This window comes from Pseudoduganella aquatica, from assembly GCF_020865585.1.
Taxonomy (GTDB): Bacteria; Pseudomonadota; Gammaproteobacteria; order Burkholderiales; family Burkholderiaceae_D; genus Rugamonas; species Rugamonas aquatica_A.
This window is the reverse complement of sequence record NZ_CP086370.1, coordinates 1,195,935-1,253,273: the sequence shown is the minus strand read 5'-3', so window position 1 is coordinate 1,253,273 and position 57,339 is coordinate 1,195,935. Positions and strand designations below refer to the sequence as shown.

48 protein-coding genes and 2 tRNA genes (2 of these 50 running past the window's edge) are annotated in these 57,339 nt (G+C 63.9%); 30 read left to right on the top strand and 20 right to left on the bottom strand.

Annotation, left to right across the window (positions count from 1 at the left end; all coding sequences use genetic code 11):
- The 7 genes from KT882_RS05505 to KT882_RS05475 form a co-directional block, all read left to right on the top strand.
- On the top strand, positions 1-1,302 hold the 3' portion of the coding sequence (locus KT882_RS05505; RefSeq protein WP_228894790.1) for a hypothetical protein. The gene continues 96 nt to the left of window position 1, outside the view; only the last 1,302 of its 1,398 coding nucleotides appear in the window; the start codon falls outside the window, past its left edge; it ends in the stop codon at positions 1,300-1,302.
- Between the two features lie 143 nt (positions 1,303-1,445).
- Complete coding sequence (locus tag KT882_RS05500) at positions 1,446-1,880, top strand: hypothetical protein (protein ID WP_228894789.1); 435 nt, start codon at positions 1,446-1,448, stop codon at positions 1,878-1,880.
- A 189-nt stretch (positions 1,881-2,069) separates the two neighbouring features.
- Complete coding sequence (locus KT882_RS05495; protein WP_228894788.1) at positions 2,070-3,002, top strand: hypothetical protein; 933 nt, start codon at positions 2,070-2,072, stop codon at positions 3,000-3,002.
- Between the two features lie 202 nt (positions 3,003-3,204).
- Positions 3,205-3,762, top strand: a complete 558-nt coding sequence (locus KT882_RS05490; protein ID WP_228894787.1) for a plasmid fertility inhibition factor family protein — start codon at positions 3,205-3,207, stop codon at positions 3,760-3,762.
- 289 nt (positions 3,763-4,051) lie between these two features.
- Positions 4,052-5,203 (top strand): FRG domain-containing protein, encoded by a 1,152-nt coding sequence (locus tag KT882_RS05485; RefSeq protein ID WP_228894786.1) that lies wholly within the window; start codon positions 4,052-4,054, stop codon positions 5,201-5,203.
- Positions 5,204-5,375: 172 nt separating this feature from the next.
- Complete coding sequence (locus KT882_RS05480) at positions 5,376-6,266, top strand: hypothetical protein (RefSeq protein WP_228894785.1); 891 nt, start codon at positions 5,376-5,378, stop codon at positions 6,264-6,266.
- Between the two features lie 574 nt (positions 6,267-6,840).
- Positions 6,841-7,779, top strand: coding sequence for a beta-lactamase family protein (locus tag KT882_RS05475; RefSeq protein WP_228894784.1), 939 nt, complete (start codon positions 6,841-6,843; stop codon positions 7,777-7,779).
- A 15-nt stretch (positions 7,780-7,794) separates the two neighbouring features.
- Here KT882_RS05475 and KT882_RS05470 read toward each other — a convergent pair whose 3' ends face one another.
- The gene (locus KT882_RS05470; protein ID WP_228894782.1) at positions 7,795-9,249 is read right to left on the bottom strand and encodes a serine hydrolase; all 1,455 of its coding nucleotides are present in this window, start codon (positions 9,247-9,249) and stop codon (positions 7,795-7,797) included.
- 263 nt (positions 9,250-9,512) lie between these two features.
- Between KT882_RS05470 and KT882_RS05465 the strand changes: the two genes are divergently transcribed.
- Positions 9,513-10,181, top strand: coding sequence for a PEP-CTERM sorting domain-containing protein (locus KT882_RS05465; RefSeq protein WP_228894781.1), 669 nt, complete (start codon positions 9,513-9,515; stop codon positions 10,179-10,181).
- Between the two features lie 65 nt (positions 10,182-10,246).
- Here the strand turns inward: KT882_RS05465 and KT882_RS05460 are convergent, their stop codons facing one another.
- The gene (locus KT882_RS05460; RefSeq protein WP_161074146.1) at positions 10,247-11,215 is read right to left on the bottom strand and encodes an MYG1 family protein; all 969 of its coding nucleotides are present in this window, start codon (positions 11,213-11,215) and stop codon (positions 10,247-10,249) included.
- A gap of 116 nt (positions 11,216-11,331) precedes the next feature.
- Here KT882_RS05460 and KT882_RS05455 point away from each other — a divergent pair.
- The 6 genes from KT882_RS05455 (at position 11,332) to KT882_RS05430 (ending at position 16,708) form a co-directional block, all read left to right on the top strand.
- Positions 11,332-11,407: transfer RNA gene (locus KT882_RS05455), tRNA-Phe, on the top strand.
- A 127-nt stretch (positions 11,408-11,534) separates the two neighbouring features.
- Positions 11,535-11,789, top strand: coding sequence for a FitA-like ribbon-helix-helix domain-containing protein (locus tag KT882_RS05450; protein WP_228894780.1), 255 nt, complete (start codon positions 11,535-11,537; stop codon positions 11,787-11,789).
- A complete protein-coding gene (locus tag KT882_RS05445) occupies positions 11,786-12,199 on the top strand; it encodes a type II toxin-antitoxin system VapC family toxin (RefSeq protein WP_228894779.1) in 414 nt (137 codons plus the stop codon). The genes KT882_RS05450 and KT882_RS05445 overlap by 4 nt, the downstream gene beginning before the upstream one ends.
- Positions 12,200-12,301: 102 nt before the next feature.
- Positions 12,302-15,244, top strand: a complete 2,943-nt coding sequence (locus tag KT882_RS05440) for a sensor histidine kinase (RefSeq protein ID WP_228894778.1) — start codon at positions 12,302-12,304, stop codon at positions 15,242-15,244.
- 138 nt (positions 15,245-15,382) lie between these two features.
- A complete protein-coding gene (locus KT882_RS05435; RefSeq protein WP_228894774.1) occupies positions 15,383-16,216 on the top strand; it encodes a type 1 glutamine amidotransferase domain-containing protein in 834 nt (277 codons plus the stop codon).
- A 150-nt stretch (positions 16,217-16,366) separates the two neighbouring features.
- A complete protein-coding gene (locus tag KT882_RS05430; protein WP_267478639.1) occupies positions 16,367-16,708 on the top strand; it encodes a DUF1840 domain-containing protein in 342 nt (113 codons plus the stop codon).
- Between the two features lie 12 nt (positions 16,709-16,720).
- Here the strand turns inward: KT882_RS05430 and KT882_RS05425 are convergent, their stop codons facing one another.
- Positions 16,721-17,644, bottom strand: a complete 924-nt coding sequence (locus KT882_RS05425; protein WP_228894772.1) for an AraC family transcriptional regulator — start codon at positions 17,642-17,644, stop codon at positions 16,721-16,723.
- 112 nt (positions 17,645-17,756) lie between these two features.
- Here KT882_RS05425 and KT882_RS05420 point away from each other — a divergent pair, with 112 nt between their 5' ends.
- On the top strand, positions 17,757-18,734 hold the full coding sequence (locus tag KT882_RS05420; RefSeq protein ID WP_228894771.1) for a quinone oxidoreductase family protein: 978 nt from the start codon (positions 17,757-17,759) through the stop codon (positions 18,732-18,734).
- On the opposite strand, the gene KT882_RS05415 is transcribed toward KT882_RS05420, so the two are convergent.
- Together KT882_RS05415 and KT882_RS05410 are read right to left on the bottom strand one after the other, a co-directional pair.
- On the bottom strand, positions 18,731-19,276 hold the full coding sequence (locus tag KT882_RS05415; protein ID WP_228894770.1) for a YgjV family protein: 546 nt from the start codon (positions 19,274-19,276) through the stop codon (positions 18,731-18,733). The genes KT882_RS05420 and KT882_RS05415 overlap by 4 nt on opposite strands.
- A complete protein-coding gene (locus tag KT882_RS05410; protein WP_228894769.1) occupies positions 19,246-21,057 on the bottom strand; it encodes a DUF885 domain-containing protein in 1,812 nt (603 codons plus the stop codon). Before KT882_RS05410 ends, KT882_RS05415 begins: the two co-directional genes overlap by 31 nt.
- Before the next feature lie 108 nt (positions 21,058-21,165).
- Here KT882_RS05410 and KT882_RS05405 point away from each other — a divergent pair, with 108 nt between their 5' ends.
- The gene (locus KT882_RS05405) at positions 21,166-22,953 is read left to right on the top strand and encodes a tetratricopeptide repeat protein (RefSeq protein WP_228894768.1); all 1,788 of its coding nucleotides are present in this window, start codon (positions 21,166-21,168) and stop codon (positions 22,951-22,953) included.
- A 94-nt stretch (positions 22,954-23,047) separates the two neighbouring features.
- Here KT882_RS05405 and KT882_RS05400 read toward each other — a convergent pair whose 3' ends face one another.
- Entirely contained in the window at positions 23,048-24,508 is a 1,461-nt protein-coding gene (locus tag KT882_RS05400; RefSeq protein ID WP_228894767.1) for an SEL1-like repeat protein, read from the bottom strand.
- A gap of 130 nt (positions 24,509-24,638) precedes the next feature.
- On the opposite strand from KT882_RS05400, the gene KT882_RS05395 reads away from it, so the two are divergent.
- The 6 genes from KT882_RS05395 to KT882_RS05370 all read left to right on the top strand — a co-directional run bounded on the left by KT882_RS05395 (position 24,639) and on the right by KT882_RS05370 (position 32,961).
- Positions 24,639-26,000: a sensor domain-containing protein gene (locus tag KT882_RS05395; RefSeq protein ID WP_228894766.1), complete on the top strand. Its 1,362-nt coding sequence runs from the start codon at positions 24,639-24,641 to the stop codon at positions 25,998-26,000.
- Between the two features lie 77 nt (positions 26,001-26,077).
- Positions 26,078-27,670, top strand: coding sequence for a glycoside hydrolase family 43 protein (locus KT882_RS05390; RefSeq protein WP_228894765.1), 1,593 nt, complete (start codon positions 26,078-26,080; stop codon positions 27,668-27,670).
- Between the two features lie 12 nt (positions 27,671-27,682).
- Positions 27,683-29,506, top strand: a complete 1,824-nt coding sequence (locus tag KT882_RS05385) for a glycoside hydrolase family 28 protein (protein WP_228894764.1) — start codon at positions 27,683-27,685, stop codon at positions 29,504-29,506.
- A gap of 180 nt (positions 29,507-29,686) precedes the next feature.
- Positions 29,687-31,324, top strand: a complete 1,638-nt coding sequence (locus KT882_RS05380; protein WP_187358790.1) for a M28 family metallopeptidase — start codon at positions 29,687-29,689, stop codon at positions 31,322-31,324.
- 259 nt (positions 31,325-31,583) lie between these two features.
- A complete protein-coding gene (locus tag KT882_RS05375) occupies positions 31,584-32,162 on the top strand; it encodes a TetR/AcrR family transcriptional regulator (RefSeq protein ID WP_161074159.1) in 579 nt (192 codons plus the stop codon).
- A gap of 85 nt (positions 32,163-32,247) precedes the next feature.
- The gene (locus tag KT882_RS05370) at positions 32,248-32,961 is read left to right on the top strand and encodes an SDR family oxidoreductase (protein ID WP_161074160.1); all 714 of its coding nucleotides are present in this window, start codon (positions 32,248-32,250) and stop codon (positions 32,959-32,961) included.
- A gap of 38 nt (positions 32,962-32,999) precedes the next feature.
- Here KT882_RS05370 and KT882_RS05365 read toward each other — a convergent pair whose 3' ends face one another.
- The 8 genes from KT882_RS05365 to KT882_RS05330 form a co-directional block, all read right to left on the bottom strand.
- Positions 33,000-33,485 carry an SRPBCC family protein gene (locus tag KT882_RS05365; RefSeq protein ID WP_161074161.1) on the bottom strand — a complete coding sequence of 162 codons (486 nt, stop codon included), beginning with the start codon at positions 33,483-33,485 and terminating at the stop codon, positions 33,000-33,002.
- Entirely contained in the window at positions 33,482-33,814 is a 333-nt protein-coding gene (locus KT882_RS05360) for an ArsR/SmtB family transcription factor (protein ID WP_228894761.1), read from the bottom strand. Before KT882_RS05360 ends, KT882_RS05365 begins: the two co-directional genes overlap by 4 nt.
- Positions 33,815-33,939: 125 nt before the next feature.
- Positions 33,940-36,513, bottom strand: a complete 2,574-nt coding sequence (locus KT882_RS05355) for a TonB-dependent receptor plug domain-containing protein (RefSeq protein WP_228894759.1) — start codon at positions 36,511-36,513, stop codon at positions 33,940-33,942.
- A 297-nt stretch (positions 36,514-36,810) separates the two neighbouring features.
- Positions 36,811-37,041 carry a hypothetical protein gene (locus KT882_RS05350; RefSeq protein ID WP_161074164.1) on the bottom strand — a complete coding sequence of 77 codons (231 nt, stop codon included), beginning with the start codon at positions 37,039-37,041 and terminating at the stop codon, positions 36,811-36,813.
- 1 nt (position 37,042) lies between these two features.
- Positions 37,043-38,677, bottom strand: coding sequence for a M28 family peptidase (locus tag KT882_RS05345; protein WP_223149376.1), 1,635 nt, complete (start codon positions 38,675-38,677; stop codon positions 37,043-37,045).
- Positions 38,678-38,700: 23 nt separating this feature from the next.
- Positions 38,701-39,411: a glutathione S-transferase N-terminal domain-containing protein gene (locus tag KT882_RS05340; protein WP_228894757.1), complete on the bottom strand. Its 711-nt coding sequence runs from the start codon at positions 39,409-39,411 to the stop codon at positions 38,701-38,703.
- An 84-nt stretch (positions 39,412-39,495) separates the two neighbouring features.
- On the bottom strand, positions 39,496-39,591 hold the full coding sequence (locus KT882_RS05335) for a PEP-CTERM sorting domain-containing protein (RefSeq protein WP_161074166.1): 96 nt from the start codon (positions 39,589-39,591) through the stop codon (positions 39,496-39,498).
- 4 nt (positions 39,592-39,595) lie between these two features.
- A complete protein-coding gene (locus tag KT882_RS05330; RefSeq protein ID WP_161074167.1) occupies positions 39,596-41,254 on the bottom strand; it encodes an acyl-CoA dehydrogenase family protein in 1,659 nt (552 codons plus the stop codon).
- Positions 41,255-41,423: 169 nt separating this feature from the next.
- On the opposite strand from KT882_RS05330, the gene KT882_RS05325 reads away from it, so the two are divergent.
- The 3 genes from KT882_RS05325 to KT882_RS05315 all read left to right on the top strand — a co-directional run bounded on the left by KT882_RS05325 (position 41,424) and on the right by KT882_RS05315 (position 44,839).
- Positions 41,424-43,265 carry a hypothetical protein gene (locus tag KT882_RS05325; RefSeq protein WP_161074168.1) on the top strand — a complete coding sequence of 614 codons (1,842 nt, stop codon included), beginning with the start codon at positions 41,424-41,426 and terminating at the stop codon, positions 43,263-43,265.
- 111 nt (positions 43,266-43,376) lie between these two features.
- Complete coding sequence (locus KT882_RS05320; RefSeq protein ID WP_161074169.1) at positions 43,377-44,075, top strand: DUF4197 domain-containing protein; 699 nt, start codon at positions 43,377-43,379, stop codon at positions 44,073-44,075.
- A 122-nt stretch (positions 44,076-44,197) separates the two neighbouring features.
- Positions 44,198-44,839 carry a PEP-CTERM sorting domain-containing protein gene (locus KT882_RS05315; protein WP_161074170.1) on the top strand — a complete coding sequence of 214 codons (642 nt, stop codon included), beginning with the start codon at positions 44,198-44,200 and terminating at the stop codon, positions 44,837-44,839.
- On the opposite strand, the gene KT882_RS30750 is transcribed toward KT882_RS05315, so the two are convergent.
- Positions 44,836-46,392, bottom strand: coding sequence for a sensor histidine kinase (locus KT882_RS30750; RefSeq protein WP_187358791.1), 1,557 nt, complete (start codon positions 46,390-46,392; stop codon positions 44,836-44,838). The genes KT882_RS05315 and KT882_RS30750 overlap by 4 nt on opposite strands.
- A 141-nt stretch (positions 46,393-46,533) precedes the next feature.
- On the opposite strand from KT882_RS30750, the gene KT882_RS05305 reads away from it, so the two are divergent.
- Complete coding sequence (locus KT882_RS05305; RefSeq protein WP_161074171.1) at positions 46,534-47,166, top strand: GIN domain-containing protein; 633 nt, start codon at positions 46,534-46,536, stop codon at positions 47,164-47,166.
- Between the two features lie 40 nt (positions 47,167-47,206).
- Here KT882_RS05305 and KT882_RS05300 read toward each other — a convergent pair whose 3' ends face one another.
- From KT882_RS05300 to KT882_RS05290, 3 genes are all read right to left on the bottom strand, one after another.
- Positions 47,207-48,487 carry a hypothetical protein gene (locus tag KT882_RS05300; RefSeq protein WP_228894755.1) on the bottom strand — a complete coding sequence of 427 codons (1,281 nt, stop codon included), beginning with the start codon at positions 48,485-48,487 and terminating at the stop codon, positions 47,207-47,209.
- 10 nt (positions 48,488-48,497) lie between these two features.
- A complete protein-coding gene (locus tag KT882_RS05295; RefSeq protein WP_161074173.1) occupies positions 48,498-49,394 on the bottom strand; it encodes a CsgG/HfaB family protein in 897 nt (298 codons plus the stop codon).
- Between the two features lie 146 nt (positions 49,395-49,540).
- Positions 49,541-50,983, bottom strand: coding sequence for a cytochrome P450 (locus KT882_RS05290; protein ID WP_228894752.1), 1,443 nt, complete (start codon positions 50,981-50,983; stop codon positions 49,541-49,543).
- Positions 50,984-51,086: 103 nt separating this feature from the next.
- Between KT882_RS05290 and KT882_RS05285 the strand changes: the two genes are divergently transcribed.
- Positions 51,087-52,118: a hypothetical protein gene (locus KT882_RS05285; RefSeq protein ID WP_228894750.1), complete on the top strand. Its 1,032-nt coding sequence runs from the start codon at positions 51,087-51,089 to the stop codon at positions 52,116-52,118.
- Positions 52,119-52,317: 199 nt separating this feature from the next.
- Here KT882_RS05285 and KT882_RS05280 read toward each other — a convergent pair whose 3' ends face one another.
- Positions 52,318-53,127, bottom strand: a complete 810-nt coding sequence (locus KT882_RS05280) for a substrate-binding periplasmic protein (RefSeq protein WP_228894748.1) — start codon at positions 53,125-53,127, stop codon at positions 52,318-52,320.
- 129 nt (positions 53,128-53,256) lie between these two features.
- Here KT882_RS05280 and KT882_RS05275 point away from each other — a divergent pair.
- Positions 53,257-53,332, top strand: a tRNA-Phe gene (locus tag KT882_RS05275).
- 187 nt (positions 53,333-53,519) lie between these two features.
- On the top strand, positions 53,520-54,287 hold the full coding sequence (locus KT882_RS05270; protein WP_228894746.1) for a substrate-binding periplasmic protein: 768 nt from the start codon (positions 53,520-53,522) through the stop codon (positions 54,285-54,287).
- 33 nt (positions 54,288-54,320) lie between these two features.
- Here the strand turns inward: KT882_RS05270 and KT882_RS05265 are convergent, their stop codons facing one another.
- On the bottom strand, positions 54,321-56,345 hold the full coding sequence (locus tag KT882_RS05265) for a M13 family metallopeptidase (RefSeq protein ID WP_228894745.1): 2,025 nt from the start codon (positions 56,343-56,345) through the stop codon (positions 54,321-54,323).
- Positions 56,346-56,542: 197 nt separating this feature from the next.
- Between KT882_RS05265 and KT882_RS05260 the strand changes: the two genes are divergently transcribed.
- On the top strand, positions 56,543-57,339 hold the 5' portion of the coding sequence (locus KT882_RS05260) for an alpha/beta fold hydrolase (RefSeq protein ID WP_161075176.1). The gene runs 55 nt beyond the window's last position; 797 of the gene's 852 nt are visible here — the first part of the coding sequence; the start codon lies at positions 56,543-56,545; its stop codon lies off the right edge, out of view.

Below are 57,339 nucleotides of genomic sequence, written 5' to 3'. Positions count from 1 at the left end.
GTCAGTTTTACACACACAAAGAACCTGCTTGAACTGATTAATCAAGCAAGATTAGTCGCATCCATACATGATAGAGACCACTCGGACTGGTCAGAGATAGAACTGCGCGAAGAATATGCGCCCTTTCGCATCGCGTTCGCGAAGCCCCAAGGCTCAGAGGACGAGTTGTTCATATTAACAAATACGGCGTTCTCAGCATTCCTTAAGAACAACCAGTCAGCGCGGCTTTGGAGAGTTGCTCGCTTTGGCGCAACGATGCGCACTGAAGGGTGTACCTATGCAGACTGGGAACAAGATGTAGAAACACCCGCGCCGATTGCCAAAAAGAGCCCTAGATCGCTAGTACGTGAAACAAGCGGCAACAGAATAGTGCCCGCGACCATCGCCCCTTGGACCTTAACCGACTCATCGTTTGCTCTGAAATCTAAGGCTGCAATCATTTGGGCCAATTACAGTATCTCGGCATGTATAAGATCGCTTGCGGACGACATTGATAGTGAAACCGGGGAGATAAAATTCAAAGGTCCGCCTCGACTAACGCTTAAGCTTCCGGAGCGAGCCGATAAGTACTTTGAAGACCTTGGCGCATCTGCCTTCTCATCATTGCAGCAAGCTGTCGCCTGGGTTTTTGAGAACGATCGTGAAGCAGAAGTTCGTCACATTTTATTCGCGTGCGAGATAGCGCGATCAAGCAATCCTACAGACGGAGAACTACACCTCCTTGGCAGAAATCTACAGCCTGCATTTGAAGGAGCGAAGATCGCTTATCAGATGTCCATTGCGGAAGTAGGGAAAGATACGTTGAAAAGTCTAGCCGATCTACGGAAGTCGGTAACAGAAGACACTTCAAAGGTCACTGAAAGTACTCGCCAAGTTGCCGCCGCTGTCGCAGGTGCATTGGCGCTGGGCTTCGGACTGATCGCAGCACGTACGTCGACCACAACACCTCACTGGCTCCTTGTCACGGTCATGGTTATCGTGGTGTTATACGTGGGCACGATCATCTTCGCAGGCTTCGACTTCATTCGCCTACAACGCTCACTAAGGTCAGAGTGGCAAAGTCGGCTGTATCGATTCCTCCCACAATCGGACTACGACGTGATGGTCGCAGTACCAACCAGACATGCAGAAAGAACATTTACTTGGACTGCTGGCATTGGCGGCGTAGTTGTGATCCTATTGGCTTGCGCCGTCGCATTTGATCTGATCAACCCTCCTGGTGCCGAATCTGGTAGCCCCCAAAAAACTAAAGCCGAACACGCTAAGCAAAGCAACAACTCTGCCGCGAGCACAACGAAGTAGCCGGCAATACGTAGCGAGCAATCTGACCACCAGGTTTAATCAACAACCTCAACCACGAATTAGACGCGCATCGCGCGAGGACACTGATCAGCGTAAGCTATTCTGCGACGCCGACTCTAGATGAAATAATAAAGGAACAAACAATGTTTAAACGACTAGGAAGCGTAATCAAAAACTTTAAGCGCCGGCACTTCGAGAAGCAAGTTGCCATCCAGCTTGCTCGCTTTGACGAGATGCATCGTTACGAAGAACGTGGCCATGGTGGACTATGTATTAACGGCAATCTCGTGCACGAGTTTACTTACCTGCTCAGATATATCTCAGAAGGTCAGTTCCAAAGTATGGAAGACCATCATGCAATCCACAGTAACATTGTTCAGCTTCGCGCTCATTTTTCTCATGAGCTTGCAAAGCCACTCATGCGCGAGGAAGATGTCTTCGGCGTTGGACGTGCTACAGCAGAAGCCAATTTACAAAATCTGCGAAGAATTTGTGAAGTCATATCTAAGCGGATGGAACTTCTGGCGGAAATTAGCAATCAGCGGGGCAATCAATTGGGTATTAGTGACCGGATTTAGGTACAAGCATCCTTTGTACTAGCTCTGATTTGACATGACACAAACTGTCAGATGGAGTTAAAATTCTGCGCGGTTTCTACCGGCCAGGAACATTAAATGGGTCGCCAGGTTTGTCCGGGACGCTAGACGGCTCTGCTGATCCGGCATGCTAGGTGTAAGCCCCGATACTTAAAGAGGAGATCGCAGAAGATGACAAATCGTTGGGACGAGACGTGGCACCGTCTGCGCGAATGGACGAATGGGCAAGCACCGTCCGAGCGACTGGCGGCGCAAATCCTCATCGACGCGGAATACGTTGGCTTAGATCCGAGTCACCCACTTGGCGGTAAGGATGGCGGGAAAGATGCCCTCGGCTCCAAGCACGGCAAGAAATGGATCATGGCCGCCTACTTTCCTCGCGGCCAAAAGGAATTCACCGAAATACGAACCAAGTTTGAAGGTGACTTGCTGGGAGCCAATACGAATAGGGCATCAGGAATCGCCTTCGTCACCAATCAGGAATTACGTCTAGCCGAACGCGAGGAACTGCATCGGTTGGCCGGAGGTATCGAGCTAGACTTGTTTCACCTAGAGCGTATAACCGCCGCCCTGGACAAGCCGAGCATGGCTAGTGTGCGTTACCAATTCCTAGGAATCGAAAGTATTACGGCCAACTCAGTATCGGCGTTGCGTGATGAAATATCCGCGATGCAGCAGCGACTGGAGGGATTGCAGACAGGTGGTGATTCGTTCTGCTACCTCATGTTTTATCACTTTGACCTCGAGAAGAACATCGCGCAGAATTTTACTGTCATCCGCAAGGGGCAGTACCCACTGTACGACTTAAGACTGAGAATCGTAAACATGAATACCGGGCACGAACTGAACAAACAGTGGGGTGAAATTAGCGCACCCGCTGAGTTCAATTTCGTCAAATGGCAACTCACCCCACATGAGTATTACCGTGTCTTCATTCATGCCAGAAACGGACAATACCACCAGGATTTGCAGCTGAGGCGATCCCACATCGCAGAGTGTTGGCTTGCTGCCACTAGAGTGACAGGGGCCGATGGAGCTACTATTCGATTTCAGCACATTGACAATGGCTACGAAAGCGAATTCGGGGAACCTGAGTGGAAATGATGTCGACGACCAACTAAACCATCTTTCGTGGAGCCGTCCCGAGTGCAGCTGAGCTTTATTGTGCTTGTGATCGCCAGGCACTCAGGTCAAAATGAAGCAAGACGCTCCCTGCTGAAAACGGACATGACTTGCAGCGTTCAATCCGAAGGGGGGAGCTTCAATCAGCCAATATGCTTCCCCTCAGCAACCTACAAAGGGCACGATGCAAACTTTTATCGGTATTCGACAAATTCATCATTTTCAAGGTGCCGTCTTTCAGATACCCACCAGCAAAGGCGATGTATTCATGTTCGAGGAACGGTCAAACTACCTGAACGACGAGCGGGCCGTCGTTGAGGTCGACGCCGAGAAATTCTTGACGCTTTGGCGCCAACCCCTCAGCAGCCATCCCGAGATTGCAACGGGCAACCCTATGACATGGCCAAGCGACCACAAATTCCAATGGCCGGACAAGCACTTTGCTGAAGGGATCGTAAACCCGGTGCCTCTGGCGGATGTAAGTGTCAGAATCGCGACAACCCGAACCCCAGTCTGGCGAGAGAAGTACTTCTTCTGGAAAGAACTCGAACGCGTCGAAGTAACCGAAACACCTGCGCTCTCGTTCTCCGACGGTATCACGCGAACGATTTGGTTGTTATCGTTCGGAGCCAAGCGTTTTCCGGTCAAATGCTCCCTTAAAGAGGCTCCGTTACTTCAAGCCCTAGCAGGCATCTCCGGTGGAAGATTTCGAACTATTGATGAGTTAATCCCGGAACGTTAAATTAAAAAACTCTTCGTTAACACTGGACTTGGAGCGGGTATTCGGCTGTCCAGCTCGATCTAATCGTCCAGAAAGCGTTGTCGTAAGTACGACCAGCTCAAGTCGAACTCTAAGTCCATGGATACCCGAAATACGCAGGGTGACGCACTTTTTGGATATCAGGACTAGAAGGCAATTTTCAAACTGGCTCAAGTGGGCGCAACGGGGTATTATCTCCCCCTAGGCACTGAAATGCGCGCCTTAGCCGGTAGCGTGAATCAACATCTAATAACTTAACGAGTGAGCCCCTATGCCCGACGAAAAGCCGGCCGTTCCCGTCGAAGTGTCCTCACTTGCGGAATACCTGGCGTGGAAGAAAGGGGTGATGGCCGCGCCGGACGCTGAAGGCCATGCGCTGTTCTACCGAGGCCATCCGGACGCCGCATTCCTGCTTGAGCCGACGGCATATCGCCTCAAGGATGGGAAGTCGTTCAGGGCCGTCGAACATCAGTTGTACGAGGAGCTCATGCGGCTCGATCCAGTGGCGTTTTCGAACGATAGGTCTGTATTTGAACGGTTGGTACGGATGCAGCACTACGGTCTGCCGACCAGGCTCTTGGATCTTACTCACAGCCCCCTGATAGCGCTTTTTTTTGCGTGCAGCAGCCATGAGGAAAAGGATGGCGAGGTGTTATTCTTTCCTTGGAAAAACGACGCAGTGTTCCAGCCATCGGACATCCCTGACGTATCCCTCGCAGGAGTCTGTGTACAAGCAGACTTTTCACACATCGGCAGGGATATCGTGAGAAAGTTGAAGGACTTCTTTACGGATGAGACCGAATTCGGTTCCGGCCATGCCGGATTTGACCATGACAGGCAGTTGTTCTTGCGGGCGCTGATCGATGAGATGGACGCACTGACAGAAGAGGATTTCCTGATCCAATCGCTGTCAATCCAGGTCATTGAAGAGAAGCTCCATAGTGAACTCGTCGTTCCATGGCGAAAACAGCTGGTCCTCGAAAGAAAAACATTGGAGCATCCTCGAGAGGTGTTGGCCATATCTGATAGCCAGCACTTTCTCGAAAAATTCTATAATCGGTTTAGTGATCGGACCTCAGCATTCATCGGCTCGATATGCCGTCAGCTGAAAATCGAGAACAACTTCGAGCAACGCAGTCTCGGAAAATTCCTCGCGCAGTTCACGCATTTCTATTTCGCGCATGCGCCGGTCAACAACGAGCGTATCCGCCGACAGCAGGGGAGCTTCATCGTCTGCTCCCCCGCCAAGACAAATTTCTGGGCGGTAGAGCACCACAAGAAACCGAGCAGGATCCGCATCAAGAGCGAGGCCAAGAAGGCCATCCTATGTGAATTGGCTGACTTGGGTGTTACCCGGAGTTACGTTTTTCCCGAACTCCCAGAGCAGGCAGCGGAAGCGCAGAGGCGATATCCGGCCCGCTAAGGACCTGTTTTCACATCCGTTTCGCCTGGTTCTAACACGTGAAGCGCTTCAGCACTACGCCGGGTAGACGTTGATAGAACGAGCGCCAAGGCGCCGCCATGATTGAGCAGCGGGACAACTTTTTTACCGATTATTCGGGCATGCCAGCAGGCCTTGGGGACGGGAGAAATGCATGGGGGCGTTCAGCAAGCGTATCAATATCTGGTCAGGCATGATTGAGAGAAAGGGGCCGGGCTATTGCGTGCTGTGTGGCCACTTTGGCGAGCTGACGAGGGACCACGTGCCACCAAAAGGGTGCGCCGAAATTTCCAACTCAGTGCTCACGCGACTTATCGCTGAAACCGACTCCGGGAAGAGCGAAGGCCAGAGTCTGCGCATCCAAGGCGGCCTGAAATTCAAGAGCATCTGCGGGGACTGCAATAACGGAAGGCTGGGTACAAAATACGATCCAGAGTTGAAAGCCTTCGTCGACAGCATGCGCGCGGGCCTGACGATTGCGGCCAAGAACGTGGCTCTTCACAGGGTCGTGCACGCAAAAGCGGATCTGCACGCAGTCGCAAGGTCAGTGATTGGGCATTTGCTTGCAGCGCACGCTGTCACCGAAACAGAGGCCTGGCGTGCCGATATCGGCGCTTCCGAATCGCTTCGCCAATACTTCCTGGACCCAGCATTGCAGTTCCCGGCCGAATGGCGTTTGTACTGCTGGCCCTACTTTTCTCGTAGGCAGATTATTCTCCGACACGCCGCTTGGATGGACGTGTCACTGGACCGCCCTAGCGACAAAACCATCTATGGGCACGTGCTCAAGTTCCTACCGTTCGGCTTCTGGCTCGTCCGCGATCAGCCATCCGACTTCGCGATTCCGATGCCTGACATAACGCCGACGGGCATGCCTGTCGGCTTGCGCGAGACGGTATGGATTAATTTGCGCGACACCCCGCATATGAGCTACCCGGAAAACCCTTCCGGACATCATGTAATGCTCTGTGCCGACGAACAGGGTTCGATGATGGTACCAGTCAAGCACCGTGCGGGCGCCGTAGAAAGCCCGCGAGTTGAGTGAAGGTCCCGGGGCTGAGGACTGGGCGCCAGCCGCGTAAGGGAGGTGGCGCAGCGCTACCCTCAAGTTAAGGTACGGCGAGCCGAAACACCAATAGCTTTGGCTTGGCGGATCTTGACCAGCGCCGCCGGCTGTCACCATTCGCACGGCCTAGCATTTTCCGGCCGGCGAAGTCCAGCTAGCCGAACAGTGCCACCATGCCAAAAAACGGAAACAGTTCGATTCGCAATCCAGTTGTTCAGGTCGCCGAACACAGGGTGACGGCGTCGTCGAACTAGGTATCCATCCACACTGAATTACGCAGATAAGTACAGCCAACGACTTTGCCAATCAGTTCTCTCGGATCAGTAAGCCCTGAGAACGTCTCAGTTGGCGGACGGCAAGAATCAGTGTCGCCTTGAGGGAAAGAGGGGAGGTTCAGGGACATGAGTAGCTGGTTTTGAAGGCGAATGGGTGGTGGTTTTGAAAGCGAACGAGTGGTGGTTTTGAAGGCTATTCGGTGGCTGAGTTGAGGTCGCAGGATGGCCGGTTTTGTTGGCGAACTGCTGGCCGGCTTTCAAGGCGATTGCGTGGCTGAGTGAAAAGCGAAACGGTGGCGGCTTTGAGGCGTTTACTCATCTACAGCAACGCCAACGTATTCCTTCAACAAAAGGTGATCGAACGCGTCAGCGGAACAAGCTATATGAACTTTCTGCGCTCCACACTATTGGCGCGAAGCGGCAGCCAGTTCGCGACACCCGACGGCACAGTATTGGCGCCGCCGATGGCGGGCTCGTTCGACAACGATGGGAAAGACACGACGTTCAGCCAGGGCGACGAAACGCTCTACCTGTCCGCGCACGACCTATACCGTTGGGTATCAGCGCTGCATGCCGGAAAAATCATCAGCCTTGCGTCGCTGCGCCGCTTGGCCGATCGATACGATGCGAATAGCGAGTCAAGCTTGGGTATGGCGGAGTTCGATGCCCAAGGCATCCGTTTGCACCGCCACGACGGCTCAGGGAATAACTACGAGGCAGTAGCCAACTATCTTGGCACCAACGACACCACCATCCTCTTGCTGTCCAATAATCAGAACTTCAAGCTAGGTGAGCTATCGGCGGCGATAGCCGCCATCCTTGACGAGCAGCCATACCAGATACCGAAAAAATCCATCTATCTGGATATTCGCGGGAAGCTGGAACGCCAGTTCGATGACGGGCTGGCGTTTTACCGGGACCTGAAATGGAACAAATCGGAACACTACGACTTCGCAGCGGAAACCGGCGACCTCGTCAGAACGGCAAACTACCTGATGCGGCGCGAACGCTTTGCAGACGCGATCAGCATACTGCACCTGAGCTTGGCGGCCGGAGAGAACAGCAAGCAAGAACAGTCGGGGATCTACGAGTTGCTTGCGGCCTGCCATTCCAGCATCAAACAATATGCGATGACTTCGCTCTACCTGAACCGGGCACTCACGCTCGATCCCGCCAACACGCGCGCAACCCAAGCCTTGGCCAGGTTGCCCAAATAGAGAGTGCCTCCGGCGCTACTGTGCAGATGCTTGATCAAGCACCCGCAACCGCTCGGCAGCATGTGTGTTTAGGGGATTGAGCGCCAGCGAGCGCTTGTAGTTTTGCCGGGCCAGGTCACGCTCGCCGGCCGCCTCGTACACTTCAGCCAAACTGTCGTAGGTGTTGAAGCTGTCCGGATACAGCCGCGTTGCCAAGCTCATTACCGCTACCGCCTGCGCTTTCTGGCCCGCGCCCAGCAAGCGATAACCCCATCCATTCAATTCATCTTCCGACGGCTGGGCGATGCCGGACTGCTTTTTCAGCTGCGCCAATTTTTCATCCAGGCGCTCAAATCCGCTTACGTTCGCCTGCTCCCGCAAACGATAGGTGGCATAGCCCCCGCTGACACTTCTCAGTTCCGGCAAAAAGAAGCTGGCGACGATGTCGATCATTTGCTCCGGCGAGGAGCCGGCCAGATTGGTCAGGATAACGACCGCCAGGTCATGCTCCGGATAGACATAGAACGCCGACCGCATGCCGCCTATGCCGGCCACCGCGCGATACTCCGTGTCGCGGATGGCGGGCCAACCCAGGCTCCACGGTGCTGGCTTGCCGTCATTGAAGCGGCCGCGCTGCCACATTTGCGCCAAGCCCGCCGGCGACACCAGCGCCCCTTTTTGAAGCGCGATAATCCAGTGCGCCAGATCTTGCGCCGTGGAGTTGATCCCCGCCCCGGTTCTCAGCATCGCTGGAAAATCATCCGTGACCTGTTTCAGCGTCTTGCCGTCCGCATCGAACCTGTACGAGGGCGCCTTGTCCGGAATAACGTCATGCACGTCGCCATAGTCCGTTTGCCGCATGCCGGCCGCGTCAAACTGCCGCTGCTGGATGAACTGCGCAAACGGTTGCCCGCTCAGCTGATCGATGATTTTTCCGAGCAGGAGATAATTGGTCTGGTTGTAGCTGAACCGCTCCCCCGGCGCGAAATCCATGGGCAGCGTCTGCACCTGCCGCCATGCCGCGTCAGGGCTGTCGCCCGTCGCCAAGCGCGAGGTTTTCTGGCTGATGATGTCGGGAATGCCCGACGTATGATTCAGCAACTGGGTAATCGTCACCCCTTGCCACGGCCCGGGCAAATCGCTGAGATAGCGCGACACGGGGGCGTTCAGGTCCAGCTTCCCCTGCTCCACCAGCTGCAGGATCGCAACCCCGGTAAAAGACTTGGTCGCGGAATTGATGGAGAACACACTGCGCTTTGTCACCGGCAGGGAATGCGGCAGTTCCGCCAGGCCGAAGGACTTCAGCATGACGATCTTTCCGCCCTTGACCACAGCCAGCTGCAAGCCCGGTATGCGCCGCTCGCGCATTTCGCTTTGCAGGTAGCGGTCGACCTGTCCCTCTACCGATCCGCCCCTCCCCGGCGCGGTGCCGGCGCTAGCCCCGTCCAGCAGAGCAATAAGAAAAACAACTGCAGTCAGGACTCTTTTCATGGGACTCAACTTTCACGCGTAGGGGTTTTTGTCGGTGCCGGCGCGAGTTTAGATTAAGTAGAACAAAATATCTAGTTAACTTTGGCCGCCGGCGGCGTGGCCCGATCCGCCCCAGTTGAGTGTCGGAAAATCTTACACTTTGCCGCGATTCGTCAGCTCAATATTCCTAACTTACTGTTATGTAACGAATATTACTTACATGGAACGTAAATTGCTTTAACGATAGAAATCGAAACCCAACCCTCAAAGAAGGATATGCACCGATGATGTCACTGAAAAAATTCGCGCTCGCCGCCCTGGCCGCCCTTGGACTGTGTGCCGCCCTGCCAAGCGGCGCAGCAACCATTACGATTGCCGCATATGACTACGGCTGGTACGACAACAGCGGCAGCCACACCCCGACCAATATCAACACGCTGTCGGGCAAGTGCTGCGGTGGCAAGCTGCTGCGCGACTTCTTCGCCTTCGACCTGAGCGGCGTGTCTGGCACCGTCACCAGCGCCACGCTGAAGTTTTACACGCTGTATATGGGTAGCAACTCCACGACCGAAACCTGGGAGCTCTACGACGTCACCGGCGATAAGAACGCCCTGGTAGGCGGCACGGGCGGCGTGGCCGCATACAACGACCTCGGCACCGGCAAGATGTACGCATCGACCACCTTCACCAAGGCGACCCAGCAAGGCAGCAACCAGAGCATTGCCCTGAACAGCCTCGCCCTGGCCGATCTGACCGCCAACGCAGGCGGCAAATTCGCTGTGGGCGGGCTGATGCCTACCTTCGGCAACCCCGACGAAGACTGGGTTCTCTGGGGTGGCGCCGCCGCCCAGCTGGTGCTGACGACGCAAACCGTACCTGAACCCGTATCGCTGGCCTTGTTTGGCCTGGGCCTGCTCGGCCTGGCCGCCGCGCGCCGCAAGTCTGCACAGTAAGCCGGCGCCACGCCATATCCTCAGCACACCGGGCATTCAGCCGAATGCCCGGCGCCGTCAACGGCTCAGCACTGAGCCTGCCGCAAACTATCCTCCTCCACCGCCTTGAGCGCCAGCAATGCCATGGCGCGCGCGCCTTCGTAGGACTTGACCGCCGCGATGAATCTGCCGTTGTGGCAGAACGTTGCGTCCGGCACGCCAGTCACCGCCGCCAGTTCCGCATCGCGCAGCCCCGCCCATGCCTCGGGCAAGTCGGCGCGCGCATCGAAACTGCCGGCGCTGACCGGGACAGTGTGCAGCACGTGGCGCTGCTCGGCGATGCTATGGCTGATGACGAACAGCACCTTGGGCATTTCCTTGCGCACCACATGGCTCCAGGGCAGCGCGCTGTTCTTCAGGAAGATAACCCTGCCGTCCTCCAGCACCTCCGCCTGCCGCACCTGCTCCAGCGCGAGCAAGGCGGCAACCCGGTATTTCACCGCGTTGATCAGGACGTCGGTCAGCAACGCCATCGCGCAGCGGAACTGGCTGAGCCGGTATGCGTCCGCCTCGCCGTCGTAGCCCAGCCGCTGCTCGTCCAGCCAGTTCGGATTGAAGCCCGAGATCACCGCCGAGAGGCCATAGCCGCCCGGCGCGCTTTTCGCGGCGCCCACGTCCGACAAATCCAGGTATTGCACGATGTCGGCATCGATGGCGTAGGCGATCTCGCGCGCCTTATCCTCCGGCAGCTCGTGTCCCGCATGCGCGGCGGACAGCGCGGCGACGCAGCGCGCCCCATATTCGCGCCAGACCAGCCCCGCGCTGGCGTAAGGCACACCGCTCTGCCTTGCCGCGCTAAAACCTTTCTGGTGGTGGTCGAAGCGGCCAGAGGCCGGGTCCCAGACGTCGCCGACATCAATGGCGAAGTCCGCCGCTTTGATGACGGCCGGATCGCGCGTGCGGATGATTTCGCTGTCCGGGAACAAGATGTTCAATACGGCGACCGCCCAGGCATCGTCCGCGTGGAACTTGCCGCTGTGTGTGACTATGACCATGGGAATTCCAATCCAAGAATATCAACCACGAATCTTACCCTCTGACGGCCATTTTGCCGTCCACGCAAAACGCGGCTTGGCAAACCCGGATCCGCCTGCTATAATTGCGCGCTCTTGGCCTGGTAGCTCAGTTGGTAGAGCAGAGGATTGAAAATCCTTGTGTCGGTGGTTCGATTCCGCCCCGGGCCACCAAGAATTCAGAAAGCCACCTTCGGGTGGCTTTTTTGCGTCCGGCGACGACCAAGCGCCTTGCAGTCCTGCATGCAATTTCCTAGTATGAATGCATTGAATGCATTGAATGCAGTTTAAGGGAAACGCTATGGCTATGCTTACAATACGCAACCTACCCGAAGATGTGCACCGTGCATTGCGGGTGAGGGCCGCACTGCACGGGCGCAGCACCGAGGCGGAGGTTCGTGAAATACTGGCCAGTGCGGTGAAGCCCGAAGCCCGCGTCCGCATGGGAGACGCGCTCGCCGCCCTGGGACGGGAGATAGGCATCACGGATGACGATCTTGAAACCATGATCCAAACCCGGGACAAAACACCGGCCGAGCCGCCGAGGTTTGAATGATCATTCTCGACACGAACGTTATTTCGGAGGCGATGAAGGCCGCGCCCCACCCTGCGGTCCAAGCCTGGCTGAACAATCAGGCCGCCGAGACTCTGTATCTATCCAGCGTTACCCTTGCCGAGCTACTGTTCGGCATCCACTCACTCCCAGCCGGCAAGCGGCAGGACTTACTGACGCGAGCCCTTGACGCTCTTCTGGGACTATTCAAGGGTCGCATACTTCCTTTTGATACTGACGCGGCCCGGCACTACGCCGAACTGGCAGTTGCAGCCAAGGCCGCAGGGCATGGATTTCCCATGCCAGACAGCTACATCGCCGCCATTGCAGATTCTCGGAAATTCATCGTGGCATCGCGCGACACGGCCCCCTATGAGGCGGCGGGCCTGACGGTTGTCAATCCTTGGGCCTAGCTGCAGGCGGCGATCTTAAAATGGCAGCGCACGCGCCAACCTGCCGACGCCCGATCCGGCTTCCGGGTAATATTGATGCTTTGCTGCATGCAAGGCAATCCCATGTTTAACCATCGCTGGGCAGCGCTCATGCTTTACTGGCTGCTCGCGCTGGCCGCCCACGCCACCGAATTGCAGCCTGACGGGCAGTCTTACCAGCGGCGCCGCTGGACCCAGGCGGACGGCGCGCCCCAGCAGGCCCTGACCGCAACCCAGACCGACGACGGCATGTTGTGGTTCGCGTCCGCAGTGGGGCTCTACAACTTCGACGGCATGCGCTTCCGCAAAGTGAGCAAGGTGTACGGCCACGACCTGCGGTCGACCAACGTCATGTCCACGCACAAGGTGGCGGGCGCCCTGGCCGTCGGCTACTACTTCGGCGGCCTGAGCCTGTTCACGCCGGAGCGCGCCACGCACTACGCCGCCGGCCGGGGCTTTCCGCGCGGCTCAGTGATGGACATCACCACGGACAAGAACAATGTCATGTATGTCGCCACCAGCAGCGGCGTGGTCACGCTGCAGGACGGAAAATGGCTGCCGGTGGGGCAAGACTCGCTGCCCAAAGGCTCGGTGCGCTGGGTCAATCACGATAAGGCCGGCCGGTTGTGGGTGAATATCGCATCCGAAAATTATGTCCGCCCGCTTGGCAGCGAGCGCTTTGTCCACGCGCAGGTTCCGCCGAAGTCCCGGGTCACCTGGTGCACGGATGGCATGTACTTCAAACCGCCCGGCCAGCAGTACCAGGTGCTGGACATACAAGCCGCGCCGCGCCCTGCCCCGCTTGATCAGCCGGCGCGGTACCAGAGCTCGCCGATACCCGGGCCGCACGGCACGCTGTGGGCTACGCGCGAGGACGGGCTGGTGCGGCTGGCGCCCGGCAGCGACGGCGTGCTGCGCGCCGCCGAACTTTTCCCCACCGGGACGGAGCGCGACACCATCTACACCAGCACCACGATAGACCGCGAAAACAATCTATGGCTGCTGACCCCGGGCGGGGTGGAACGCTACCGCCGCCACCGCTTCCACCGTCTGCCGGCTCCGGTCAACGCCTTTTACTGGCTGGCGCAGCGCGGCTTTGGCGACGAGCTCTGGCTGGGCGCCGCCAAGGCGCCGCTGGCACGCCTGAAGAGCGACGGCAGCCGGCAGGAGACCACGCTGGACGCCCCCCACACCTTGCTGCGGCTGGCGCCCGACTTGGTGTGGGTTGGCACTGCCGATGCGCTGTGGGAGTTCCATGGCGACACGCAGCAACGCTGGGATTTGCCGGCCGGCATGGAGCCGAGCAAGCAAATCCAGGCGCTGGCGGCGGGACAAGGGGGGCGCCTGCTGGTGTCCATTACCCGCAGCGGCCTCTGGACCTTCGAGCATGGCCAGTGGGAGCAAGACCAGCGCCTGCGCGGGCAGGAGGATGCGACGCCGATCAGCATGCTCACCGGCGCCAACGGCAAGACCTGGCTGGGCATGACGAACAACCGCCTGGCCGAACTCAGCGCAACCGAAGCGCGGCTGCTGCCCGCCAGCGCCGGGCTGCGGATCGGCAATGTGCTCAGCCTGCTAGACGTGGGCGGCAAACTGCTGGCGGGGGGCGAGCAGGGTGTGGCCTGGATCGAAGGCGGCCGCGCGCACGCCATGAAACTGCAGCAGCCGGACAGCCTGCAGCGCGTCACCGGCATGGTGCTGGACCGGCAAGGCAATCTTTGGCTGCACAGCAATGACGGGCTGCACCGCATCCCGGCGCAGGACCTCGCGCGCTACTGGAGTGCGCCGCAAACGGCACTGCAGGCCGAGCTGTTCAACTTCGAGGACGGCGTCACCGGCATGGCGGCGCAGGCCCGGCCGCAGCCCTCGCTAGCACTGGCGCACGACGGCCGCCTGTACTACGCCACGATTACGGACGTGGGCTGGATCGATCCGGCCAGCATCCCGCGCAATCCACGCGCGCCCACCGTGCTGCTGCAATCGCTGCGCACACCCGAGCAGGAATATCTGCCGGCCGACAAGCTCGTGCTGCCGCAGCAGACCAGCGCGATCGAATTGAGCTTCACCGCCGCCGCCTTGTCGATCCCGGAGCGGGTGCGCCTGAAGTTCCGCCTCGACGGCGTCGACCAGGACTGGCGCGAAGCCGGGCCGGAGCGCCGCGCGCAGTACACCAACCTGCCGCCCGGCCCCTACCGCTTCCGCGTCATCGCCGCCAACGAGGACGGCGTGTGGAACCTCGAAGGCGCCCAGTTCAGCTTCCGGATCGAGCCCGCGTTCTGGCAGACGGCCTGGTTCCACCTGGCTTGTGCGCTGGTCCTGCTAGCGGCGGCCGCACTGCTGTACCGCTGGCGGGTGTCCGTGATACGGCGCCGCGCCGAACAATATATCGCGCTGCGCATGGATGCCACGCTGCAGGAGCGCGGCCGGATTGCGCGCTCGCTGCACGACAATCTGCTGCAGGCGGTGCAAGCGCTGCTGCTGCGTTTCCACGTGGTCGAGCAAAAGCTGGCGCAGCAGCCGGAATTGCAGCGCCTGGCCGGCCAGGCGCTCGACTACGCCGAGTCGCTGGTGGCCAGCACCCGCGACGAAGTCATGGAGCTGCGCCGCGCGCCCGGCGTGGACGAATTGTTCGCCGCACTGCGCGACGCGGCCGCGCAAGCGGCGCCCGGCGCGGAACAGCGCCTGAGCTTTACGGTGACCGGCCAGCCGCGCCAGCTACGCGCCGAGGCGGGGCCGGAGTTGGCCTGCGTGCTGCGCGAGGCTGTGCTGAACAGCGTGCTGCACGCCCAGGCCCGGCATATCGACGTGCGCCTGGCCTTCCTCGACACCGGCTTGCAGGCCGAGGTCTGCGACGACGGCGTCGGCATCGATCCGGCAGTCGCGCGGCACGGCAAAAGCGGCCACTGGGGCATTACCGGCATGCGCGAGCGCATCGGCCGCCTGGGCGGAGAGGTCGAAATCGGCAAGGGCCCGGCGGGCGGCACCGCAGTCCGACTGGCCTTGTCCATGCTGCAAGCCTACGCCTGATGCAGGCTCCAGCGCCGCATCAATTATTACGCCACGTAACAAGTGAAGTAAATCCTACGACATTTACAGCCTTTGGCGTTTGCAATACGCTGTGTACATCGGAGGGCAAGCCGCCCTCCTCACACTCAGGAGTTGTAAATGAAAAAGACCATCATCGCTGGCCTGCTGGCCGCCGCCGCCAATTTCGCCACCGCCGGGACCGTACTGGTCGTGGTATCCGACCAGGACAAGCTCAACCTCCAGGACGGCAAAGTCATGCAGACTGGCTTCTTCCTCAACGAGTTGATGGAGCCGGTGCAGACCTTCATCGCCGCCGGCCACACGGTGGTGTTCGCAACGCCGAGCGGCAAAGCGCCGTCGGCCGACCAGAAGTCGGACGATGTGAGCTTCTTCGGCGGCAATGAGAAGGCGCGCCAGGAAAGCAAGGCGCTGCTGGCCACGCTCAAATTGACGGCCAAGACCGGCTCGCCGGCCATCAGCCTGGCGCAAGTGAAGAAGATCGGCTACGACAAGTTCGACGCCGTGTTTGTGCCGGGCGGCCATATCCCAATGCAGGACCTGCTGAAGAACAAGGACCTGGGCGAGCTGCTGACCAACTTCCACAACAACAGCAAAACCACCGGCCTGACCTGCCACGGCACCATCGCCCTGCTGTCCACCGTTCCCGATGCGCACGGCTACGTGGCCAAACTGGAAGCGGGCCAGCGTCCGCAGCCGTCTCAGTGGATTTACAAGGACTACAAGATGACGGCCTTCACCAATGAAGAAGAAGAACAGGCCAAGGGTTTCCTGAACGGCGGCCACATGAAGTTGTTCCCGCAGGATGGCCTGGTTGCAGCCGGCGCCAACTTCGTCGAGGCCAAGGCGTGGAGCGAGAACGTGGTGGAGGACCGCGAACTGATCTCGGGCCAGAACCCGCAGTCGGCCAAGGCAGTTGCGCTGGCCATGGTGAAAAAGCTGGCGCGCCCTTAAAAGCCGCTTAAGCGGGCCGAATTCATTTGGGAATTCGGCCAAACGGGGCTAATGTCACCTCAGCAGGCAGCGCACATTGAAGCGGCTGCCTGGCTGAACGCAGTGCATTTGCAACGTCATCGTGTATGACCTGACCAGGAAATTGTGCGTATGTTAATTTCATTCAAATCCAAGTCCTCCCCGGAAGTGTTGATGTATCAGGAACATGCAGAGCGCATCCTGCGGCTGCTGCACAAGAGCCCGCAGCGCGGCGTCATCACGGCTGCGGAAGCCACCCAGGCGCTCTCGCTGCTGGAGCAGGAAGTGGCCTTCACCAAGGAACACCCGAAGCAGGACGTGGAGCACGACGTCCATACGCCCGAACAGGAAGAAGGCGAAAGCGCGGAACACGCGGCTTTGCAGCGGGTGAGCTTCTCAGCCCGCGCTTTTCCGCTCCTGGAAATGCTGCGCTCGGCCAGCCAGCAAAACGAATACATCATGTGGGGCGTCTGAGCTGCAACTGCCTCACCGAACGCCTTGTAGGCCCACCTTGCGGAACGCGCCCGGCGTCATGGCGGTTTCGCGGCGGAACACACGGTTGAAGGCGGCCACGGACTCATAGCCAACCTGGCGCGCCACCTCGGACAAGGCGGCATTCCCCTGCTGCAGCAAGCGCGTTGCGCAGTGCATGCGCCACTGGGTCAGATAGTCGAGCGGCGACTGGCCCACCACCGTTTTGAAGCGGGCCGCAAAGCCGGAGCGCGACATGCCGGCCGTGCGCGCCAGCGATTCCACGGTCCAGTCCTGCGCCGGCGCGCCGTGCATGGCCTCCAGTGCCAGCGCCAGGTTGCGGTCGGCAATGGCGCCCAGCCAGCCGCGCGTGGGGCCGCCCGGCTGCATGGAGTAGGCGCGGATCGCATGCACGAACAACAGCTCGAACAGGCGGCTCACCACCGCTTCCGCCCCCATGCCGGGCGACTCCGTCTCCAGCGCCAGCATCTCCAGCACCGACTGGAACGCCAGGCTGCGGTGCTGGTCCAGCTTCAGGCACAGCAGCGGAGGCAGCACCCGCATCAACGGCCCCGCCTCCAGCGCGTCCAGCGCAAACCAGCCGCTGATGAAGGTGGTCACCGCGCCGCCCCCGCCCACCTGGATATGGTTCCCGACCCGCAGCTTCTCCACCTCCACGCAGTCGATCAGGGCCGAGTCCTCGCGGTCGACCAGGCGGTAGGGGCTGTCGTCCAGCTTGATGAACACGTCGCCGCTGCGCAGCGCGATCGGCTGCGGGCTGCCGGGCGTGGACAGGATCGCCGAGCCGCGCACCAGCAGCACAAAGTTCACGCCGCCCTCGCCCGGCGAATTTACGCCCCAGGGCGCGCTGGCGTCCATGCGGGTGAAATTGGCCTGGCGGATGCGCAGGCCGGAGAGGATGTCGGTCAAAGGATCCATATTTCTTCAGTTCTGGACGAGTGGGCAACAGATATGGACTTTCGGCGATTGATCGTCCTGATACTCATTCCTATTATAGACGTCACCACCAATCTGTAAAAAGGAAGCGAACATGAAGGCAGTTGTGATGAACGACATCGGCGGCATCGATGCAATGGCGCACGTGGAGCGGCCGGAGCCCGTGGCAGGCGCGGGAGAAGTGCTGGTGCAAGTGGCTGTGGCGGGCGTGAATTTCATGGATATCGGCGTGCGCCAGGGCATGGCCTGGAACGAGATGCCGAATCCGAAAATCCTCGGCGTGGAAGGCGCGGGCCGCGTGCTTGCGCTGGGCGAAGGCGTGGAAGGCTTCACCCTGGGCCAGCGCGTGGCCTGGGTCTACGCGCCCGGCAGCTACGCGGAAAAGATCGCGATCCCCGCCGCGTCGCTGGTGCCCGTTCCGCACGGCATAAGCGACCAGACCGCTGCGGCGGTGATGATGCAGGGCCTGACCGCCAGCCATTTCGCGACAGACTTCTATCCCGTCCAGCCGGGCGACATCGCTTTCGTGCACGCGGCGGCCGGGGGAGTGGGGCTGCTGCTAAGCCAGATCATCAAGCTGCGCGGCGGGCGCGTCATCGGCCGCGTGTCGTCGCAGGCCAAAGTGGCGGCGGCCAAGGCGGCCGGCGCGGAGCACGTGATCGTCGATGCCGAGGGCAATTTCGCCGAAGAGGCGCGCCGGCTGTCCGGCGGCGAAGGCGTGCATGTGGTGTTCGACGGCTCCGGCCCGTCCACCTTCCAGGGCTCGCTGGACGTGCTGCGGCGCTCGGGCACGTTCTGCTGGTACGGCCCGGTGCTGGGCGGGCCGGGGCCGCTCGACATCATGAGCCTGCCCAAGAGCATCAAGCTGGGCTACGCGGTGTTCATGGACCACATCCATACGCCGGAGCTGCTGCGCGCGCGCACGGAGCAGCTGTTCGGCTGGATCCTCGAGGGCAAGCTGGCTGTCCATATCGGCGGCGTCTATCCGCTGGCGGATGCGGCCCAGGCCCATGCGGACATGGCGAGCCGCGCCACCACCGGCAAGCTGCTGCTCCTGCCTGGCGCGGCCTAGGCGGTTTGCGCCGCCTTGTCCCGGCGCGCCATGCGCCAGATTGTGCTCAGGTTGACGGCGGCCACCACCACTTCCAGTGCGCTGCCGCCTATCGATCCGGCGATCACATTGTTGGCGATCCACAGGCATGTCCCGCACAGCATCACCAGCCGCATGGGGATGCCTTGCAGCTGGAACAGCGCATACGTTCCCAGGCAGGACGCAGCCAGCGGCAGCCAGTCGCTGGGCTGCTTCGCCAGCGCCACGCCCAGGGCCAGGTTGGCGGCGATCACCGCCACCATCACCCACACGGAACGCGTGCGCAGCGCCAGCAGGGAACGCAGCATGGACATGGTGGAGCTGGCCACCGCCGTCGGATTGCCAAGCAGCGCAAAGTGCACCACGTAGGCCAGGCATTCGCCGGCCATGAACAGCTTGAAGCGGCGGTCGCTGGTTTGCAGGAAGGAACCAACACCGAGCACAAACGCCACGTAGCCGACGCACTGCGCCGGCGAGAACCAGTCCGCCATCATCACGCCGCAGCCTTGGTATCGGCTATCCACTGGGCCACGATCTTGGCCAGCACGTCCATCGGCACCGAGCCTGCGCGCAGCACCACGTCGTGGAAGGCGGGCAGCGTGAAGCGCTCGCCGAGCGCGCTGCGGGCCTGCTCGCGCAGTTCGAGTATGCGCAGCATGCCGAGCAGGTAGGCGCAGGCCTGGCCGGGGTTGGCCACGTAGCGGTCCACCTCGGACGCGGGCATGCCGTAGTCGATGGCTTGCTGGCGCGTCCAACCCTTGGTGTGCAGGCCGGTGTCCACCACCAGGCGGCGCGCGCGGAACAGCTGCTCGGCCAGGCCGCCCAGCATGCCCACCGTGTCGCCATCGTACCAGCCCTGCTCCATCGCCAGCTGCTCCACGTACAAGGCCCAGCCTTCGCTGTTGGCGCTGCCGCCGCTGAAGATGCGGCGCGCGCGGTACTTGGGCAGGTCCGCCATTTCCTGCTGCAGCGCGATCTGGAAATGGTGGCCCGGCACGCCCTCGTGATAGGCCAGCGTGCGCATCACCACCATCTCATATTCCGGGCCGGGCAGCGGCATCCAGAACACGCCCGGACGGCTGCCGTCCGGCGCCGGCGGCGTGTAGTGCGCGGAGCTGGTGGTTTCGGTCAGCGCCGGTTCGCGCCGCACTTCGATGGGCGCGCGCGGCTTCAGGTTGAACAGGGCCGCGCTGCGCTGTTCGGCGTCGCGCAGCAGCTCGGCGTAGCGCGCCAGCATGGCCGGGCGCGGGTCGGGCGTGCTGGCAGGCTGCAGCGATTTGTCCAGCTTCACCATGCGCTGCTGGATGCTGCCTTCGGCGTAGCCGAGCTGGCGCAGGTATTTGTCCATCTCCCCTTCGATGCGGGCCACCTCGCGCAAGCCTATGCCGTGCACCTGCTCCGCGTTCAGGCTGGTGCCGGCGTTGCGCGCCAGCAGATAGTCGTAAGCGGCGGCGCCGTTCGGCAGGCGCGAGATGCCGGCTTCGTTGCCGGTGCGCGGATGCAGCTCCGCCAGCATGGCCTGCACGCGGGCGTAGGCCGGGCGTATGCCCTTGTCCACGATGCGGGTGGCGCGCGCGATGGCGGCGCTGCGGGCTTGCGGCGTGAGGTCCGCAATCTTTGCGCTGCGCTCGGCCAGCGAGGCCACCAGCACATTGTCCCCGGCTGCGGGCTTGAGGAAGGCGGCCACCTGCTGCTGCGCCTTCTCCAGGATGAAGCGCGGCGGCAGCAGCGAGCGTGCGGCGGCGGAGCGCGCCATGGCGATGGCTTCGTCCAGCCGCGCCGGGGCCAGCTCCAGGCGCGCCAGGTAGCTGTCCACGTCGGCCGCGCGGCGCATGGGGTGCAGCTGCGTCATCAGGCGCGGCAGCGCAACTTGCGGGCCGCCCAGCTGGGAGAAGATGAACAGGTGGTCCTGGAAAGGCCGGCCGGCCAGTTCGTTGGACAGCGTCCAGCGCATGGTCTCGGCCGAGGCGCGCTGGGTGGCGCTGAGCGGGCCGGCGAGGAAGACGTCCAGCCTGGCCAGGCCCTCGCGCGCCAATGCTGCCTGGCGGTCGCGGGCGGCCTGCGTGACCGGCGCCAGGAGCCGGTCCAGCTGGTCCTGTTCGGCGCCGGAAAAATACTGGCTGGCCGTCGTGTACTCGGGGTTCAGGCGCATGTAGTAGTCGGCAAAGCCTTCCGACCATTTGTCGAATGCGGCCACGGGGGCAATGGCGGGAGCCGCTGCGGGGGCCGCCACGGCGGCCTGCACCGGCACACCGGCCGTAATGATTGCGAGAGGGAGCAGTACAGTACCGAAACGTAGCGACATGATGGCCTTTCTATGGAGTGCGCCATTATATTCCGCCTGACCGCGCTTGCCTTTCGATCCCCGTCTCCTAAACTCCAGAGATTCCAACAAAAACGGAAGGAGAGCGCCATGCCTTGCCCACGCATATACACCGCCGCCGCCCTGCTGTCGCTCTGTCCGGTGGCGCTGACGCAGGCGGAAAGCTCCGCCCCCGGCTTCGATCCGCTATTCAGCTCGCAGGCCATGTGCACGGCGGCCCAGGCCGGACGGCCTCCCCTGCTGCTGGCCATGCTGGCCGCGCAGACCGAAACCGCGCCCTTCCGCCCGGCCCAGCAGGAGCGCAAGCCCGCCGCCGCAAGCGATCCGCCCTTGTACGACAATCTGGGCAGCCTGCACCTGCCGGTCAGCACCACCAACGCACGCGCCCAGGCCTACTTCGACCAGGGCCTGCGCCTGCTGTTCGGGTTCAACCACGCGGAAGCGGCGCGCGCCTTCCGCGCCGCCCAGCGCCACGATCCCGGCTGCGCCATGTGCTACTGGGGCGAGGCCCTGGTGCTCGGCCCCAACATCAACGCGCCCATGTTCCCGGAAGCGGTGCAGCCCGCCGCCGCTGCGGCAGCCAAGGCCGCCAGCCTGGCCGCGCGCGCCACGCCGGCCGAGCAGGCGCTGATACGCGCGGTGGCCCAGCGCTACCAGTCCCCTGCGCCGGACAGCCGCGCCCAGCTGGACGCGGCCTACGCCAACGCCATGGCCGAGGCGGCGCGCGCCTTCCCCAATCACGACACCACCCAGGTGCTGTTCGCCGAGTCCCTGATGGATTTGTCGCCGTGGGACTACTGGGAGGCGGCCGGCACGCGCGGCAAGGGCCGCACGCCGGAGATGGTGGACGCGCTGGAGCGCGTGCTGGAGCGCAGCCCCACCCATCCCGGCGCGGTGCACTACTACATCCACGCCATGGAAGCGTCCAGCCATCCGGACAAGGCGCTGCCCTATGCCCGCACCCTGGCGCGCCAGATTCCGGGCGCCGGCCACCTGGTCCACATGCCCTCGCATATCTACTACCGCGTGGGCCTGTACCGGGAAGCGCTGCAGTCCAACCTGGATGCGATGGCCATCGACGAGCAGTACTTTGGCAAGTCCGGGAGCGACGCCGTCTACAAGGGCGCCTACTATCCGCACAACATCCACTTCGCCATGGTGTCCGCGCTGATGGGCGGCGACGGCCCGACAGCGCTGGCCTCCGCCGCCAAGCTGGACAAATCGGTCCCGGTGGAAGCGCTGCCCAGCTTTGCCGGCATGCAGGCGGTGAAGGCCGCGCCCTACTTCTCGCACGTGCAGTTCAGCAGCCCCGAGCAGCTGATCGCCCTGCCCGCGCCCGACCCGCAGTTTGTGCTGGTGCGCGCCATGTGGCACTACGCGCGCGCGGTCGGCTACGCGCGCAAGGGCATGCAGTCGAACAGCCAGGGGGAGATTGATGCATTGGCGGCCATCGAGCGCGGCGGCGACTTCAAGCCGCTCGCCGACTGGGGCGTGCCGGGACAGGACATAGTGCGCACCGCGCGCGCGGTCGCCACCGGCCGCCTGGCCGAAGCGCGCGGCGACCTGCCCGCCGCCATCAAGGCCTACGAGGAAGGGGTGGCCTTGCAGGACGCGCTGCCCTACACCGAGCCGCCGTACTGGTACTACCCGGTGCGCCAGTCGCTGGGCGCGGCCCTGCTGCGGGCCGGCCGGCTGGATGACGCGGAGGCCGCGTTCCGCGCCTCGTTCGCGCGCACGCCGAGCAACGGCTGGGCGCTGCGCGGCCTGGTGGAGGTGTACCGCCTGCGCGGCGACAAGCCAGCGCTGGCGGCTGCGCAGAAGCGCTTCGACGCCACCTGGCTGGGCCGGCGCGGCGGGCCGGAGCTGTCGCGCCTGTAGCGGCGCTGCGGCGCGGAGCGTGCCGGGCGGCTATGGCGGGTTACGCCGCGCTCGGCGCGCCCCGCTAACCCGCCCTACGGGATGTGTGGCACTCTCAGCGTTTTACCGTCGGTTTGAGCACCGCGTCGGCGCGCTGCTTTTCCTGCGCGGTCAGGCGCGGTCCCACCGACGCCAGCGCCGCGTCGGCATCGGCGTAGCCGGCCGCCTTGGCGAGGCTGAACCAGACATAGGCCACCGCCATGTCCTTGCTGCCGCCCTGGCCTTCCATCGTCATCACGGCCAGGTTGAACATGGCGTCCGCCTGTCCCTGCTTGGCTGCTTCGTTGAACAGCTTGCGCGCGGTGGAATAGTCCTGCGGCACCAGCTTGCCCTCGTAGAAGTAGGTCGCCAGCGCGCCTTCCGCAGCCGGGTGGCCTTTCACGGCGGCCTGCTTGTACAGCGCTATGGCGCGCTGCTGGTCCGGCGCCACGCCGTAGCCCAGGTCATACATGCGGGCGGCGGCGTAGATCGATTCCACGTGGCCGGCCTTGGCGGCGGCGCTGAAATAGGCGCCCGCCATCTTGTAGTCCTTGGGCAGGCCCTCGTCGCCGTTGTAGTACAGGCGGCCCAGTTCATACAGCGCCGGCAGATAGCCTTCCTCGCCCGCCTGCTGCAGGCTGGCGCGCGCCTTGGCCACGTCGCGGCCGCCGCCATAGCCGGTCAGGAAGGCCATGCCCAGCAGGTTCGCGGCGGGTGCGAAGCCCACGTCGGCCGCCTTGGCGTACCAGCGGCGCACCTCGGCGCCATTTTTCGGCACGCCTATGCCCACCAGGTTGATCTTCGCCAGCAGCATGATCGCTTCCACGCGATCGTTGATCAATTCAGGCTGGGCGGGGTCGAATTTCATGCGGTCAAAGACCGGGTGGTAAGGCTTGTCCACCACCTGCTCCAGCCAGTAGATCGCCAGCTTGGTGTCGCGCGGCGTGCCCATGCCATACAGGTGCATTTTGCCCAGCATCAGGGCGGCTTCGCCGTAACCTATCTTGTCCCAGGCCAGCTTGAACTGCTGCTGCGCGGTGGCGTAGTCCTGCTGGTCCATCGCGACGAAGGCGTTGGCCAGGCTTTTGTCCTTGCGCATGATGCGGTTGCGGGCGACTGCAATCCGCGAATCGGCCGCACCGCATTGCGACGTGTCGGTGATCTCCGGCATGGCGAAATCGGACGACGCCGCGCGCCGGTCGTCTATGGTGGACACGTCGCCTGCCGGACTGTTCTCGCTCAGGCGCTGCGCGCCGTCCGCCTGGCCTCCGTGGTTGAAGTCGCTCATATAGCGCAGCATGGTCTCGTCGTCGGCCGCGCTGTAGCCGCTCATGAAGGCGCAGGAGGACGCATGGTTGGGCGACAGGGTCTTGCTTCGCGCGGCAATAATCTCGCGCGGGTCGCCCGCTGCGTTGCGCTTGCCCGCCACCGTAACCGATGAGGAAGGCTCCGCAGCTTGTTGCTGCGCCTGCACCGTGAAGGCCGGCAGAGCCAGCAGCAGCGCCAGAGTGAGGTTCGGTGTGCGGAAAGGCATCATAAGGGGCTTTCTCGTGATTTTTGAATGGAATAACGGCATACGATGCTAGCGCGTTATGCTAGCCTTGAGTAATCAATCCAATGAGCAATACATTGCGCAATCCACAACAAATGAGACTAGAATAGTCACTATGAATCCGCTAGTCAGTGCTCCGGTTGCCAGCTTCACCGATCTCCTGCTTGACGCCGTCTGCATGGTGGACGTCAACGGGCGTTTTGTGTTCGTGAGCGCGGCCTGCGAACGGATTTTCGGCTACCGCCAGGACGAGATGGTGGGCATGGCCATGATAGACCTGGTGGCCCCGGCCGACCGCGAGCGCACGCTGGCGGCGGCGCGCAGCATCATGGACGGCCAGCCCAACAGCCGCTTCGAAAACCGCTATGTGCGCAAGGACGGCTCTATCGTGCATATCATGTGGTCGGCGCGCTGGTCCGAGGCCGACCAGTTGCGGATCGCGGTGGCGCGCGATATCACCGCCAGCAAGCGCGCCGAGGCCATGCAGGCCGCGCTGTACGCCATCTCCGAAGCGGCGCACGCCACCGAAGACCTGCCCGCGCTGTACCAGCGCATGCATCAAATCGTCGGAGGCCTGCTGCCGGTGCAATCGTTCGCCGTGGTCCTGCGCGATGCGCCGGACGACGTCCTCTATTTCGCCTACCACGCCAATGCCAGCGGTCCCGAATCGGACGCGCGGCTGGCCGTGCTGCTGTGCGAGGAAGCGCTGCGGCGCAATATGCCGCTGCGCGTAGCGCCAGATACCATGTCCACCCTGCCCCCGGCGCTGCTGGTGGCCGCGGCCCCGGAACAGGCTTGCTGGATGAGCGTGCCGCTGTGCACGCCGCAAGCCACCATAGGCGCGCTGGTGCTGCGCGACGGCGCCATGTTCGAGGGCGGCGCAGCCTGCCAGGGCTATACGGACCAGGACCAGGAGCTGCTGCTGTTCGTGTCCACCCAGATCGCCACCGCCATCCAGCGCAAGCAGCTCGAATCGCGCCTGCACTTCATGGCCCAGCACGACGACCTGACGCGCCTGCCGAACCGCAGCCTGTTCCATGACCGCCTGGCCACCGCCATCGCGCGCGCCCAGCGCCAGCAAGGCCGCGTGGCGCTGCTGTTCATCGACCTGAACAAATTCAAGCTGGTGAACGACCACTACGGCCACTCGGCCGGCGACAGGCTGCTGCAGGCGGTGGCGCGCAGCATCAGCTCCTGCGTGCGCGAGGCCGACACGGTGGCGCGCGTCGGCGGCGACGAATTCGTGGTGGTGCTGGAACATGTGGCGCGGCCAGAGTTCGCCGCGCTGGTCAAGGAGAAAATCCACCAGGCGCTGGCCGCCCCGGTGGACGTGGGCGACGGCCGCACGCTGCACACTTCAGCCAGCATCGGCATCGCCCATTATCCCGACCATGGCGCCGACATGACACAGCTGCTGCGTTATGCAGACCAGGCCATGTACGCCACCAAGCACCAGGCGCCCGACGCGGTGGCATAGTCCACGTTACAAAAAAGTGTTTGCTTTTAATTGGTCAGGCCAATAGATTATCGGCCAGACCAGTTAAAAGCGACGCCATGAAACCATTCCTGATTTGCGCAATACTCGCCGCACTGAACACTGCGCACGCCACCGAACCCTGGGTTGCCGATCTGGGCAACGGCAACTACCAGAATCCGGTGCTCAACGCCGACTATTCGGACCCGGACGCGGTGCGCGTCGGCGACACCTACTATATGACCTCGTCCAGCTTCAACAGCGCGCCCGGCCTGCCGCTGCTGCAGTCGAAGGACCTGGTGAACTGGGAACTGGTGGGACACGCCCTGCCCAAACAAGTACCCGCAGCGCATTTCGCGGTGCCGCGCCACGGCGCGGGCGTGTGGGCGCCCTGCCTGCGCTACCACGACGGCAAATTCTGGATCTTCTACCCGGACCCGGACTTCGGCATCTACGTCATCACCGCCACCAATTTCAGCGGCCCGTGGAGCGAACCGCACCTGCTGATGCCGGGGCGCGGCCTGATCGACCCCACGCCGCTGTGGGACGAGGACGGCAAGGCCTGGCTGCTGCACGGCTGGGCCAAGAGCCGCGCCGGCTTCAACAACGTGCTCACGCTGCACCCCATGTCGCCGGACGGCCAGCGCGTGCTGGACCCGCAGGGCAAGGTCGTCATCGACGGCAACAAGCTGCCCGGCTACCGCACGCTGGAAGGCCCCAAGTTCTACAAGCAGGACGGCTGGTACTACGTGTTCGCGCCGGCCGGCGGCGTGGAGGAAGGCTGGCAGGCGGTGTTCCGTTCGCGCAGCATCGAAGGGCCGTATGAGGACCGCGTGGTGATGGACCAGGGCGGCTCCCCCGTCAACGGCCCGCACCAGGGCGCGTGGGTGCGCGCGCAGGACGGCAAGGACTGGTTCCTGCACTTCCAGGACCGCAAGGCCTACGGCCGCGTGGTACACCTGCAGCCCATGGCGTGGACCGACGACTGGCCGCTGATAGGCCAGCCCGGCGCCAAGCCCGGCGTGGGCAATCCGGTGGCCAGCTACCGCAAGCCGGTGGCCGGGCACCAGGTCAAGGTGCCGGCCACCAGCGATGAATTCAGCGGCCCGGCGCTGGGCTTGCAGTGGCAGTGGAACGCCAATCCGCAAGAGGGCTGGTACTCATTGGCCGCGCGGCCCGGCTATCTGCGCCTGCCGGTGCTGGCCGCGCCGCAGGCGGACGGCTATGTGCGCGCCGCACCCAACATCCTGGCGCAAAAGCTGCCCGCCGCGGCCTTCACCGTGGACACCCGCGTGGAACTGAACGGCGCCGGCGAGGGCGGCCAGGCCGGCCTTATCCTGAACGGCATGAGCTATGCGTGGCTGGGCCTGCGCAAGCTGGGCGCGGACACGCAGCTGGTCTACACCACCTGCACGCCGTTCGCGCCGCGCTGCAAGGAACAAAGCAAGGTGCTGCTGGCGCAGGCGCCATCCGCGCTGTCGCTGCGCATGGTGATGGCGGAAGGCGCGCAGGCGCAGTTCCTCTACAGCGTGGACGGCAAGGACTACCTCGCCGCCGGCGCGCCGTTCTCCGCCACCAAAGGACACTGGGTGGGCGCGCAAGTGGGCCTGTTCAGTGCAGGCCCCGCCAGCGCAGGCTACCTCGACGTCGACTATTTCCGCCTCACCCGCTAAGGATCACGCAGCATGAAACACACTGAACACCACGCCATCGACCAGCGCCGCCGCGCTTTGCTGAAGGGCGCATCGGCCGCAGCACTGGCCGCAGGCGCGCCGGCCATGGCCGCAGAAAACGCAGCGGTGGATCCCTGGACGCGCGCCGAGCGCATCGCCGCCAAATTCGCCAAGCCGCTGTCCTTCCCGGCGCGCGACTTCGTCATCACCGCGCACGGCGCCCGCCCCTGCCCGATGGCCGAGGCAAAGCCGCTGGCGGGCGCGCACGGCACACCGGCCGCCACCCAGCTGGTGCCCGCGCCCGGTTCGCCGGACAGCCATCCCGCCATCCGCGCGGCGATCGCCGCCGCCAGCCAGGCCGGCGGCGGCCGCGTGCTGATCCCCGCCGGCGACTGGTACTGCAAAGGCCCCATCGTGCTGCGCTCCAACGTCAACGTACACCTGGCGGCAGGCGCGCGCGTGCACTTCAGCGCCAACCCGGCCGACTACGCGCGCCACGGCGAATTCGACTGCGGCCCGAACGGCAAACTGGTGCTGTCGCGCTGGCAGGGCAACGACTGCCTGAACTACTCACCCATGGTCTACGCCCGCAACCAGAACAATATCGCCATCACCGGCGAGGACTGGACCAGCATCCTGAACGGCCAGGGCAACGTGCCCTTCGAGGACGGCGGAGCGGATGGCTGGTGGAACTGGGCCTGGCGCAACAAGCCGGCCGGCGCCACCGCGCGCCAGGGCGTGGTCAACGAAGCCAATCCGGCCTCGCTGTCCGCGCTCGCGCCGCAGCTCACGCCGGCCGAACTCGCCCTCATCAAAGGCAGCCACGCCGACTGGCGCAGCGACGAGAAATACCTGCCCGCGCTGTCCGAAGCGCGCGTGCCCGCCGAGCAGCGCGTGTTCGGCGCGGGCCACTACCTGCGGCCCTGCATGATTGAATTCGTCGGCTGCACGGACGTGCTGATGCAGGGCTACCAGGTGGTGAACACGCCGTTCTGGCAGCACCACCCGGTCAACTGCCGCAACGTGCATATCAAGAAAGTACGCATGGAAAGCATGGGGCCGAATTCGGACGGCTTCGACCCGGAATCCTGCGACACGATACTGGTGGACGGCTGCCTGTTCAACACCGGCGACGACTGCATCGCCATCAAGGCGGGCAAGAACACCGACGTGCAGTACGGCCCGACGCGCGACATGGTGATCCAGAACAGCATCATGAACACCGGCCACGGCGCCATCACACTGGGCAGCGAAATGGCGGCCGGCATTGAGCACGTCTACGCGCAGAACCTGGACGTGCGCAATATGCACTGGGCCACCGATCCGCTCGGCACCGCTATCCGCATGAAGACGAATATGAACCGGGGCGGCTTCCTGCGCCACTTCTACGTGCGCCAGGTCACGCTGGCAAACGGCGTGCGCACCAAGCCGGGCTTCTACACGCCGATACCGGGCGGCGTGATCGCGCCCAAGACGGTGGCCACCAGCGGCGGCGCCATCATCACCATCGACTGCGACTACACGCCCGCCTTCGACAGCGTGCGCACGCGGCCGCCGGAGGTATCGGACATCCACATTTCGGACGTGCGCGTGGCCAATGTGCAGACCGAGGACGGCGCGTATTCCTGCTACCAGGCCTTCGTGCTGCTCGGCCCCGTGGCACACAGCTACAACGGCCCGGCGGGCGTGCCGCTGCTGCCGCTGGCTAACGTGACCATCACCCGCTGCGACTTCGGCACGCCGCGCGCCGCCGAGCCCTGGTTCGTGCACAACGCGCGCAATGTGACGCTCAGCGGCGTCACCATCGCGGGCAAGCGCTACGACACGCGGCTCTAAGGCATGGCGGGTTACGCGCTTTGCGCTAACCCGCCCTACGCACGGCCCGCTCCTAGTAGGGCGGGTTAGCGCGGTGCGCGTAACCCGCCAGAGCCGCCGTTGACCTCCGCCGGGATTAGGCCGATACTTGCAGCGTTTTTGCCTATCCATTACCCAAGGAGGTTCACAGTGAAACACGCCATGCTAGCCACCCTGCTGCTATCCGCAGCTGCGGCGCAGGCCACCGATACGCCCAAGTTCGATCCGCAGCGCCTGTCGCAGGACGTTAAAGTATTGTCGTCGGACGAATTCGAGGGCCGTGGCCCGAACACCGCAGGCGAAGTCAAAACCGTGGACTACCTGATCGAGCAGTTCAAGGCCGCCGGCATGAAGCCGGGCGGCGACCTGGTCAAAGGCCAGCGCAGCTGGACCCAGGAAGTACCGCTGGGCCGCTTTGAAATCCAGGGTCCGGTCACGCTGACACTGAACGACGCCAAGGGCAGCCAGCCCTTCCTGCAAGGCGAGCAGATGGCCGTGCGCGCCGCCATGAACGGCGCCAAGCGCGTGGACTTCGACAAGGCGCCGCTGGTCTTCGTCGGCTACGGCGTGACCGCGCCGGAGCGCAAATGGGACGACTTCAAAGGCCTGGACCTGAAGGGCAAGCTGGCGGTGGTGCTGATCAACGACCCGGACTTCGAAACCGGCGAGGGCGATTTCGGCGGCAAGGCCATGACCTACTACGGCCGCTGGACCTACAAGTATGAAGAGATGGCGCGCCGCGGCGCGCTGGGCACCATCATCGTGCACGAAACCGCGCCGGCCTCCTACGGCTGGGCCACGGTGAAGAACTCCAATACCAACACCATGTACGACATCGTGCGCAAGCAGCCGGCCAAGGCGCACGCGCCGATGGAGGCCTGGATACAGCGCGACGTCGTCGTGGACCTGTTCAAGCGCGCCGGCCTGGATTTCGAGGCGGCCAAGAAGCAAGCGCAAACGCGCGGCTTCAAGCCGCTGCCGCTGACGGGCCTGAGCCTGTCCGCGCATTACGCGGTGGACACGCAGGTGATCAAATCGAAAAACGTCGCCGCCCTGCTGCCGGGCAGCGAGCGCCCGCAGCAGACCGTGATCTACAGCGGCCACTGGGACCACCTGGGCGTGGGCCTGCCGGACGCCAAAGGCGACAAGATCTACAACGGCGCGGTGGACAACGCCACCGGCATCGCCGCGCTGCTGGAACTGGCGCGCGTGTACGGCAAGCTGCCTGCGCCCAAGCGCAGCGTGGTGTTCCTGGCCGTGACGGCCGAGGAAAAAGGCCTGCTGGGTTCGGAATACTACGGCGCCTACCCGCTGTACCCGCTGGAGCTGACCGCAGGCGTGATCAATATGGACGCCCTGAGCCCGCAAGGCCCTGCGCGCAACTTCACCATTTCCGGCAGCGCCAAGCTGGAACTGATCGACCAGACCATAGAAAAAGCCAAGCGCTGGAACATGGCGTACACGCCGGATCCCAAGCCGGAAGCGGGCCACTTCTTCCGCTCCGACCACTTCTCCATGGCCAAGCGCGGCGTGCCGGCGTTCTCCATCGGTTCCGGCCAAGACTGGATAGACGGCGGCCTGGCGGCAGGCAAGGCCGCCGAGGAAGCGTACAACACCAACAACTACCACCAGCCTTCGGACGAGTGGAGCGCGCAGTGGCCGTTCACCGGCATGGCGCGCGACCTGGAACTGCTGTACACCGTGGGCCGCGACCTGGCCGACTCCAAGGACTGGCCGAACTGGGGCGCAGGCTCCGAGTTCCGTCCTATCCGCGACCGCAGCGCCAGCAAGCGTAAATAAAATATAAAAAACCCGCGAGCGCACTACACTCGCGGGTTTTTTTTGGTTTTTCTTGTTGGTGCCGGTATATTTCCCGACCGCCGGCGCCGGTAGTAGCGTCTCTGTGTACGCTATGCCTGATCGTCTCCTCCAAACTCCAATCAGAAGTTCAGTCTAGCAATTTCCACCCGCGCGGCTTTGATATGCGTCAAACAGGCCGTCTTCCCCTGCCCCAAAAATAATGCTTGATTTTTTTAAGCCGACCGGTCATATTATAGCCATGCCCAAGCCCAACGTTAAAGAGCAAATCGTCGCCACCAGCTTGAACCTGCTGCACAGCAAGGGGTTCAATGCGACCAGCGTCCAGGATATTACGGACGCGGCCGGTGTACCGAAAGGCTCGTTCTACAACCACTTCGCCAGCAAGGATGCGCTGGGACTGGAAGTGCTGCGCCGTTATGCGGAGCAGGCGGCCGAGCTGGGCGAAGTGCTGCACAACACCGCCCTGCCGCCGCTGGCGAGGCTGCAGCAGTATTTCGAGGCCTTGATTGCAGCCAATGCCGAGAACGATTTCAACTGCGGCTGCCTGCTGGGCAATTTCAGCACCGAACTGTCGAACCAGATCCCGGCAGCGCGCCAGGCCCTGCACAAGGAGTTCGCGGACTGGACCGAAATGATGGCTGGCCTGATTGCCGAAGGCCAGCGCACAGGCAATATCAGCGCCGGGCAGCCGGCGCTGGAAATGGCCAACTTTATCGTGGACTCCTGGCAAGGCGCGGTGCTGCGCTCCAAGGCCGAGCAAAGCCAGGCCCCGCTGGACAGGTTCTTGCACACTGTACTGACCCGTATTTTGCGTTGACGGCGCACTCCCAAAAGGACGCCGTTTTTTTTGAATCACTTTTAAGACGACCGGTCATATTTACCATCAACCAAAGGAAATCATCATGAACTTCAAAGACTCCGTAGTACTCGTGACCGGCGCCAACCGCGGCCTCGGCCTGGCCCTGGCCAAAGCGGCGCTGGCCGCCGGCGCGCGCAAAGTGTATGCCGCCGCGCGCAACCCCGCCTCCGTCACCCTGCCCGGCGTGACGCCGATCAAGCTGGACGTGACCAGCGAGGCCGACATCGCCGCGGCGGTGCAGGCGATTCCCGACCTCACCATCCTGATCAACAACGCCGGCATCTTCACCGGTTCGGACATCACCACGCCAGGCTCGGCCGATGCAGTGCGCAGGGAGCTGGAAACCAATTTCTTCGGCCCCATGGCGCTGAGCGTGGCGTTTGCTCCCGCGCTGAAAGCCAACGGCGGCGGCGCCATCGTCAATGTGCTGTCCGCGCTGAGCTGGCTCAGCTTCGCCAGCTCGGGCACCTACAGCGTATCCAAGTCCGCCGCCTGGGCGCTGACCAACGGCCTGCGCGGCGAACTGCGCGAGCAGAACACCCAGGTGCTGGCGGCCCACATGGGCTATATGGACACCGACATGACGCACGGCCTGGACGCGCCTAAATCGGCCCCGGCGGACATCGCCCACGCCATTGTCACCGCGCTGGAAGCGGGCGAAGATGAAGTGCTGACCGACGAGATTTCCAAGCAGGTCAAGCAGGGCCTGGGCGCGCCGCGCGGCGCCTACCTGGGCGAGCCGCGCGCAGCGGCCTGAGCAGGCTGCGCCGCCTGAGCTGCCAGAGCCATTGGTTCTCAGGCGCGCAGATGGGCTTCCAGCTGGTCCAGCGTGCCGCCGTAGCCCTGCTGCATCGAAGGGCGCAGTTCGTCGAAGAACTGGTATTCGGCGGCGGTTTCGCCGAAGGGGATGGCGCTCAGCGACACCGTGGTGACGCCGTCCCGCTCGCTGAACGTCACCGTGTTTTCTATCTCCAGCGGGCACGCTTCGCTGAAGGGCGCACGCGCAATGCCGCAATGCTCGTTGGCGAAGGAATTCAGCCACACGATACGTTCCTGCGGCACGATCTCGCGGTAGTTGAAGCGGCCCCACATGGCGGGCATGCCGGCGAACAGCATGGCGTAGTGGAAGAAGCCGCCCGGCCGGAATTCCAGCCGCTTCACTTCCAGCTTGCAGCCCTGCGGCCCCCACCACTGCTGCAGGCGCTCGGCCTCGGTCCACGCCTGCCATACCTTGGCCAGCGGCTGCGGATACTGGCGTGAGATGGTGAATGCTTGCGTCATTTTTTATTCCCTTCCGTTGAGTTGAGGTAATCGCCGAGCCGGTCCAAGCGGTCTTCCCACATGCCCCGGTAAGTTTCCAGCCAGTCCGACACGTCTTTCAGCCGCGCCGCTTCCAGCTTGCACGGCCGCGTCTGCGCCAGGCGGCTGCGCGACACCAGCCCGGCCTGTTCGAGTACTTTGATGTGCTTGGAAATGGCCGGCTGCGTCAGCGCGAACGGCTCGGCCAGCTCGTTGACGGTGGCTTCGCCGGACGCCAGCCGGGCCAGTATGGCGCGCCGCGTCGGGTCGGCCAGGGCGGCGAAGGCGCGGTTGAGCGTATCGGTTTGCATGGGTCGCTTTCTTATATAACCTAATTGGAATATAAGCCGCGAGCAGCGCCATGTCAAATAAAAAAGGGCGGGTTAGCGGCGCATGCCGCATAACCCGCCCCAAGCCACCCTAAGCTGCTGAAGGCTTAGAAGCGGTAGTTCAGCGAAGCGGCGAAGCTGCGGCCGAGCTGGCTGAACTGCGAACCGTCGTAGGTCACCATGGAGTAACGGCCGTTGAAGGTGATCAGATTGCTCTGCACTTCAGCCGGCGTCATGCCGTAGGCGTCGCGCGCGGTGCTGTCCAGGATTTGCTGGCCGGCGGCGTTCATGGCGCGGATGCGCCATTTCGGCGTCACGTTGAACATATTGTTCACGTTGAACGACAAGGTGGTGGACTTGTTCAGGTTGTAGTTCAGCGCGAAGTCGGTCACGGTCTTGGTCTTGAAGGCCGTCTCCAGGTTGGAATCCAGGCCGGCCTGGTGGAAGTAGGTCGGGCCGAACACCGTGTTGTTCAGCGACAGGTTGACGTCCTTGTAGTCCCAGTCGGCACCGATGATGGTCTTGAACTTCGGACGCGAGGTGAACATCAGCGCTTCCTGCGTGGCGTCCAGCACCGACTGGCCAGCGTTGGCCACCAGGCTAGGATTGTTGACCGCGCCGTCGCGCTCGTTTTTCAGCGAGTAGTTGCCCGACAGATTAAGCGTCAGCTTGCCATCCGCGAACGGGATGTTTTTGCGCGAGACCACATAGTCGATGCCCGAGGTGATGCTCGTCAGTGCGTTGACGAAGAAGCTGAGCGATACCAGACCCTTCGGCACCATCACCTTGTCCAGAGGACTCGCCGCGACGCAGGCATTGTAGGCGGCAGTCATAGCTGGCGTCACCGTACCAGTTGGCGGAGTGCAAACCGGCTTGATTTCCTTGCCAAGAACGATGCGGTCTTTGACCTTGATATGGTAGTAGTCGATGGTGATCGAGGTGTCGTTGTCGGGCTTCAGACCCAGGCCTACCGTAATATTGTTCGACTTCTCCGCCGTCAGCTTGGGCACAGTCAGGGCAGCCGCTTCAGGAGAAACGTTGTTCACCAGACCCGAGACCTGGATGCCGGCCCCGGCCACGAAGGAATATTGTGCCTTTTGCGTGAACGTCTGCGCCAGCGAAGGTGCGCGGAAGCCGGTGGAGGCGGAACCGCGCAGCGTGATGCTGTCGCTGACCTTGAAGCGGCTCGAAGCCTTCCAGACGAAGGCGCTGCCGAAGTCGGTATATTTTTCGTAGCGGCCGGTGCCGTCGATCAGCCACTTGTCGCTAATGTCCCAGGTGGCGCCGCCGTACACGCCATAATTCGAGCGCGACGAAGGGAAGGAGTTGATCGGATCGTTGCCGGCGTAGGAGTCGGCGCCGCCCTTGATATAGGACGCTTCCTCGCCCGCCAGCACCTGGTATTTCTCATGGCGCAGCTCGGTACCCGCGTAGGCGCTGACGGTCGGTGTGATCTGCTTGGACACGTCGCCGTTGAACACGTAGTGCTCGAACTTCACGCCGCCCGCAGCGAAGCTGGTGGGCGACTGCACCTTGCTGGCGCCGGAGGCGAAGTCCGCCGCCATGCCCCGGTTGATCGAATTGCTGACGCCGTATTCCTGCTCGTTGCCGCCGTAGGTCAGGCTCACGTCGGCGTTCCAGCCGCCGAGCGGGAACTTCACGCCGCCGGTGGCGTTGTAGTCGTCCAGCTTGCCGATAAAGCTGGGCACATAGCCCAGGTAAGGCGTGCCGGACGCGTGCAGCAGGCCGTAGTCGGTCGGACGCCAGTACGGCGTGCGGTAGTTCGCGAAGCTGTCGATTTTCTTGTGCACATAGGCCGCGTTGCCGTACAGCGAAACGCCGTCGGCCAGGTCGTAGCGGCTGTTGACCAGGGCCTTGGCGGCCTCGGTGGCGGGCGCGCCGTTGATGTTGCCGGCGTCCGGCTTGATGGCCAGGAAGGCCTGCACGTCCTTGATGGTGGCGCCGAAGTCGCTTGCGTCGCCGCGCGCATCGACGATGCCGGGACGGTTGGACAGCTTGGTCTTGGACACGTCCAGCGTGAAGTTGACGAAGCCCTGGTCGCCCAGCGCGATGCCCTTGTTCAGGCTCAGGCCGCCCATTTCGCCGTCGCTCTCGTGGGTGATGCCGCCGCGCGCAGTGATGGAGCCGCCTTCGGAGGCGTCTTTCAGGATGATGTTGACCACGCCGGCGATGGCGTCCGAGCCGTACTGGGCGGACGCGCCGTCGCGCAGCACTTCGATGCGCTTGATGGCGTCGGTCGGAATGGCGGAAATATCGGCGCCGCTTTCGCCACGGCCGGGCGAGGTCTGGGTGTAGATCAGGGAGCTGGAGTTCTTGCGCTTGCCGTTGATCAGGATCAGCACGCGGCTGGGGCCCATATTGCGGATTTCATACGGATCGAGCAGCGAGGTGGCGTCGTTCACCGGGGTCTGCACGGTGTTGAACGAGGGCACGCGGAACTGCAGCGATTTGTCCAGCGTGGACTGGCCGGTCTTGGTCAGTTCGCGGGCGCTCAGGATGTCGATCGGTACCGGGGTGTCGACCAGGGTGCGCTGCGCGCCACGGCTGCCGGTCGATACGATGACCACTTTCTGAATATCGTCCGCCGTCTGCTCCGCAGCGACGGGCGCGGCGGCTGGCTGGACTTCTTCCGCCAAAATATAAGGGCTGGCGGACAACATCAACACTGCAAATGGGAAACTTTTCTTCATGGATCTTCTCTCTTGTAACGGTGTTTTTTGGGTACATCGTCGCTTGTGGCGGGCTTACCAAGATTGAATGTATATGTAACATTTCCACGCGTCCACGCTTTCCAATCATGTGAACTCGAATACAACATTCCATGAAACACTTGTGATACTTGGTTGGAATTGTGTGTAACATGGGACGTGGCCCGTCCGCGCGGCGGACGATACCACTTTATTTTTTTCGCTTGACGGCGAGAGGGAGTTGGGCCGCCGGACGGCGGCCCGGAAGGATCAGCGGCGCGGCTTGCGGACCGGCGCAGCGGCTGCGGAAGCCGATGTGTACAGGGTTTTTGCGTCTTTGTGCGCCTGGTCGAGATTGCGCAGGGCCTTGTCGTCGTCATGCTTGACGAAGAACTCGGCGTCCTGGGCCGCTACTACCAATTTGATGGCGGCAGCGTCCGAAAGGTTATATTTCTCGACGATCAAGGTGGTCACTTCGTCGAGATACTCTTCGTAGGTCATATCATTTCCTAAATGTGTCGCCGAAGAAGTCACCCTTGTTCCAGGTGGGCTTTTCGGCCGCGTTGGCGATCTCCAGCGCGATGTTGTAATTGAGCTGCGCAAAGCGCGCAGCGGCGTCGAAATTAAAGGGCAGGTTCAGGTCGTCCGAGGGCTGGTGGTAGTTGGTGCTCAGGAAGTGCTCCCACTGCTTGGCGCCATCCTCGCCTTTCTGGAACGACGCCATGCCGGTGGCCAGGAAGATGGACGGAATGCCCTGGCGCACGAACATATAGTGGTCGGAACGGGTGAACAGGCCCTGCTCCGGCCACGGGTCCGGAATCAGCTCCAGGTTCATCGGTTTCAGCGCGCGCTGCAGATTGCCCTTCAGGCTGGAATGCTCGGCGCCGAAGGCCATCACGTTCTTGAAGTCGAAGGTCAGCAGCGGCATGTCGAGATTGACGTTGGCCACGATGGCGCGGGCCGGCACCGTGGGGTTGCTGGCGAAGTAATCAGCGCCCAGCAGGCCCTTCTCCTCGCCGGTCACGGCCACGAACAGGATGGAGCGTTTCGGCTTGACCTGGCCCTGGCTGAACAGGCGCGCCGTTTCGATCAGCGTGGCCACGCCGGAGGCGTTGTCCATGGCGCCGTTGAAGATATTGTCGCCGCTCTTTTCCTTCACCTGGCCCAGGTGGTCCAGGTGGGCGCTGAACACCACGTATTCATGTTTCAGCTTGGGGTCGCTGCCCTCTATCATGCCCACCACATTGCTGCTGGCCAGGTCGCTGCGCGTGCTTTGCGAGGCCATGCGCGCCGACAGGTCCAGCTCGCCGCGCGGCAGCGGCTTCTCGGCCGCCACCAGTTCATAGATGCTGTCCAACTTCATCTTCGACTGCGCGAACAGCTTGTGCGCGGCCGGCATGCTCAGTGTGTAGCGGTTTTGCAGCGTGGGCTGCTGGTGCGCCGCCACGCCCTTGCCGTCCACCCAGGCCATGGTGGGGATGTAGCGGTATTCCTTGGCCCGCGCGAAGGGGAAGGCTTTTTCCGAGGCCGGCGTGGGAATGGTGATCATGCCCACGGCGCCGTGGCGCGCGGCCAGCTCGCGCTTCTGCTCGCTGCTGCTGAAGTGCGCACCCTCTTCGGTGGGGAAGCTGCGCGGCTTGCCGGCGAGGACCACGACGATCTTGCCCTTCACGTCCAGGCCCGCGTAGTCGTGGTGCTTGAGGCGGTCCGCCTCGATGCCATAGCCCGCGAACACCAGCGGCGCGGCGGCGGCCGACTGGTCTTCCAGCAAACTGCCGCCGGTCATGTAGTCGTCCAGGTAGGCCAGCTTTTCCGTGCCGCCCTTGCCGCTCAGCTCCAGCAGCGGCGACTCCTGCACCAGGCGCGTGGCGCGCAGCGGCACCCGCTGCAGGAAGCCGCCCTTGTCGCCCTTGGGCGCCAGGCCGTATTGCAGGAACTGCGTGGTGACATAGTGGGCCGCGATGTCGTAGCCCCGGCTGCCCGTTTCGCGGCCTTCCAGCAGGTCGTCGGCCAGGAAGCTGAGGTGGGCCTTGATCATGTTTTTATCGGCGCGCACGCTGTTCGCGTCCTGCGCATGCGCGGCCGCAGCCGCCAGGGCCAGCAGGCCGGCCGCCAGTATCGAGCTAGGTTTTTGCACTCTGTCGTCCTTGGTTGTTGTTATCAGTTCTGCGGGCGCTTCGGAATGTCCAGGCCGCGCTGCACCGCGGGCCGCGCCAGGCAGCGTTCCAGCCAGGCCGGCACGCGCGACAGGCTGGCATAGTCCACCAGCTCGCCCGCGCCGTAGAAGCCGACCAGGTTGCGCACCCAGCCTAACATGGCGATGTCGGCAATGGTATAGCTGTCGCCCATGATCCAATCGCGCCCTTCCAGCCGCATTTCCAGCACCGCCAGCAGGCGCTTGGACTCGTTCACGTAACGCTGCAGCGGGCGCTTGTCCTCGTACTCGCGGCCGGCGAATTTGTGGAAGAAGCCCACCTGGCCGAACATCGGGCCGATGGCGGCCATCTGGAAGAACACCCACTGGATGGTTTCATAGCGCTCGGCCGGATCGGCCGGCAGGAACTGGCCGGTTTTCTCTGCCAGGTAGAGCAGGATGGCGCCCGACTCGAACAGCGCCAGCGGCTTGCCGCCCGGGCCGTCGGGGTCGATGATGGCGGGGATTTTGCCGTTGGGGTTGAGCGACTTGAACTCGGGCGTGTTACTTTCGTCCTTGGTGATGTCGACCAGGTGCGGCTCGTAGGCCAGGCCGGTTTCCTCCAGCATGATGGACACCTTCACGCCGTTCGGCGTGGGCAGCGAATACAGCTGGATGCGGTCAGGATGCTGGGCGGGCCAGCGCTGGGCGATGGGGAATTCGATAGGGTCCGGCATATGCACCTCCGTCTGGGAAAGACGCAAGTGTAGCGCCTGCGCGCAGGTCGTGCAGACCCGGACGCAGGCGCAGGCCAGGCGCGGTCAGGCGCGCAGTGCCTTGCGGCGGCGCGCGGCCGCCAGAGCCAGGATGGCGGCGCCTGCCAGCGCCAGCGAACCCGGTTCAGGGATCACGTGCACCTTGTTAAATTCCGCCGGGCCAGGCCTGCGCCAGCACGGCGCCGCAGTCGGCGCGTCCGTCCAGGGCGCCGAACACGCGGCCCCATTCGCCGTCGTAGCGGCTGGCCAGGAAAGCCTCGGCGCTGGCGGGGGCGGCCTGTTCGCGCATCAGCACCGCCTGCGCGGCCAGCATCAGTTTCTGCGTGTAGCGGCGGGCGCCGGCTTCCAGCTGCTCAGGCGGCTGGCGCAGCGCGTCGCGCAGGGCGGCGATTTCACTGCGCAGGCGCACCTCGTCCCCGGCCCGGCGCTGCAGGTCGTCCAGCAGCAGCTGCATGCTGTCCGGATGGCGCGCAATGGCGCGCAGCACGTCCAGGCACATCACATTGCCCGAACCTTCCCAGATCGAATTGACAGGCGCTTCGCGGAACAGGCGCGCCATTGGGCCGCCCTCCACGTAGCCGTTGCCGCCGAAGACTTCCATCGCCTCGCCGGCCAGCTCGACCGCGCGCTTGCAGATCCAGAACTTGGCGGAGGGCGTGACGATGCGCTTCCACGCCTGCGCGGTTTCCCTATCGCTGCCCGCCTCGCCGAAGGCCTGCGCCAGCTGCATGGACACGCGTAGCGCCGCCTCGCTTTCCAGCGCCATGTCGGCCAGCACGGAGCGCATCAGCGGCTGCTCGGCCAGGGTGCGGCCGAAGGCCTTGCGCTGGCGCGCGTGGTTCAGCGCCTGCACCAGCGCCTGGCGCATGAAGGCGGCGCTGGAGATGCTGTTGTGCAGCCGGGTGTTGGTGGCCATCTCGATAATGGTGGGGATGCCGCGTCCCTCCTCCCCCACCATCACACCCCAGGCGCCGTGGAACTCCACTTCGCTGCTGGAGTTGGAGCGGTTGCCCAGCTTGTCCTTCAGGCGCTGGATGTGGATGGGATTCTTGCTGCCGTCCGGCCGCCAGCGCGGCACGTAGAAGCAGGACAGGCCGGCGTCGGTGCGGGCCAGCACCAGGTGGGCGTCGCACATGGGCGCCGAGAAGAACCACTTGTGGCCGACGAGGCTGTACTCGCCGCCGCGTCCCTGCACACCGCCGGTGTGGGTGGCGCGCGTGGTGTTGCTGCGCACGTCGGTGCCGCCCTGCTTTTCCGTCATGCCCATGCCGACCATGATGGATTTCTTGGCGGCGGCCGGCAGGTCGCGCGCGTCGTGCTCATGGGAGAACAGCAGCGGCTGCAGCTGCGCGTACAGCGCCGTCTCCTGCCGCAGCACGGGGATGCAGGCGAAGGTCATGCTGGCCGGGCAGAAGGAGCCGGCCTCGATCTGGTTGTGCAGGTACTGGCTGGCGGCATAGGCGCTCCAGGCGCCGGCGCGCTGCTCGGCGAACGGCAGGGACACCAGGCCGTGGCGGCGCGTGATGGCCAGGAACTCGTGCCAGCTGGGATGGAACTCCACCACGTCGATGCGCTCGCCGCTGCGGCTATGCGTATGCAGCTCGGGCGGGTGGCGGTTGGCCAGCTCGCCCATGCGTATCACCGCCTCGCTGCCCAGCAGCGCGCCCTGTCCGGCCAGCGCCTGCGCATGCCAGCCGGCCCCGCCGCGCTGCACCGCGTCCTGCAGCAGCGGATCGGTCAGGTAGAGGTTGTAGTCCTTCAGCTCGGCGGACTGGTTGCTGATCTCGTGGGTTTCCCATTGCATGGCGGCCTCCGTTCTTCTGATCGAAGCAGTATAGAGTCATCCGCCCGTTGCCGGAACGCGACTGCGGCGGCTTGCAACCAAAAATCGCTTTGCCCTTGCAACTTGTCAATTTATAATCGAAATCTTGTCCAAGCTGTGATCGCGCAGGAGCACCAAACAGGAGCTTCAAATGGCTGCTTTTCGATTGTCTACCGCAAGCTGGAAATGGCTGATCTGCACCCTGAGCGCCGTCGCCGCGCTGCTGCTGGTGATGGACGCCAGCTGCGCCTTCCGCGCCCTGGCGCTCGCGCAGGAGCAAGGCACGCTGGGCGCCAGCCTGAACGACCACATCGGCCTGCACCCGGAAAGCCAGGGCACGCACCGGCTGCAGATCCTCCAGCTCGATCCCGGCTCGCCGCTGCTGGCCTTCGGCGCCAAGGCGGGCGACGGCGTGCAGTTCGACCGCGTGCAGAACCGATGGCGCCGCTTCACCGTGGGCGAGCCCGTAGGCCTGACCCTGTACCAGTCCGGCCCGCAGGCACAAACCAAGCATCTGACTGTGGCGGCGGTCGCCAGCCCGGTTCCCTTTGCCGAATCGTTCGACTACGCCGCGCGCCTGGCGCTGGCCGTGCCCGCGCTGCTGTTTACCGTGCTGATCGGCATCAAGCAGGGCGAGAACCGCTCGCAGCGCGCGCTGGCCATGGCCTTCTGCGTGCAGAACTTCACGCTGTACATGACCATCAACTACCTGCCGGCCGGGGCCGCCCTCGGCCTGGCCAAGCTGGTCCAGCTCACCGCGTTTCCCATGCTGTGGTACTGCGGCGTGCTGTTCGCCCTGCATTACCAGCAATACCCGGACACGCCGCTGCGGCGCTGGCTGTGGCGGCTGCTGCCGCTGCACCGCGCGCTGTGCCTGGCCACGGCCGCCTATGCGCTGTGGTTCGGCCTGGGCAACGAGGCGCCGCTGCTGCTGCCCTGCACCGGCATCGTGATCGCGCTCGGCGTATCGCTGTGGATGCTGAGCATGGTGGACGGCTGGCGCCAGTCGCGCGGCGAGATGCGCCAGCGCCACTACTGGCTGCTGCTGTCCTTCCTGCTGGGAACCATCCCGCCCATCCTGGTGTGGGTGCCGGCGCTGGACGGCGGCTACCAGGGCATGCGCTGGACCGTGATGGCCATGTTCGCCGGCCAGCTGCTGATGTATATCGGCCTGGCCTATTCCGTGCTCAAGCACCGCGTGTTCCATTTCGAATTCGCCATCAGCCGCATGCTGATCTTCAGCGTGGTCAGCGTGCTGCTGCTGTGCGTGTTCGGCGTGGTGGAGCGGATCTCGTCCTCGCTGCTGCACGGCGGCGGCCATGCGGATGCCCCCACCGTGACGCTGGTGCTGGACGGCCTGATCGCGCTGGCGGTCTACCTGGCCTTCCACCATATGCACGGCCGGGTGGAGCGCTGGGTCGAGCGCGTCTTCTTCCACCAGTGGCACGACAACGAACACAAGCTGCAGCACTACGTGAAACAGGCGGCCCATATCACCACCGTGGACGCCCTGCTCGACTCCTGCCGCCAGGCCATGGACCGCTTCACCAGCCAGGCCGGCTGCGCCATCTACCTGCGCCAGGCGGACGGCCGCTACGAACCGGCCACCGCCGGCACGCTGGCCGGCGCGCCGGACAGCATGGCCGCCGACGACAGCATCGCCGTGGCGCTGCGCGCCGAAATGGCGCCGCAGTTGGGCGGCGGCGGCCAGCTGGCCCTGCCCATGAGCCATCGCGGCACGCTGTACGGCTTTGTGCTGCTCGGCCCCAAGCCCAACGGCGAGAGCTACCGCCCGGACGAATGCACCGCCCTGGACTTCGCGGTGCGCCAGATCGGCCTGGACCTGCACGCGCTGCGGGTGGAGCTGCTGGAGCGCGAAGTACAGAAGCTCACCGAGCACACCGAGCAGCAGGGCAAGGAGCTGCGCCTGATGGCCGGCCGCCGCCAGGCGCCGCGCCACCTGAGCAGCGTGCAGGGCGGCGCGCAGGCCTGAGACGTGGCTGAGGGCTGGGGGCTGGGCGCGGGGCCCGGTGAGGGCTGAAGACTGGCACGCGCGGCGCGCTTGGCGTACCATGCCTTACTGCCCTTATCTTGCGAGTCCGCCATGTTTTCATCCTTCCGCATGCCATCCCGTCTGGCTTACCGCGCGCTGCCGCTGCTGCTGGCCGCCTCCAGCGCCTGGGCCGTCTCGCTGGCCGACCTGTCCAGCACGGACGTGAACGGCGCCCTGAAAGCGGCGCTGGAACGCGGCTCGAACGCGGCCGTGAGCAAGCTCGGCACGGAGAACGGCTTCCTCAACAACGAGAAGGTGAAGATCCCGCTGCCCAAGGTGCTGGAGCAGGCGCGCCCCATCCTGAAAATGACGGGCCACGCGCAGCAGCTCGACGACCTGGTGGTGTCCATGAACCATGCGGCCGAGGCCGCCGTGCCGCTGGCCAAGCCGCTGCTGGTGGACGCGGTCAAGAACATGACGCTGACCGACGCGAAAAACATCCTGAGCGGCGGCGACACCTCGGTCACGCAGTTCTTCCGCGAAAAGACCTCGGCCCAGCTGGGTGTGAAGTTCCTGCCCATCGTGAAGAAGGTGACGGACAAGTCCAACCTCTCGGCCAAGTACAACGGCGCCATGGCCAAGGTGTCGAAAATGGGCCTGGCGCAGGCCGGCACGGTGGAGGACTACGTGACCGAGCGCGCGCTGGACGGCCTGTTCACCATGATAGGCGAGGAGGAAAAAGCCATCCGCAACGACCCCATCGGCACCGGCAGCAAGCTGATCGGCAAAGTATTCGGCGCGCTGAAGTAGTGTCGGAAAATTTTACAGTGCCGGCCGCGCAACGCGGCTGCGTACCGTATTTGCCTACGGCCAATAAACAGGCATGAAACCTGCTTAACATTCATCAACTATAAATGTTTCCGGGATTAAGCATGAAACGCCTGTTCCTCGCGGCGCTGCTCGCCGCCTGCTCCGCCCTCTCGCATGCGGACGTGATCTACGACAACGGCCTGGGCGCGGACGACGCCCGCAGCGGCTACTTCTCCACCGCACTGGCGCAGAGCCGTGTGCTGGACGATTTCAGCCTGGCCGGCACGCGCACCATCAACAGCGTGTTCTTCCAGATGGGCTTGACGGAAGACCCCTTCCTGGGCGCGTTCACCTTCACCATCTACCAAGACCCGGGCAACAACGGCATAGGCGCCGCCATCTACGAGCTCACGCTCAATCCCGGCGACTACACGGCCGTGCCGAACGCCATCATCAGCTATCCCTACACCACCTTCTACGATGTGAACTTCAACGTCGGCGCGGTGACGCTCGATGCCGGCAACTACCTGCTGAGTTTCTACGGACTGGATCTCGAATTCCGCACCGCCAACACCGGCGACCCGGCGGGCAGCTACCTGCAGCTCGATGAAAGCGGCGGCGACCTGTTCCTGCGCGACGGCGGCACGCCCTTCCGCCTGGATGGCAGCACGCCGGCGGCCGGCGTCCCCGAACCGTCCAGCCTGCTGCTCTCGGGCATCGCGCTGGCGGCGCTGGCCTTCCACCGCCGCCGGCGCCGCGCTTAAGCGCCCTGCTTCGCCGGCGCGTTCGCGCCGCGGGCCTGCTGCAGCGCTTCCCACAGCTCGCGGTATTCCAGCCGCTCGGCCATGGTTTCTATGCTGCGCGCCAGCGCCGGATGCGATGGTTCAACGCGCAGCAGCAGCTCGTTGAGTCCCTTGCGGTCCAGGTGCTGGACCGCGTTGCACAGCGCCTCGTAAGTGGCGTGGTCCAGCGCCTGCACCTCGGCCGGCGGCACGGCGGCGGCGTCGGATGGGGCCGGCTCCGCTGCCGGCTGCGCGCCCAGCTGCTCCACGTCGCTCAGGCCGCCCGCCGGGCGCGCGGGGTCGGCGTCCGTGCGCGACAGCGCCAGCACCTGGTCGATCAAGGTCAGCAGATGCTGGCCGGAGTGGTGGATAAAGCGCAGGTTTTCGCGCTCGTCCTCGCTGAGCGACTGCGAGCGCCCCATCAGCTCGGAAAAACCGATCACCGCGTTCAGCGGCGTGCGCAGCTCGTGGCTCATATTCGACAGGAACACGCTCTTGGCGCGGCTGGCCGCCTCGGCCCGGTCCAGCGCGGCCGCCAGCGCCTGCGTGCGCTCCTCCACCAGCTGCTCCAGCCCGCTGCGGTACTGCGCCAGTTCGCCTTCGGCCTGCTTGCGCTCGGCGTCCGCCTGCGCCAGGCGCTGCTGCGTCTCGCCCACCCAGCCCAGCACGCTGTCGCGCGGCGCGGCCGGCGGCGGGGCGGAAAAATCGCCGCTGCCCAGGCGGGAAATATGGCGGTACAGCTGCGGCACCGAGCCGCCCAGCACCGCCAGCACCTCGCCGCGCGCCATCCACACCATCACCAGCAGCATGGCCACCAGGCACAGGAACACCAGCCGCAGCTGGAAGGCGCGCTGCTCGCTGAGCTGCACCACGGTCAGCGTGCGCTGGTCGGCCAGCTGCGAGAACTGGCGGATGGGCGCGAGGATGCCATCCTTGGCGCGGTGGTAGTCCTCGCCGTGCAGCATGGCGCTGGCTTGCGCGCGCGCCGCCGCCGGAGATGGCTTGCCTGCGTCCACCAGGCGCATGGCGGCGAATTCGGTGACGGTGAGCGCGTCCGAGCGCAGCTTGGCCTGCTCCAGCAGGGCCAGTTCCTGCTGCGTGAAACCGGCGTGCCGTATCAGCGCCATCAGGGGCAAGGCGCCCGCCCCCTGGCCGGCCTGGACGGCGTCGGCCGGCAGCACTTCCCAATAGTTGTTCGGTTCCTTGGCGAAGCGCGGCAAGCGGCCTTCCCGCACCGAGATGATCTGCTCGAACTGGCTCCGGTATTGCACCTCGCCGGTGGCGACATAGGTGCGCGCCATGCGCGTCAGTTCGTCGGATGACTGGCGCAGCTGGTTGGCCAGGAAAGCAGCTTGCTGCTGCTGCTCGTTGGCCACGTCGATCTTTTTCTCCGCCCGCACGTAAAACGCGAAACTGACCGCCAGCAGCAGCGACACCCCCAGCGTCAGCCAAAGGTGGACGGTAAGGCGGGACAGGCGTCGGTTCGGAGCGGCCGTGCTGCGCATAGTCGTTGTGGTCGGTGGAGGCGCGCCCATGGTATGCCTATCCCCCCGCAGCGGCAAGTAATGTTGCAATTGGGGCCGCCGATTTTGCAGTTCGTCGCAAAATCCACCACAGCGGCGCGGCCCCTCACTACAATGGCGTTACTAATTACTCAACACAAAACAGGGGAAACCATGCACCGTCTTTTGATCCAGACCGCCATTGCAACGCTTGCCGCCGCCTCCTTCTCCGCCCATGCCGACGAGCAGGTGCGCACCGTGCAGCCGTTCACCGCCATCGACAGCAAGGGCGCCTACAGCATCGTCGTGGAGGCGGGCAAGACCCAGTCGCTGAAGGTGTCCGGCACGCCGAAATTCCTCGGCAGCCTGGTGACGGAAGTGGTGAACGGCGAGCTGAAGATCTACAACCGCGAACGCAACAGCAGCAGCACCACCGGCGATCCGCGCGTGGTGATCACGGTGCCGGCGCTGGCCAAATTCATCGGCGAAGGCGCGGGTGAAACGGTACTGAAGAATATGGCGGGCGAACGCCTGGACGTGAGCTACCAGGGCGCTGGCCGCTTCGAAGCGCAAGGCAAGGTCAAGCTGCTGCGCCTGAAGGCGCAGGGCGTGGGCGAGGTGGATACCAAGGCGCTGGACACCGAACGCGCCGACGTCAATTTCAACGGCATCGGCAATGTGAAAGTCACCGCGCACGATACGCTCAACGCCGTGGTGAACGGCATGGGCAGCCTGACGTATTACGGCAAGCCGCGCCATATCAACAAGACCGTCAACGGCATCGGCAACGTCAACGCCGGCGATTGATTCAGCAATGGCGGGTTACGGCTGCGCCTAACCCGCCATTTCACCGCAAGCTGTCCGCCAATCGCGGCGACGACAGCAGCTGGCGGAAGGCCGTCCAGCGCTGCGCGCGCGCCGTCTCCGGATCGGCCGAGGTGGCGTGGCGCTTGACGTACTCGCCCACCAGATCCGCGCCCACGGTGTAATTGATCACATAGCCCCGGTTGGCGTCGTAGAACCGGATGCGCTGCTCGGCCTTCTCCGGCGGATACAGCAGCACATTGACCAGCCACTCCACCGTCTGCGCGCGCGTGGCCTTGCCGTCCAGGTAGGCGCGCGCGGCGTCGTTGTCCGCGTAGGCCAGCTTGCCGAACAGCTGCGTCAGCGCGGCATAGGTTTCGGCCAGCGCCGGGTCCAGTCCAGCCAGCGGATACAGCACGCCGCGCTCGAAGTCCAGCCGCTCCTGCGGCGTGAACGCCATCAGGATGCCGTAGTTGGCGCTGCCCTCGGCCACCAGCGACATCGGCGAATACAGCGGGTACACGCTGAACTCCTGCCAGTTCTTGCCCTTCACCAGGGTCTGCTCCAGCAGCGCGTTGTAGACGTGGTGGCCGGGGTAGCCTTCATGGCAGCCCAGGTCCACCGCGCGGTCGATATAAATCGGGAATTCGGTATTGATCTGGATCAGGCTGTGCGCGCCGCCCTTGTACCAGTTGTAGCCGGACCAGGGCTGGTTCTGCACAAACTCCAGCACGAAGCTCTCGCCGGCAGGCATGGTGATGTACTTGGCCGTGCGCTCGCGGCAGGCGCGGATGGCCGCCTCCATCACGGGGCGCAGCTTGTCCTTGGGGATTTCCACCTTGGCGCGGAAGGCCTGCACGCGCGCGGCCAGCGGCCCTTCGCCGCCCAGTAGCTTGCCGATGCGGTCCTGCAGCTCCAGGTAGTAGGCGCGGTCATGCTGCGGCGCCACCGCGTTGTACATGGTGGCGGTTTCTTCGTCAAAGCTGAACTTCTTCCCGCCCAGCATATCGACGCGCATCAGCATGGACTGCAGCTGCTTGTCGAGGAAAGCGATGCGCAGCGCCTCGTCTGGATCGGCGCCCGGCGCAGGCAGCGCCTTGCGCGCCGCCGCCGCCTCGCTGCGGATGGCGGCCAGGCTGAGCTTCTCCTTCGCAGCCTGCTCCTGCAGCTGCGCCGGTCCGTAATAAGCGTCCACGTAGGAAGCGTCGTGCTGGCCCACGGCCAGCACCAGCTTCATATAGCGTTCGCCCACCTCCTGAACCGGAGCCGCCCAGGCACTGCCTGCGATCAGCATGGCCACTCCTCCCGCAAGCAGTTTACGCATGCACTATCCTTTATTTTTTCTTGGTGTCCTTCTTTGCAGGAGTCTTGGACGCCGGCGCCGCAGCCGGCTGCGAAGCCGGGGTGCTGCCGCCCTGCACGCCCAGCGCGCCGCCGGTGCCCAGGCCGCCCGCTACTTCCTGCGCCTTGTAATTGCGCACCGCTTTCACGAGCTGGTTGTACGAGTCCATGAAGGCGGCGATCAGGATTTTACCCTCAGGCGTATTGGAATAGCCACCGGCGCCTGCAAAGCCGCCCGCGAACACGCCGCCGAATACATTGAAGTCGAAGTTCTTGGCGCTGCCCTCGGCCGCCGCCAGCTGCACGCCGGAGCGGTTGTCTATCATCAGCAGGGTGGTCGAGGCCTCGTTGGCCTTGATGCCGCCCGCCACCATGCCGGCCACGCTGCCGATCAGGCCAAAGCCGCCCAGCGCGCCGCCCATGCCGGACGTGCCTTTCTGGCTGAAGTTGATGGTGGGGCTCATGGTGTAATCGGCCGCCACCATCTGGCCCTTGCCGAAGTTGCTGCCGGCGCGCATCTCGCCGCTTTGCTGAATGTCGCGCTCCATATTCATGTTCTTCAGCGCGGCGCCGCGCTCCACCACCACGAAGCAGTTGGACTGCTGGATCATCATGCGCAGCACCGGCACGGTGGAGCCCAGCTTGTACTGCGACAGCGCGTGGTACCACGGCGCGGACTGGTCTTCGACCACGCCCAGCGTGCCCAGCGTCTTGTCGCATTTTTCCAGCTGCGAGCTGGCGTTGGCGGCGTTGGCGCCGCCGGCCGCGCCGGTGGCGACCGTGCCGCCGCCGCCCAGCTTGGGCTCGGTGCCGGCGCAACCGGCCAGCGTCAGCGCGGCAATGGCTGCTGCGAAATATTTACCTTGATTTTGGATGGTTTTGCTGTTCATGGTAGGACTCCCCTGGTCGTTTGCGTGGGCAAAGATGCGCTTCATTTTAGTCGTCAGGGAGTATATTTCAAACAACAAGCTAGATTCTATGCAATTGTCACAGTGGTAATTTAATTTAACAATTGAATGGATGAGCTTAATAGTTTTCAGCTACGGAATTTCAGGCGCAGCGTCAGGCTTTCGGGCGACATGACGAAGCCCATCACCTCCCCGGCCTCCCCGCCGCCGGCCGTGTCCACCGCCAGCACGTCGTAGCGCGCCAGTATCATCGCCATGGCGATCTTGATCTCCAGCAGCGCCAGATAGCGCCCCGGGCAGGTGCGCGGGCCGGAGCCGAAAGGCGCGCCCACTTTCTTGTCGGCGGCGATGGCGCCGCCGGCGTCCGGCAGCCAGCGCTGCGGGTCGAATTCGGCGGCGCGCGGGAAATGGCTGTCCTCCACCGTGTGGTGGCGCAGCACGCACCACACCAGCGCCCCCGCCTTCACTTCTATCCCTGCCACCGCCGTATCGCGCAGCGCTTCCACCGGCAGGAAGGGCGCCACCGGCTTCAGGCGCATGGCTTCCTGGATGCAGGCGTCCAGATAGTCCAGCGCGTCCATCTGGACTATGCTGAAGCTGGATGCATCCGGCGCGTGCAGCAGCACTTCGGCGCGCGCCTTCTCCATGGCTTGCGGGTGGCGCTGCAGCAGGTAAAGCAACCAGGCGATGGTGTTGGCCGTGGTGTCTTCCCCCGCCAGCAGCATGGTCGAGACATTGCCGGCCACGGCGCGGTCGTCCACGCCGCTGTCCGGCTGGTCGGCGGCGGCGATCATGGCTTCCAGCAGATTGGCGGGGCGCGCCGCGCGCGACGGGTCGGCCGCCAGACGCGCGCGGGCCTGGGCCACCAGCACGTCCACCGCGCTGGCCAGCGCGGCCACCGAGCGCTCCAGGCGGCGGTCCTGCGGCAGCTTGAAGTAGCGCCAGTAGGGCCACAGCGCCATGCTGCGGCGCGCGATGGCGGGCAGGATGTCGTCCAGGTGGCGCTGTATGGTGTCCTCGCCGCCGTCTATGGTGTTGACGTCGGTGCCGAAGGCCAGGCCGGCGATGATGTCCACCGTGTAGCGCTTCAGGTCCGCCGCCAGGTCGATATCGCGCCCGGCCTGCGCCGCGCCGTCCCAGCGCTTGCGCAGGCGCAGCGCCACCTTGGCCAGCGAAGGGAAATAGGCCTTGATGGCGTGCGGCGCAAAGCCCTGCATCACCATGCGGCGCTGGTTGCGCCACTCGCTGCCCTCGGCCATGAACAGGCCGGGCAAGCCGCCCATTTCCTCGGACACATTGGCCGTCACGCTGGGGCGGCGGAAGCCGTCCGGGCGCTCGCGCAGGATGGCGGCCACGGCTTCATGGTCGGCCACCACCAGCACCTCGGTGCGGCCGAAATACAGCGGGAAGAATGTGCCGTAGCGCTGGCACAGGCGCTCGATGTCGCGGTGCACGCTCAGCGCCCTCACTTGCAGCAGATTGCCCACCAGCGGCCAGGGGCGCGGACCGTGCAGGGATGACACGCTGCGCAGCGGCTGGCCTTCATGGGACAGGGTGACGGTAGTGGACATGCAAGCTTCCTTTGCTGATGATTTTGCCAAGACAACAACATCATAGCGGATAGCGCACCGCTGCGGTGCGTGGCCTTGCCGCGCAGCGGCGTACCATGGCGGGATGGACACGCAACGCATCCGCAAGCCGCTGGCTGGCGCGCTGGCGCTGATCTCGGCGCTGGCCTTGGCGCAGGCGCCGGGGGCGGACACACCCATGCCCACAGTAAGCGTCTCCGGCACCCGCGAGCCGGTCGACAAATCCTACCGCAAGATGTTGCGCGGCATGGACCGCTATGAACAGGCGCGCGCGCTGGCGCCGCAGTCCTCGCTGCGTTTCCAGCTGCTGCCGCGCCTGCCCGGCGTGAAGCTCGACGGCGTCACCCTGAAAGTGGTGGGCGACAGCATCGCGCTGCCGGTTCCCCTGGCGCCGGACCACAGCTTCACCCTGGAACGCAACGCGCAAGCCTGGCGCGAGGACGCCGCACTGCTGGCCAACCGCAGGACCAGCAGCATGACCTGGCGCGCCCTGGTGCGCAGCGCCGGCGTGCCCGAAGGCATGCGGCGGCTGGGCGACCTGCGGCTGGAGTGCCTGGTGGGGATCGAGTCGGGGCTGGTGTCGAACAACTCGGCCATGTTCGCGTGGCTGGCCGACATGCTGGCCGACGCGGACAAGGTGTGCGCCGCGCCGGACGGCAACTACCTGCAGTTTGCCGCCAGGCCGCTGTTCGGCGTCACGCTGCATGCGGGCGGCCGCACGACGGCGCTGCCCTTCCGCGCCTTGTACGCGGGCGGCACGCAAACCGAGGCCACGCTGCCCTACTGCGACTGCCAGGTGCTGCTCGACCGCAGCTACTACGCGCCGATATGGGACCGCAGCTGGCCGGACGGCACGCTGCTCAGTTTCGATTACATGGATGGGGAGCCGGATGCGGCGATGCCGCCCGGCGTGGCCAGCAAAGAAGCGGCGCGCGCGGCGCTGGGGGAGCCAGCAGCCGCGCTGCGCTTCAACAGCGGCTACGAAGTGTGGCAGTACCAGTATCCGCCCGCCGCGAGCTTGCCGAAGGGGAACGACGGCAGGCCGCAATTGGCGGAACTGGTGCTGCTGTTCGACGGCGCCGGCGCAACACTCAAATACCGGCGCCGCGAACCGTAGCCGCTGCGGTGCGGCGGGTTACGCACTGCGTGCTAACCCGCCCTACTCAATAACGCCCACCCAATCGGAACACCGTGGCGCGGCCCAATGACGGCGGCGGATGGGACACCATGCCGTGGTCCGATAACGGTGGCGGCGGATTGGACACCGTAGGGCGGGTTAGCGCAGCGTAACCCGCCAAGCTCCGCCACAGCCATTGTCAGTGCGGCACCACCGCGAACCTGAGCATGTCGGGCGGGTAGTACTGCTGGAAGTAGCGCCACAGCGTGCCCTTGGCCGAGTCGGCCAGCAGGTCGCGCAGGGCCTGCTGGTCGGCGGCGGGCAGCGAGCGCCGCGACACGTAAGCGCCGCTCTCCGTCATCGGCAAGCCGTCCATGGGCTGGTAGTGCAGCTGCGGCAGCAGCTCGCGCGCGGCCGGATCCTCGCTCAGGGTGGACATGAAGATGGACGGCGCCATCACGCTGAAGTCCACACGGCCGGCCTTGAGCAGGCGGCCCACGGCGGCCAGGTCGTCGGCGTAGTCGATGCGGCGCTCCAGCTCGAGCTGGCGCAGCAGCGCGTTGTACTCGTCGCCGAAGACATAGGAGCGCACCGCCACGCCGCGCAGCTTTTTCTGCGCCAGCAGCGCCGGCACGCTGCGCGCCTTGATCTTGCGCGCCTTCAGCGTGATCAGCTCCACTTTCCACTTCATCATCGGCACAAAGGTGGCGCGCAGGTCGCGTTCGGCGCTGCGCGAAGCGGGCACCATCACGTCGGCCTGGCCGGACTCCAGGAACTGGAAAGCCATGCGGGCGCGCGGCATGACGGGAAACTCGAAGGTGCAGCCGGCCTTGGCGCCCAGCTCGCGCAGCGTGTCCGGAATCACGCCGGAGACTTTACCGCCCTGCACGATCACGCTCTGCCCCGTGGGGGCAGCCGGCACTTTGATGATGCGCGAACAGCCTGCCACAGCTGGCTGAGGCAGCAGCGCTGCGGCCAGCAGGGTGACTATGGGCAGGGATTTAAGCATGTGTCCCATTCTACCTACGTCTTCCCGCCGTCGCTGCGGTGGGCAAGAATGGCTTTTTCAGATATCAAAATATCATCACAACAAGGGGCTTGGCAAAACCGTTTTGGGTTTGTATAATTGCGGGCTCTTGGCCTGGTAGCTCAGTTGGTAGAGCAGAGGATTGAAAATCCTTGTGTCGGTGGTTCGATTCCGCCCCGGGCCACCAAGAATTCAAAGAACGCCACCTTCGGGTGGCGTTTTTATTACTGGCCCAAAAACCTCCGGCCCGTCTATTTTTGGCAGCATCGCCGATGTCGCCAGAAGAACGGCGACTGTCGCCACAAGCGCATTCACTCTGGCAAAAATTCCGTAATATTCCACAATAGCCTTGCGGAAATAGGAACCCTGCCCCCATGAAACGCGCGTCCTCCTTGTGGCTGACACAGGCCTTGCTGCTGCTCCCGGCGCTCGCCTGGAGCCAGGCCGAGCCGCTTCAGCTCCAGATCGTGGAACTCCCTCCCTACATGGTGGTCTCGCCGGATGGCGCCATCAGCGGCACCGTGGTCGACCTTACGTTGGCGGCTTTTCGAAAAGCCGGCATAGCAGTGGTGATGGAGATCGTGCCCGCATCTCGGCAATTGGCAGTACTCAAGCAAAACGCAGGACCGGTCTGCTCGGTGGGCTGGATCAAGAATCCGGAGCGCGCAAGCTATGCCAAATTCAGCGACATGGTCCGCCAGGACGCCCCTTGGGTAGTGGTGGCGCCGGCCAACTGGCGGAGTCCGGCCGCGGCCACGCTGCAAGCCTTGCTGGCAAATAGCCGCATCAACGTGCTGGTCAAGCAGAGTTTCTTTTATGGAGACTACCTGGAACAAAAAATGGCCACCATGCGCGCGAAGCGCCAGATAAGCACCGGCAACATGGGACAACTGTTAAAAATGATCGCCGCAGGGCGCGCCGACCTGACCTTTGTGCCCAGGGACGGCTTCCAGTATTACGTCCGTAACGGACGGGTCGAGGCGGGCCAGCTGCAAGTGGTTGATCTGCCCGACATGCCTCCGGGATTTCAGCGCCACCTGATGTGCAGCAAATCGGTCAGCGACGACGTGCTTAAGCGTTTCAATGCCGCACTGAGTCCGCCACAGCCGACATCCGCGCGGCTCTTGCCGCGCAGCCAATGACCGTCTGCCGCGTCCCCATCCGCCGGCAAGCGCCTACCAGAAGATGACGCGCTGCTCGGGCGGCAAATACATCTTGTCGCCTTCCTTCACGTCGAACACGCGGTAGAAGTCCGGGTGGTTCTTCACGCTGCCGTTCACGCGGAATTCCGGCGGCGAGTGCGGGTCGGACTTGACCTGCGCGATGGCGTTGGCTTCGCGCGACTTGCCGCGGCGGGCCTGGGCCATGCCCATGAACAGGCGCTGCTCCGCCGTATAGCCGTCGATTACCGGACCGGGCTGGCCCTTCATGTAGATGCGGTAGGCGCGCGTGGCCATGACCAGGCCGGCGTTGTCGGCGATGTTTTCGCCCAGCGTCAGTTCGCCGTTCAGGTGGTAGCCGGGAACCGGGCTGTAGGCGCCGTACTGCGCCACCAGCATCTTGCCGCGCGCGGCGAACTTCTCGCCGTCTTCCTTGGTCCACCAGTTGCGCAGGTTGCCGTCGCCGTCGAACTGCGAGCCCTTGTCGTCAAAGGCGTGGCTGATTTCGTGGCCGATGGAGATGCCCACCGCGCCGTAGTTGACCGCCGGTTCGGCGTTCGGGTCATACAGCGGGAACTGCAGGCGCGCGGCCGGGAACACCACTTCGTTCAGCGAGGCGTTGTAGTAGGCGTTCACGGTCTGCGGCGTCATGCCCCAGACCTTGCGGTCCACCGGCTTGCCGAGGCGGTTCATATTGATCTCGTTGGCGAAGACGCGCGCGCGCATGACGTTGCCCACCAGGTCGTCGCGCTTGATGGCCAGGCTGCCGTAGTCGCGCCACTGGTCGGGGTAGCCGACCTTCACGCTGATCTTGGACAGCTTGATCTGCGCCTGCTGCTTGGTTTCCTTGCTCATCCACTCCAGCGACTCGATCCCTTCGCGGAAGGCGGCGATGAAGTTCTGCGCCATGTCTTCAACCTGCTTCTTGCGCTCGGGCGGGAAGTATTCCTTGACGTAGGCCTTGCCCACCATTTCGCCCAGCGAGCGGTTCACTTCCGCAATGGCGCGGCTTTGCAGCGGGCGCTGCTCCTTGGTGCCGGCCAGGATGGCGCCCCGGAAGGCAAAGCTCTCGGCGGCGAATTCCTGCGACAGGTAAGGCGCGTAGGCGCTCAGCAGGTGGAAGGTGAAGTAGGCTTTCCATACCGGCAGCGGGGTGGCGGCGATCAGCTTGTCCAGCCCTTCCAGGTAGCTCGGCTGGCCGACGATGACGCTGTCCGCCTTGCCGGCCACGCCGGCGCCCTGCATGTAGGCGGCCCAGTCGAAATTGGGCATCAGCGCCTTGAGCTGGGCCAGCGTCAGCTTGTTGTAGCCCTTGACCGGATCGCGGCGCTCCACGGCGGTCCAGTGCGCGCCGGCGATGCCGGTTTCCAGCGCAATGATCTGCTCCGCTTCGGCCGCCGCGTCGGCGTGGCCGGCCAGCGCCAGCAGCTTCTGCACGTGCTGCTGGTATTTGCTGCGGATGTCGCTCAGGCGCGCATCCTTATCGGACAGGAAGTAGTCGCGGTTGGGCAGGCCCAGGCCGGACTGCGAAATACCGAGCACGTAGCGGGTGGAATCCTTGGCGTCCTGGCGCACGCCCATGTCGATGGGGGCGGTGGCGTCGATGCGGTTGAAGTGCGCGGCCAGCGCGGCAATGCCTTCCTTGCTGGACAGCGCGGCCACCTTGGCCAGCTCGCCTTGCAGCGGCTTCAGGCCCTGGGCGTTGCGCAGGGCTTCGTTCATGAAGCTGGCGTAGTAGTCGCCTATCTTCTGCTCGTCCGAACCGTTCTTGCGGGCCTTGTCCTGCTCCGCTTTTTCTATGATGGAGCGCACCTGCCCTTCGACCTTTTCCTGCGCCTCGTTGAAGGCGCCCCAGGTGGCGCGGTCGGCGGGAATGGCCACGTCGTTCAGCCATTTTCCTTGCGACGCGCGGTAGAAGTCATCCTGCGTCCTCACAGCCTTGTCAGCCGCCGCAGTGTCGATGCCTGCCAGCGGCGCTGCCGCGTACGCGTGGGAACTGGCCAGTGCCCATACCAGTGCGGCCAAGGTGGTGCGTTTCATGTGCTGCCTCCATCAAAATTCAACAGATGAGCAGTATGCCCCAGCGTCTGCGGCGCGGGGGCGGCAGATACAAACACGTAACATTGATGGCGTCGATATTCAAAATTCAACCAATCAATTTGAATGATTCACGCAGCAGGCCTATCTTGTACTCATGCGCTGCGCCTTCCGCAGCAAACCAACCGAAAGGACATACCATGAGCACCTATGCCGCAGACCAGGCCGCCACCCAGTTCGCCACCATCAACGGCGACAGCATCGCCTACCGCAAGATCGGCAGCGGCAGCCCGCTGGTGCTGGCCAACCGCATGCGCGGCACGCTGGACACCTGGGACCCGCTGTTCCTCGATGGCCTGGCCGCCGCACACACGGTCATCACCTTCGACTACCCCGGCGTGGGCTATTCCAGCGGCAAGCTGCCGGCCGACATGAGCGACGTGGCCAACATCGTGGCAGCCCTGGCCGCCCAGCTGGGCCTGGACAAGTTCGCCATGGGCGGCTGGAGCTGGGGCGGCTTTGTGGCGCAGACCATGGTGGTGGAGCATCCGGAACTCGTGACGCACGCCGTCATCATCGGCGCCAACCCGGTCGGCGAGAACGCGCTGCCCATCCAGCAGGCCTTCCTGGACCGCGCCTTGAAGCCAGTGAACGACCTGGCGGACGAGGAAGTGCTGTTCTTCGAACCAAAATCTGCGCGCAGCATGGCGGCGGCGAAAGCGTCCCACGAGCGCATCCATGCGCGCGGCGGCGTGACGGAGAAGATTCCCGCCACGATGGACGAGTTCATGGCCTTCCTGGGCGCGGCCCGCACCGCCCACGCGGACGCCAAGGGCCGCCGCGCTCGGCTCGCGCAAAGCACTACGCCGATGCTGATACTGGGCGGCAGCAACGACATCAGCACGCCGTCCGCCAACTGGTATCCGCTGCTGGGGCAGATCCCGCGCGCCCAGTTCATCATGCTGGCCGAATCGGGCCACGGACCGCAGCACCAGTA

Excerpts from the sequence above, each read along its gene's own strand:
- KT882_RS05405 (WP_228894768.1), top strand. The coding sequence starts at position 21,166 with ATGCCTTGCCCACGCATATACACCGCCGCCGCCCTGCTGTCGCTCTGT.
- KT882_RS05485 (WP_228894786.1), top strand. The coding sequence starts at position 4,052 with ATGCCCGACGAAAAGCCGGCCGTTCCCGTCGAAGTGTCCTCACTTGCG.
- KT882_RS05425 (WP_228894772.1), bottom strand. The coding sequence starts at position 17,644 with ATGGATCCTTTGACCGACATCCTCTCCGGCCTGCGCATCCGCCAGGCC.
- KT882_RS05265 (WP_228894745.1), bottom strand. The coding sequence starts at position 56,345 with ATGAAACGCACCACCTTGGCCGCACTGGTATGGGCACTGGCCAGTTCC.
- KT882_RS05395 (WP_228894766.1), top strand. The coding sequence starts at position 24,639 with ATGAATCCGCTAGTCAGTGCTCCGGTTGCCAGCTTCACCGATCTCCTG.
- KT882_RS05445 (WP_228894779.1), top strand. The coding sequence starts at position 11,786 with ATGATCATTCTCGACACGAACGTTATTTCGGAGGCGATGAAGGCCGCG.
- KT882_RS05380 (WP_187358790.1), top strand. The coding sequence starts at position 29,687 with ATGCTAGCCACCCTGCTGCTATCCGCAGCTGCGGCGCAGGCCACCGAT.
- KT882_RS05365 (WP_161074161.1), bottom strand. The coding sequence starts at position 33,485 with ATGACGCAAGCATTCACCATCTCACGCCAGTATCCGCAGCCGCTGGCC.
- KT882_RS05315 (WP_161074170.1), top strand. The coding sequence starts at position 44,198 with ATGAAACGCCTGTTCCTCGCGGCGCTGCTCGCCGCCTGCTCCGCCCTC.
- KT882_RS05320 (WP_161074169.1), top strand. The coding sequence starts at position 43,377 with ATGTTTTCATCCTTCCGCATGCCATCCCGTCTGGCTTACCGCGCGCTG.
- KT882_RS05305 (WP_161074171.1), top strand. The coding sequence starts at position 46,534 with ATGCACCGTCTTTTGATCCAGACCGCCATTGCAACGCTTGCCGCCGCC.
- KT882_RS05375 (WP_161074159.1), top strand. The coding sequence starts at position 31,584 with ATGCCCAAGCCCAACGTTAAAGAGCAAATCGTCGCCACCAGCTTGAAC.
- KT882_RS05470 (WP_228894782.1), bottom strand. The coding sequence starts at position 9,249 with ATGAAAAGAGTCCTGACTGCAGTTGTTTTTCTTATTGCTCTGCTGGAC.
- KT882_RS05285 (WP_228894750.1), top strand. The coding sequence starts at position 51,087 with ATGGACACGCAACGCATCCGCAAGCCGCTGGCTGGCGCGCTGGCGCTG.
- KT882_RS05300 (WP_228894755.1), bottom strand. The coding sequence starts at position 48,487 with ATGCGTAAACTGCTTGCGGGAGGAGTGGCCATGCTGATCGCAGGCAGT.
- KT882_RS05400 (WP_228894767.1), bottom strand. The coding sequence starts at position 24,508 with ATGATGCCTTTCCGCACACCGAACCTCACTCTGGCGCTGCTGCTGGCT.
- KT882_RS05440 (WP_228894778.1), top strand. The coding sequence starts at position 12,302 with ATGTTTAACCATCGCTGGGCAGCGCTCATGCTTTACTGGCTGCTCGCG.
- KT882_RS30750 (WP_187358791.1), bottom strand. The coding sequence starts at position 46,392 with ATGGGCGCGCCTCCACCGACCACAACGACTATGCGCAGCACGGCCGCT.
- KT882_RS05460 (WP_161074146.1), bottom strand. The coding sequence starts at position 11,215 with ATGGTCATAGTCACACACAGCGGCAAGTTCCACGCGGACGATGCCTGG.
- KT882_RS05270 (WP_228894746.1), top strand. The coding sequence starts at position 53,520 with ATGAAACGCGCGTCCTCCTTGTGGCTGACACAGGCCTTGCTGCTGCTC.
- KT882_RS05385 (WP_228894764.1), top strand. The coding sequence starts at position 27,683 with ATGAAACACACTGAACACCACGCCATCGACCAGCGCCGCCGCGCTTTG.
- KT882_RS05435 (WP_228894774.1), top strand. The coding sequence starts at position 15,383 with ATGAAAAAGACCATCATCGCTGGCCTGCTGGCCGCCGCCGCCAATTTC.
- KT882_RS05410 (WP_228894769.1), bottom strand. The coding sequence starts at position 21,057 with ATGTCGCTACGTTTCGGTACTGTACTGCTCCCTCTCGCAATCATTACG.
- KT882_RS05430 (WP_267478639.1), top strand. The coding sequence starts at position 16,367 with ATGTTAATTTCATTCAAATCCAAGTCCTCCCCGGAAGTGTTGATGTAT.
- KT882_RS05500 (WP_228894789.1), top strand. The coding sequence starts at position 1,446 with ATGTTTAAACGACTAGGAAGCGTAATCAAAAACTTTAAGCGCCGGCAC.
- KT882_RS05495 (WP_228894788.1), top strand. The coding sequence starts at position 2,070 with ATGACAAATCGTTGGGACGAGACGTGGCACCGTCTGCGCGAATGGACG.
- KT882_RS05350 (WP_161074164.1), bottom strand. The coding sequence starts at position 37,041 with ATGACCTACGAAGAGTATCTCGACGAAGTGACCACCTTGATCGTCGAG.
- KT882_RS05295 (WP_161074173.1), bottom strand. The coding sequence starts at position 49,394 with ATGAACAGCAAAACCATCCAAAATCAAGGTAAATATTTCGCAGCAGCC.
- KT882_RS05465 (WP_228894781.1), top strand. The coding sequence starts at position 9,513 with ATGATGTCACTGAAAAAATTCGCGCTCGCCGCCCTGGCCGCCCTTGGA.
- KT882_RS05330 (WP_161074167.1), bottom strand. The coding sequence starts at position 41,254 with ATGCAATGGGAAACCCACGAGATCAGCAACCAGTCCGCCGAGCTGAAG.
- KT882_RS05355 (WP_228894759.1), bottom strand. The coding sequence starts at position 36,513 with ATGTTGTCCGCCAGCCCTTATATTTTGGCGGAAGAAGTCCAGCCAGCC.
- KT882_RS05360 (WP_228894761.1), bottom strand. The coding sequence starts at position 33,814 with ATGCAAACCGATACGCTCAACCGCGCCTTCGCCGCCCTGGCCGACCCG.
- KT882_RS05370 (WP_161074160.1), top strand. The coding sequence starts at position 32,248 with ATGAACTTCAAAGACTCCGTAGTACTCGTGACCGGCGCCAACCGCGGC.
- KT882_RS05450 (WP_228894780.1), top strand. The coding sequence starts at position 11,535 with ATGGCTATGCTTACAATACGCAACCTACCCGAAGATGTGCACCGTGCA.
- KT882_RS05490 (WP_228894787.1), top strand. The coding sequence starts at position 3,205 with ATGCAAACTTTTATCGGTATTCGACAAATTCATCATTTTCAAGGTGCC.
- KT882_RS05325 (WP_161074168.1), top strand. The coding sequence starts at position 41,424 with ATGGCTGCTTTTCGATTGTCTACCGCAAGCTGGAAATGGCTGATCTGC.
- KT882_RS05290 (WP_228894752.1), bottom strand. The coding sequence starts at position 50,983 with ATGTCCACTACCGTCACCCTGTCCCATGAAGGCCAGCCGCTGCGCAGC.
- KT882_RS05390 (WP_228894765.1), top strand. The coding sequence starts at position 26,078 with ATGAAACCATTCCTGATTTGCGCAATACTCGCCGCACTGAACACTGCG.
- KT882_RS05480 (WP_228894785.1), top strand. The coding sequence starts at position 5,376 with ATGGGGGCGTTCAGCAAGCGTATCAATATCTGGTCAGGCATGATTGAG.
- KT882_RS05340 (WP_228894757.1), bottom strand. The coding sequence starts at position 39,411 with ATGCCGGACCCTATCGAATTCCCCATCGCCCAGCGCTGGCCCGCCCAG.
- KT882_RS05280 (WP_228894748.1), bottom strand. The coding sequence starts at position 53,127 with ATGCTTAAATCCCTGCCCATAGTCACCCTGCTGGCCGCAGCGCTGCTG.
- KT882_RS05420 (WP_228894771.1), top strand. The coding sequence starts at position 17,757 with ATGAAGGCAGTTGTGATGAACGACATCGGCGGCATCGATGCAATGGCG.